This is a genomic window from Streptomyces sp. NPDC008150 (genome assembly GCF_042956945.1).
Classification (GTDB): Bacteria; Actinomycetota; Actinomycetes; order Streptomycetales; family Streptomycetaceae; genus Streptomyces.
This window is the reverse complement of the sequence record NZ_JBIBHJ010000011.1, coordinates 131823-189329: the sequence shown is the minus strand read 5'-3', so window position 1 is coordinate 189329 and position 57507 is coordinate 131823. Positions and strand designations below refer to the sequence as shown.

Here is a 57507-nt window from a genome sequence, read left to right as displayed (position 1 = left end):
TGGAGGCGCTGAGCGACGTGGTGAAGGCCGGTAAGGCCCGCTACCTGGGCGCGTCCTCGATGTACGCCTGGCAGTTCGCCAAGGCGCTGCACCTCCAGGAGCGCAACGGCTGGGCCCGCTTCGTCACCATGCAGGACCACTACAACCTCCTCGCCCGCGAGGAGGAGCGCGAGATGCTGCCGCTGTGCGCAGACGAGGGTGTCGCGACCATGGTCTGGAGCCCGCTGGCCCGCGGCCGCCTCGCCCGCCCCTTCGACGAGGCGAACGCCGGGACCCGCGCCGCCACGGACGGTGGCTTCGCCGACATGCTCTACAAGGCGAACGCCGACAGCGACCGCCAGATCATCGACGAGGTCGGAGCCGTCGCGGAGACCCGAGGCGTCAGCCGCGCCCAGATCGCCCTCGCCTGGCTGCGCCGCAACCCTGTCGTCGCCGCGCCGCTGGTGGGCGCCCGCACCATCGGGCAGATCGACGACGCGGTGGCCTCCCTCGACCTCGACCTCACCGACGACGAAGCGCGTCGCCTCGAAGCGCCGTACACCCCACGGCACGACTTCCAGGGCGTTTCCGACGCGGCGGAACTGGAGCGGATCAAGGCCGGCATCCCCGGCTACGCCAACGTCTGAGCCCGCGACCGGCACCCGTTTCTTCCCCTCCCCGACTTGAGGAGTCGTCGACATGAGTACACCCGTAGGACGCCTGGGATCCGTGTCCCTGGACTGCTCCGACCCGCGAGCACTCGCGGCCTTCTGGGCAGCGACGCTGGGCGGTGAGATCACCGTCGAGTCCGAGACCGTCTGCGCCGTCGAACTGGGCGCCCTTCTCCTGGTCACGGTCCGCGTCCCCAACCACCGGCCGCCGCAGTGGCCGAACGGCACGCCGAAGCAATTCCACCTCGACGTGGCCGTCGCCGACCTCGACGAGGCCGAACGTCGCACACTCGCCGCCGGCGCGAGCAAGGCCGCCGACCAGCCCAACCCGGACCGCTGGCGGGTACTCCTGGACCCCGCGGGCCACCCGTTCTGCCTCACCACCCTCATCCCGGTTTAGGTCCGCGGCTTTCCGCGAGGGCGGCGTATCGCTGCCCACGGCCGAGTGAGGCCCAATTCGCCCTTCTGGGCGCGGAGTTGGCCAGAGGCTCGGGAGCGCATTGCCGACAGGTGTCGAATTCCTTAAATTCCTCCCGGCGTTGAGGAAACATGTGGGAGGAGTGCGGTTGCAACGGGGACCAACAGGCCCTCTGATCCTTAAGGTTGTGACCTTGATGCCTTTCAACGGTGCGAGAGTCTTGTCCGTTCCCCACTCGGGCCGGACCGCCGTCGCCCGTCCTGGGTGGAATCAGAAACCCGCAACAAGGGGAAGGGGCGCGTGCCTTGAACGCGAGGACGCATGATTTTCGTTGCGAGCTCGATTTCGAGGTCCGTCCGGACGGAACGCACACGGCTCATGTGGAGCGGTGGTTCCTCGGTGCGCTCACCCTCTTTCCGACGGCCATGGAGCAGGTTCTTTCGGGTTCCGGGCTGGATCCGGCCGGGATCCGGGGTGGGGTGTGCGGTGAGCCCGGTTCGATGTGGGGGTTCTTCCGGGCCGAGGTGCCCGGGGCGCGGGGTGTCCGTTCCTTCGCGCGGGTGATCACCGCGAAGAACCAGGACTGGATCGTCGATTCCATCCGGAAGGGCGCGCTCGTCGTCGAGGCGGGGTTCTCCCTCCTCGACCGGTACGGGATGCCGGGGGAGCGGCTGTGCCGCATCACCGCTGAACGGCTGGAGGACACCGACTGGTTCAGCCTCAGTCTGCAGGTCTCCTCGGAGACCTTCCTCTCAGACCAGGATGCCTATCTGGACTTCGTCCGTTCCGTCGCGGAGGTGTGTGATCCGTCGTTCGGCGCGATTTCCTACGCCTACAGCCTCGGCAAGACCGCCCTCGAATCCAGGCTCGGACCGCCCTGGAGGCCGCCCCAGGAGTCTGTCCCTGCAAGTCGCTCCTACCTCCGCGGCTACGACTGGTTGACGATCTGCGCGAGCGAACTGGGCGAGAAGCTGGGTGGCCTCTCCGCGCTCCGGGCCGGTGGTGCGTTCCACAGCGCCGAGCGGCTGGGTGCGGGTGGCTTCTGGCTGCTGGCGACGCCTCGTCACGAGGAGTACGACGAGGACGCGGCGAGGAAGGTGTGGCGGTCCCTGGCGCCGTGCCTCAGGCCGGGTGTGCCCAAGAGGATGGCATCGCTGGGTGAGCCGCCGCTGCCGGTCATCTACGAAGACGCCCGGGAAGCGCTCGGCTCGTGAGGTAGGCAGGGCACCGGGGTCTGGGAACTTGCAGGCCAAGCAGGTTCCTGGGCCGAAAACGAACCGTACGACGTAGAAAGACGTAGAAAGGCGTGCCGCCATGGGGAACTCCGGCGGATCAGTGACGACCAGGTACTCGGGTGACCTGCACCCCCTCCTGCGTGAGGCCGGGTTCTCGGACGTGGACGACAGCAGGGCCGTGGGGGAGGGCTGGCAGGTCGCGGGTTTCGCCCACGCCGGTGGGGACGCGCTGGAGACGCTGGTGAGGGCAACGGGGGCGCCGGCGATAGTGGTGTCGTTCTTCGACAGCGATGTGGGCTTCGTGAGGGCGCTGGCGCCGGACGGTACCGGGTGGAAGGGTCTGCTCAACCGTGAGACGGCGGAGGGTTACGAGATTCCGCTGGAGCGCTTTCCGGTAGAGCCTGCCGTAACGGGCGCGCTGGCGTGGGCTGTTGCGGCAGGCGTGACGCCCGACGAGGAGGCGGTCCGAGAGACGTTCGTGGCCTCCGCCGTGTTCGCGGAGGACCTGGCCGCGGATCTCCTGGCCGCCCTGGGGATACCCGACGCACAGTAGGCGGAGGGCCCAGCGGTTCGCCGGTGGCGTGTGGGGTGTGCTGACCGACGGGCTCTGTGGTGGATGCCGTGAGGGCGGCGTATTCGGCAGGGTCCCGGTCGAGAACGAGCAGTTCGGGCTCGCTCTGAGGGACGCGGCACGAGGGCGGGGCACAACCCGACGAGGTTCTGCCATGGCCGCCGGAGCGGCGGTCGTCAGACTGGTCGGCGGGCTGATGGCCGTCCTCGGGTCGGCGGGCCGAGTCTGACGGGGCTTCCGTACGCACGCCGGGCCACGCGCCGCCGGGCCACGCGCCGCCGGCCCGGCCCGGCGCGGTGGTCGGCGGCGGTGTTCGGCGTCCCGTATCGGATCTTGCACGCGTTGTCGTAGCCGCGTGCGCTGTCCTCCCGTGCGGGCGGCGTGACTGTTCACCGACTGTTTCGCGACGTGCCGTCTCCCTGCGGGCGTGGCGCTCGGCACGCGGGTTGAGATGTGTACCTGATGCTGCTTCAGGACCTGGCAGGCGGACGGCTGTTCGCTCCGGTACCCGCGGGATACGAGAGGACGCCATGACGCACACGAACGGCCGGGCAACCGCGCGAGCGCGGGTGTGGACCAGTACGGCAGTGGCGCTGGCTGTCGTCACCTCGGGCGGGATCTGGGAGACGGCGCAGGCCGCCGAGGCAGCCCCGGTGTCCGCCGTTCCGGGCGCGGCCGGACCGACCTGGACGACGCGGACACCCGCGCCGGGGGTGCGGGTGCGGAGCGCCACCATCGTCGACTCGGCCGCCGAACCCGTGTGGACCGTCACCGTCCAGGCCGCCACCACCGGGCGACTGAGCGGCGCCCCGGCGTGGGCGTCGGTGGCGTCGAAGACCTGGGCCGGCACCACGGTGCGGCGACTGCGGGCGGAGGGCTTCGACCCGAGGGCCGAGACGGTGCGCTGGTCCGACTACAGCGACACCCCGCACGGCGTCATGGGCATGCGGGTGAGGGTCGGCTCCTACGCCACCCAGGCGCAGGCGCAGAGTGCTGCCCAGTCCGTCACGGCCGTCGGCTTCCACACCGCCGTCGAGTGGACGGGCTACGACGCCGACCAGCCGGCCGACAAGGAGAACGTGCACGTCGCGGTCATTGACCCCCGTGTGTTCACGGGCACCGTCGAGGGCACCCACGACGGCAACGTCGCTCAGCGGGAGACCACTTCCTCGGTCGCCACGAAGCTCGGTTCGCTGGTCGGCGTCAACGCCTCCTTCTTCGTCACCGCCGACGCCGACGGCGTCCAGGGCACCCAGTCGGGCGTCAGCGCCGACCACGGCCGGTTGCAGTCGATGGCCGCCGGATCCCGGGCCGCGATGATCATCGCCGACGCCGGCCGACACGTGCGGATCGCGGACCTGACCACGAACGTCACCGTGCGCGCGGGCAGCCACCGCTACCAGGCGCAGGGCATCAACCGCGTGCCCGGCCTCGTTCGGGACTGCGGCCGCCCGGGTGCGACTCCGAGCGAGCGCCCCTGGCAGGACGTCACCTGCAAACTGGCCGACGACATGGTGCAGTTCACCGACGAGTGGGGCGCACAACTGCCGGCCGGCGCCGGTACGCAGGTCGTCCTCGACAGCGGGGGACGCGTGGTGTCGGTGGGCTCCCGCGGAGGCACGGTGCCGGCCGGCGCAACCGTGCTCCAGGGCATCGGAACGGCCGCCGACTGGCTGACCGCCCACGCCCGCACAGGAGAGCGGATCGGCGTCCAGGAAGTCGTCCGCGACACGGACGGCCGACGGGTCCGGCTCGACAGCGACGACAGCATCGTCAGCGCCGCCCCCACCCTGGTCGAAGACGGCCGGATCAGCATCGACGCGGCGACCGAGGGCGTCGTCGACCCGGCCGACCTCTCCTTCGGCTACGCGTGGGCGAACACTCGCCAGCCCCGCACCATGGCCGGCGTGGACGCCGGGGGCCGACTGATCCTGGCCACGGTCGACGGCCGCCAGTCCGGCGGCAGCGAGGGATTCACCCTCCAGGAGGCCGCCACCTTCATGCGCTCCCTCGGCGCCGTCGACGCACTCAACCTGGACGGCGGCGGCTCCACCGCCATGGCCGTGAACGGCGCACTGGTGAACAAGCCCTCGGACGCCACGGGCGAACGAGCGGTGGGCGGCACCATCCAGGTACTGCCCCGCACAACCGGCTGACCCGCGACGCGAGCGCCGGCCCACCGTTCGCCAGGCACTGGACGGCGACTCGGCGCTCCTGCCCTGGCCCGGCCTGGGGTGTACCCGCAGTACAGGGAAAAGCTCACACTGCCGCACCGATCGCCCCGTGGTGCCCAATGGGTGGGAGGTCGCAGGGAGCGGCCACCGAGAGGAACCAACGATGGACACGGCCGGTCTCAGCCCCTACGTGCAGGCTCACTTGGACGCGGTGAAGCGCAACGACATCGGGGCGGTGACGGAAGACTTCGCTCCGGTGCTGCGGCCGTTCCTGTCCGGGATCGTCGGAAGCCTGCCCGCCGTCATCGCGGCGACCGAGAACCTGAGTATCGAGGCGGACGGCGAGCAGGCGATCGTGCTCAACCGACTCGTCGGGGACAACGGAGTCACGATCATGATGCGCTCGGTCTGGCGCCAGGTGGACGGCCGGCCGCGCATCGTCGACGGTGCCCCCGTCTGATCCGGACGCGCCCTCACGCCTATCCTTGGAGACGTGACCCTGCAGACCGACGTCCGTGACTTCCTCACCTCCCGCCGGGCCCGGATCACCCCCGAACAGTTCGCCCTCCCGGCATACGGCCGCAAGCGCCGTGTGCCGGGACTGCGGCGCGAGGAGGTCGCGCTCCTGGCCGGGATGAGCGTCGACTACTACAACCAGTTGGAACGCGGCAACCTGCGCGGCGTCTCCGAGAGCGTGCTCGTGTCGGTAGCCCGGGTCCTGCGGCTCGACGAGGCCGAACACTCCCACCTGTTCGACCTCTGGCGAGCCGCCAACGCGGGGCCTTCCGGTGAGCGCCGCACCCTCACCGGGACGGTCCGCCCCGGTCTGCGGCGCCTGCTCGACGCGATGACCGAGGCCCCGGCCGGAATCCTGAACCACCGCATGGACATCCTCGCCGCCAACAGGCTGGGCCGGGCCCTGTTCTCCGACGTGCTGAGCGGCTCGGGAAACCTCGCGCACTTCGCCTTCCTAGACCCGCGCGGCCGGGACCTGTACGCGGACTGGGACGAAGCGGCCGACGATGCGGTGGCCGTCCTGCGTACCGCCACCGGCAGCAACCCCGAGGACCCTGAGCTGGCGGCACTTGTGGCTGAACTCTCCACCCGCAGCGAGGAGTTCCGCACCCGGTGGGCGGCGTACGACGTCCGGTTCCATCGCACCGGCACCAAGCGGTTGCACCACCCGGTGGCCGGTGTTCTCGACCTGTCCTTCGAAGCCATGGACATCGCCCCGGACCCCGGCCTCGTCCTCCTCGCCTACACCGCCCCGGTCGGCTCGCCCTCCGCGGACGCCCTGCGCACACTCGCCAACTGGGCCGTGACCCAGGAACGAGGTACGGAAGCTGAACGGCCGGAGACGGATGCCCTCTTCGGAAGCTGAAAGCGGCCGGGCAGACAGGGAGTTGACCGGGGCGAGAGGTAGCGAGCCCCTCGGCCTTCTGGACCCCCTCTCTCGCGAGGGCCGCCGACAGGCTCCGCCACAGCGCTGACCAGGGTTTAGCGTAGGAGGCTACGAAACTCGAACGCGCAGCCTGTGCACGGTCATTGACGGTCGCACGGCGGCAGGAGTTAGATCCTGCCGTTGCCGATCACCGAGTTCACCCACTGAACGGGCTGCGGGAGAAGAGCCGCCCGGAGCCAGGCCCGCTCTGTCAGGGGCGCGGGTCGTGTTGAGTTGATTGTCCGGCCCGTCCTTTTGGGGAGCCGGACCGCATCTCGTCACCACCCCGGATCGCCGCTGCCCCCGCCGGGCGGTGCGGCGAGGGCTCCCGCATGCCCTCGTACGGTTCCGGTCGTGAAGGCGGCCGGTGTCGGTGGGGGTGGTCGACCGGTCGGCGGCAAGGAACCAGTCGAGAGGTGAGACATGATCCACCAGAACCAGCCTCGCTCACTCCGTACTCCCGCTTCTCCCCACCGCCGCCGTGGCAGCGCCTACCTGGCGGCGGTCTCCCTGCTCGGCGCGGGAGCGCTGCTGACCGCGGTACCCGCGCAGGCCACCACGCCGGCGAAGAGCGGCACCGGCTCGTCGAAGCAGTCTCAGCAACACGACAGCCGGGGCAAGCAGAGCCCTAAGCCGCAACAGGGTTCGAACCCGCAGCGGTTCTCGCCGGTGGTGAAGCACACGGGCACGGGACCCACCGGGTACACCGTGACCTTCCGCTACGACGATCCGACGGCGACCAGAGTGCAGATCAAGGGGGAGTGGTCCTTCTCCGACGCCGCTCACACGACCACCACCACTTCCCAGGGAGTACAGCCCGAGCAGTGGACCAGGGGCGACTTCCCCATCGCGTACCCGAACGCCGTCGCGGCCAACTGGCCGGTGAGAGACCTGAAGCAGGGCAAGGACGGGGTCTGGAGTCTCACCCTTCCGCTGCCCTCGGGCGTCTTCACGTACGGCTTCTTCGTCAATTGCGCGAGCGACACCGGTTCGGGCTGCACGGAGAGGGCGGACCCGGCGAACCCGCCCTGGAACGTGGTCGACGGTGTCAGCGTCGGAACCGCCGAGCCCGACAGCGAGGTCTACGTCCCGTCCGATCCCAGGTTCGGCACCGCCGACTTCTCCTGGGAGGCTCCCGCACCGGCCGGGAAGCAGGGCCGGCTGGCGGACGTCAGCTATCCGTCGCCGCAGTCCACCGCGCCCGTCGGTACGCACCCCCTGGCGGTCTACACCCCGCCCGGTTACAACCCGAAGCGGTCCGCCGCGTACCCGACCCTGTACCTGAGCCACGGAGCCGGTGGGAACGAGGTCGACTGGAGCACCCAGGGGGCGGCGGGCGCCATCCTCGACAACCTGATCGCCACGGGCAGGGTCCAGCCCATGGTCGTCGTGATGACCAACTTCAACGGCATCCCGGGCGGCGCCGCCGGTTATGCCGACGACCTGCTCGACAACGTCGTCCCGTACGTCCAGAGCCACTACAACGTCTCCGACAAGGTCGCCGACCGGGCGTTCGCGGGTCTGTCGGCCGGCGGGGCGCGGGCGAACACCTTGCTCTTCGACCACACCGCCGAGTTCGGCTACTACAGCGTGATGAGCAACGCCGGAGGTACACCCGCATCCTTGACGGATGCGCAAGTCACCGCGCTCAAGGGTGTGTTGGGACTCCAGGTCGGCAGCGGCATCCAGGACCCGATCCGCGCCAACACCACCAATGAACAAGCCGCGTTGACGGCTGCCGGGATCGCCTTCCAGGACGACTCCGTCAACGGCGGGCACGAGTGGTACGTCTGGCGGACCCTTCTCCACGACTTCGTCGCCCAGCAGGCGTTCAAGACCACCACGACCAAGGCCACCGTCGCCACGGACCGCAAGGGCAAGGAGACGGTCACCGCGAGCGTCACGGCGGCGACCAGCGGAGCGGCCCCGACCGGCACCGTCCAGTTCACCGTGGACGGCGTCACCTACGGGAACCCGGTGCGCCTCAGCCACGGCTCTGCCGCCGCGGAACTCAAGGGCCTGCAAGGCGGCTCCCACACGGTCGTCGCCACCTACTCCGGTGACGCACTGCACCGGGGCAGCCAGACCACCGTCACCGGCTGATCCGAGGAGGACGCAGCGGGGTGCGACCCGACCCGTCCCGGTCGCACCCCGCTGCGGCCGACGTCGCTGCCGGTGGCCTCGTACACGTGCCGCTGTGTTCGCTCGCAGTCAATGCGCCCTACGGGGGCGGCTGTTGACCCGCCCTGGTCTCGTGCCGACCGCGTCGCGCCCTCTCGATGTCCCGCATGTGCTGCGCGTCCCGCTGCTCGGCCCGGCGCCGCGCGAACTGCGTCACCGGCCGGACGACCAGGAAGGACAGTGAGAAGCACAGGCAGCGATACAGCAGCTCCGATCCCCACGACCTGTCCCGCAGCAGGGTAAGGACGCTGCCCGCCACGATGCCCAGGACGACCGAAGCACCCACCCACCTCCACCAACGTCTCATGCGCAGCGCCTACCCCGTAGCGCCGATACGACGGCGGAGACGGGTGCCACCGCGTTCGGAGTGCCGCGTGGTCGTCGTGCCTGCGGGTGTTCTCGGCCTGGCGTCGGGCCCGACGCCAGGCCGAGGTCGGGAAGTGCCACCGCCGCCCTTCCACCCTTCCGGTCAGGAAATCGGGTCTGCGGATGGGGAGTTGACGGACCGCGGGACCAGGGTCACCGATGCTGCCGGTCGTCGGAGTCCGGGCCGACGGTCGACCGGTCGCTCTCGGTGGCGGCCCAGCTGGCGAGGAGCCGCAGGGCATCGTGGTCGGGGGTGCCGGGCGCGGCGGTGTACGCGGTGAGGGTGAGGCCGGGCTGGGCCGGCAGCTCCATGGCGTCGAAGTCGAGAGTGATCTCGCCGACGGCAGGGTGGCGGAACGGTTTGCGACCGGTGTGGTGCAGGCGCACGTCGTGTTTGGCCCAGGCGGTACGGAACTCCTCGCTGCGGGTGACGAGTTCGCCGATGAGACCGGTCAGGTCGCTGTCGTGAGGTGCGCGACCGGCTTCGGTACGCAGCAGGGACACGGTGGTGTTCAAGGACTTCTCCCAGTCGGGGAAGAAGTCGCGGCCCGCGGGGTGCAGGAACTGGTAGCGGGCGATGTTGACCGGGTGCGGGGCGTCGCCCGCGTACAGCGGGGCGTACAGGGCCCGGCCGAGGTGGTTGGCGGCGAGGATGTCGAGTCGGCCGTTGCGGATGAAGGCCGGTGAATCGGTCATGGACTCCAGGACGCGCAGGACGCTGTCGGGGAGCGGTCCGCGGGGGCGTCTGGTGCGGTGGGGGCGCTTGGCGGCGGCACGGGCCAGGTCGTAGAGGTGGGCGCGCTCGGCATCGTCGAGCTGGAGAGCGTTCGCGACGGCGTCGAGGACCTCTTCCGAGGCACCGGCGATGTGGCCGCGCTCCAGGCGGACGTAGTAGTCGATGCTGACGCCGGCGAGCAGGGCGACTTCCTCGCGGCGCAGCCCCGGCACGCGCCGGTTGCCGCCGTAGGCGGGCAGTCCGGCCTGCTGCGGGGTGATCTTGGCACGGCGGGAGGCCAGGAAGGCGCGGATGTCGCTCTCGGTGCTCACGCCTTCCAGGCTAAGCCGGTCTACGCACGGTTGGGGGGCCCTGTCAGTACCTGGCAGGCCAGACCCTCCCCAGCCCACTTGATCTGCGTTTTCCTCGATATCGGCGGCGATCGCGGCCTGCGGCACCGGCCCGGTCCGCGGCGCGGAAGCCGCCCGGAAGGCCGCCGCTGTCGGAGAGTGGCCTGTACGGATTCATCCCGTTTGTTCCAGGAGTCGTCGCATGCCCAAGCAGTCCGCCCCGCAGGAGCTCGCCGCCATCGCGCCGAAGCTCGTCGAGGTCACGAACAACGTCCTGTTCGCCGACGTCTGGGAGCGTCCCGGGTTGTCCCCGCGGGACCGCAGCCTGATCACCGTGAGTGCGCTGGCCGCCCTCTACCGCTCCGAGCAACTCGGCTACCACCTGGGCGTGGCCCTGGACAACGGCCTGAGCCTCGAAGAGCTGTCCGAGGCCATCACCCACCTCGCCTTCTACGCGGGCTGGCCCAACGCCATGACCGCGATCACCCAGCTCAAGAAGATCGCCGACGACCGCAACGCCGGCTGAACCCTTCCCCCCTCAACCCCACTCGAACGGAGTTCCCCTTCGTGAGCAAGGTCTTCCTGATCACCGGCGCCGGACGCGGTCTCGGCACGGATCTCGCCCGTCAGGCCCTCGCAGCCGGCCACCACGTGGTGGCCACCGGGCGACGTCCCGAGCACGTCCTCGAAGCCCTCGGCGGCGAGCAGGACAACCTGCTGGCCACCGCCCTGGACATCACCGACCCGGCTGCCGCGCAGAGCGCCGTCCAGACTGCCGTCGAGCGCTTCGGCCGCATCGACGTGCTGATCAACAATGCCGCCAACTTCTACGCCGGCTACTTCGAGGAGATCTCCGACGCGCAGATGCGCGCGCAGATCGAGACGAACCTGTTCGGCCCGATGAACGTCACCCGTGCCGTGCTTCCCGTCATGCGGGCCCAGCGCGACGGCCACGTCATGACCGTCTCCTCCCTCGCCGGAGTCGTCGGCCAGGAGTTCTGCGTCGCCTACGCCGCGGCGAAGTTCGGCGTGGAGGGCTTCATGGAGTCCCTCCGTTACGACGTCGAGCCGTACAACATCCGCACCACTCTCGTCGAGCCGGGCTTCTTCCGCACCGAACTGCTGGTGGACGCCTCCACCACCTGGGCGGAGCTGTCGATCGCCGACTACGCCGAGCGCACCGCCGCCACCAAGAAGCAGTGGCAGGCCATGAACGGGCAGCAGACCGGCGACCCGGCCAAGCTCGCCGCGGCCCTGCTGACCCTGTCCGGCCTGCAACAGCCGCCGACCCGCTTCGTCGCCGGCTCCGACGCCATCGACGCGGTCGCCGCCAAGGCCAGGACTCTGCTCGAACAGGCCGACGCCTCCCGTGAGTTGGGCGCCGACCTCGCCCACGACGACGCCTGACCGCTCAACGTCCCGGCGCGCCACCCCCACACGATCAAGGAACAGAGCCATGGAACACATCACCTCCACCCCCACCGCGAAGGGCCCCACCGAGCGCTTCACCGGCGATGTCTACCTCAACATGATCGAGGCCCCCACCGAGCCGGCCCACCTCGCGGCCGGCCTGGTCCGCTTCACCCCCGGCGCCCGCACCAACTGGCACTCCCACGCGCTCGGCCAGGTCCTCTACGTCACCGACGGCGTCGGCATGGTCGGCACCCGCGACGGCAGCGTCGCGCGCATCAGCGCCGGCGAGACCCTCAAGTGCCCGGCCGGTGAAGAGCATTGGCACGGCGCCACCGACACCACCTTCATGGCGCACATCGCCCTCGTGGTCGGCGACGGCACGGGTGGCGACGGCACGACCTGGCTGGAGCCCGTCACCGACGAGCAGTACAACAACGCGCTCGCCGACATCTGACCAGGGCCGCCCCTTCTTCTTCTGTGCCACCGCACGGTGGCACAGAAGAAGAGGAGTTCCGCGGCGGGACGTCCTTGGCCCTCCGGTCCTGGCGCAGCAGCAGGTGGGCCCTTTCGAGCTGGAATCCGGTTTTGGCGGAGCCGTCGAGTTCGCTGTCGCGGCTGGGGAACAATTCGCTGTTGCCGAGGCTGTCGTCTTCGTAGGGTTCCGGCATGGCGGACGACGGGTGTGTGCGGGCAGGGCAAACAGCGCAGGCGGTGCGGGCGGCTGTCGAGGGAGAGATGCGGTTGCTCGATCCCGAAGTGCGGGCCGACCCGGCCCGTGTTCTGGAACTCCTGCACCCGGAGTTCACCGAGTTCGGGGTTTCTGGGCGCCGATGGGGCGTGGAATCAATCCTTGCGGTGACGAGTGGCGGCGCGGTGTCCGTGGAGTCCCCGGTCGAGGTCAGTGACGTGTGCGGAGTCGTCCTTGCCTCTGGTGTTGTTCACCTTACGTATCTCGCTGACAATCAGGGCCGTCGGGCGTGGCGCAGCTCCTTGTGGCGGCTGGCGGAGACGGGCTGGCAACTGTATTTCCACCAGGGCACTTTGACCGAGCACGGCGGATGACGAGCTGGCCTGCGGAGTGGGCCGGCTTCGACCTCCCGGGCGACGCGAGCAGCTTCCGTCGGCCCTACCTCGGCACGTCCGCGCAGGAATTCGTCCTGGTAGCGGTCGCGGCCGACGACACCCGGCTGACACCCGAGGAGTCTTCCCGCGTCCACATGGAGGCGACGGGATCGAGCTCCGCTGATATCGACCGATCCGACATTGGACGGCGGTGGCTCGATCCCGGTCGGTGCAGCGGTTGGGCGACGAGGCAGGGGCTGTCACTGCTCCGGGGCGGTGCCCTCCCGTTCGGCCAGGAACCTGTCGAGCAGTTCGAAGAGCACCTTGAGAACGTGCGCCTCCTCCTCCGGCGTCAGGTTCCTGTAGCCCTGCTGGGCGGCAGGCAGGGCCACTTGGCGGACCTGAGCTTCCCAGACGAGGTTGGTGCCGACCTGGTGGTTCGCCATGAGCCACTCGCGCCAGCCGGTAAGGCCCGGCCCGCCATAGCGTTGGGCCGCTTCGTCGTAGCCCGTCATGAAGGCGGTCGCGCCGGTGAGGGACGTGCTGCCGATGAACATGCCGGTGCGCTTTGCGAACTGGGCGAAGTACTCGCGTTCGCTCATGTTGATCAGATTGGTCACCGCCGAATTCTTCCGTCCTGACCCGTGGTTGTCGCGATGGGTGTCCGTCACGTCGCCCGCCGGGCAACCTCCGGGAGCGGGGCGGGCCGCACGACCGGGCCCCGGTCCCGGCCCCGCCCCGCGGCGCGCTCAGTGGTTCGCGAGCAGCCGCAGCAGGGTTCGTATGGCGACACCGGTCGCGCCGGCCGGGTGGAGATCGCCGCCCTCGGTTTGGAATCCCGTACCGGCGATGTCGAGGTGGGCCCACGGCAGGCCGCCGGTGAACTCCTCCAGGAACAGTGCCGCGTGGATGGCGTCGGCGTGCTCGCTGCCGCCGTCGTTGCGGACGGTCGCGACGGTCGACTCGATGTTCTTGAAGTAGCCGCGGAACAGCGGCAGTTCCCACATGGGCTCGCCGCATTCCGCGCCGGCCGCCACGACCGAGGCGACAAGGGAAGGGTCGCTGCCCAGGACGCCGGTGATCTCGTCCCCGAGGGCGTACATCACGGCGTACGTCAGCGTCGCGACGTCGATGACCGCTTCCGGGCCGAGTTCCACGACGTGGGCGAGGGCGTCCGCCATCACCACCCGGCCCTCGGCGTCGGTGTCGGTGATCTCGCTGGTCTTGCCGCCCCGGTGTTCCAGGACGTCGCCGGGCTTGTACGCGGTGCCGCTGGGGAGGTTCTCGGCGGCCGGTACGACGGCGACGACCCCGGTGGGCAGGCCCAGGCGGGCCGCGGCGATCGCGGTGGCGAGGACGGTGGCGCCGCCGCACATGTCGTAGCGCATCTCGGCCATGCCGTGACCACTCTTGATGCCGAGGCCGCCGGCGTCGAAGGTGATGCCCTTGCCGACGAGTCCAACGGTCCGGCCGTTGGTGCCCGCGTACCGGACCTCTATCAGCCGGGGCGGGTTGCCGCTGCCGCCGCCGACGCCGAGGATGCCGCCGTACCCGCCGGCCCGCAGTTCCTCCTCGGCCAGGACCCTGACCTCCAGGCCGTGTTCGAGCGCACCGGCGGCGGCCCGTTCGGCGAGGACGGCCGGGGTGAGCCGGCCGGCAGGGGTGTTGCCGAGGTCGCGCGCCCAGTTCACCGCCTCGGCCGTGATCGCCGCCGTGCGCACTGCCTGTTCGGCGGCGGCGGGTCCGGTGACGGTCACCGACGCCACGACGGGCTTCGGCGGGCGGAGTCCGTCGTACCGGTAGTTGCCGAGGACGGCGCCCTCGGCGACGGCAGCGGCGGCGGCCACGCCGTCGGGGTGCCCCGCCGCCAGCCCGAGGGCGACACGCGGGAAGGCGGCCAGGCGGCGCACCGCGCGGGCGGCGGCGCGGCGCAGGGTGTCGGGGGTGCTGTCGGCCACCGGGCCGAGGCCGATGAAGAGGACCGGCCGGTCGGCGAGTCCGGGGACGAGCAGGTCGGTGCCCGCCTCGCCGGTGAAACGGGCCGAGGCGAGCGCCTTGGCCGCCCAGTCGGGGGCCGGCGCGTCCTCGTGAACCGGAACGACGACGGCGTCGGCGTCGATCTCGGTGGCGGGCTGGGAGGAGAGGAAGACGTCCACTGCTTCGTGCCTCGGGTTCTCAGAAGGTGCGGGTGCTGGGGAGTGGTGCGGCTACTGGGGAGTGGTGCGGTTGATGGGGAGGTGAGGTTGGGCCGTCCATGAGCCCGGCGGGGTAAGGGAGTTGAGGCTGCGATGTCGATCGGGTGCTCGGCGGCCGGTGTCCCGGGAGTTCGGTGGGCCGCGCGCGCGGTGCCTCGCACAGGGCGCGGGGCGGGGGAGTTGAGGCTCTCGCGGGTTGCGGGGCCTGCTGGGCACGGGGGTTGAGGCTCGGAGTCGGTTCGCGGACGGGACGGACGTGATGGGACGGGAGGGTCCGGTCTCGACTCTCGGCGTGGTGCTCGTTCCCGGAGTCCGGGAGGCGGCCGGGGCGTGTGCGGCCCGCCTCCCGGTCGACGCCTCGTCGGGCAAACGCCGTACCAGCGTCAGGAGTTCAGGAGTCGAGCCCCCGCTGGAGGGCATCGCGGATGATGTCCACGGTGATGCTGAAGTGTTCGCGGGCCACGGTCCCGGCCCGCTCCGCGTCGCCGGCCTCCACGGCCCGGAGGATGGCCTCGTGCTCGCGCACCGCCCGCGCGGTGGACTCCTCGTCGGCCACCCCCCACGGGTAGTGGGGGAAGCCGATCGCCGCGTGGCCGCCGAGTTCCAGGCAGAGCGCGGCGAGCCGGGGGTTGCCCGCGGCCTGGCGCAACGCGGTGTGGAAGGCGGTGTCCGCGCTCTGCTCCTCGGCCTCGGAGGCGGCCTCCCGGAAGGCGTCCAGGGCCTCGCGCAGTGCCACGAGGTCGGCGTCCGTGCGGCGTTCGGCGGCGGCGCGGGCCACGGTGCCCTCCATCAGGCCGCACAGGTCGAGCAGTTCCTCCAGTTCGCTCCAGCGGGGCAGCAGGGTGCGGCGGACGGCCTCGGCCGTGCCCTGCGTCCAGCTGTCGCGGACGAAGGCACCGCCCGCCCGGCCGCGTCGGATCTCGACGATGCCGAGCGCGTCCAGTCGCCCGAGCGCCTCGCGTACCGCGCCCCGGCTCACGCCGAGCATCACGGCCATGTCGCGTTCGGCGGGGAGTCTGCTGCCGGGCAGGAACTCGCCGATCGCGATGGCGGTGGTCAGGCGGTCGGCGACCTCCTCGGCGACGGTCCGCAGTCGGACGGGGCTCAGGGCGGGTACGGCTTCGCTGGTCAGGGTGGGCTCCTCGGAGACGGGCGAGTCGGATCACCGTACTGAGTCGACGCCGAAAAAGAAAGGTCTTGTGGTCGAACCATTTGGCCATTGAGAATCCCCTCACCGTTCATCGCCCGTCCCACGCGGCGATGCTTCCGAGGGGAGATCCGATTCCGTTGCGCCGACCCTTCGCCGTCGTCGTCGCGCTGCTGACGCTTGCCCTGAGCGGCTGCTCCTCCGGGGGCTACCCCGTGCCGGGGACGACCGCGTCGCAGAGCCCGCCGCCCACCACGTTCCAGCCGCAGCACGCGGGCGGCACCCTCACGATCCTGTCCAAGTCCGCCGCGGGCACCGTCGACCCGCACATCAGCTACGACAACCAGCCCTGGCAGATGCTGCACACCGTCTACGACGGGCTGCTGGCGTTCCGTCAGGTCGGCGGGGAGAAGTCGACGGAGCTGGTGCCGGACCTCGCCGAGGCCATGCCCGAGGTCTCCGACGACGGCCGGACCTACACCTTCACGCTCCGCGAAGGCATCCGCTTCTCCTCCGGAGCCGAGGTGACGGCCAAGGACGTCGTGGCCTCCTTCCGGCGCGTCTTCCGCGCCTCCGGACCCACCGCCGGCACGTTCTACCAGTACATCGTCGGCGCCGACGCGTGCCTGGCCGAGCCCGCCGCGTGCACCCTGCCCGGTGTCACCGCCCACGACCGGAAGATCACCATCCGGCTGACCCGGGCGGACTCCGAGTTCCCGATGAAACTCGCCGTGCCGCACGCGGTGGTGCTGCCCGCCGCCACACCCGCCAAGGACCAGGGCAACAAGCCGATCCCGGGTACCGGCCCGTACGTCATCTCCTCCTACGACCCGAACAAGGAACTGGTCCTGCGGCGCAACCCGCAGTTCGAGGAGTGGTCGCACGCCGCCCAGCCGCAGGGGTACCCCGACAAGATCGTCTACAAGTACGGGACGACCGTCGAGGGCGCGGTGACCGCGGTCGAGAACGGGGCCGCCGACGTCGTGTGGGACCCACCGCCCGCCGACCGCCTCAACGAGCTGGGCACCCGCTTCGTCAACCAGGTCCACGTCAACTCACTGAACGCGTTCTGGTACCTGCCGCTGAACGTGAACATCGCACCGTTCAACAACCTGAAGGCCCGTCAGGCCGTCAACTGGGCCGTCGACCGCTCCGCCGCCACCCGGCTCTTCGGCGGCAACGCCCTCGGCCGCCCCGCCTGCACCGTGCTGCCCGAGGGCTTCCCCGGACACACCGACTTCTGCGACTACACCGTGCCCGCCGCGACCACGTGGAAGGGCAACGACCTTGCCAGGGCGAAGCAGTTGGTGAAGGAGTCCGGCACCGCCGGGCAGAAGGTCTCCGTCGTCGTCGCCGACGACGACACGGCCAAGTCGATGGGCGAGTACGTCCGCAGTGTCCTTCAGCAGATCGGTTACCGGGCCGGCCTGAAGGTGCTCTCGGCGAACATCCAGTTCAGCTACATCCAGAACACCGACAACAACGTCCAGATCAGCGTCACGCAGTGGTACCAGGACTACCCGGCCGCGTCCGACTTCCTCAACGTGCTGCTCTCCTGTGCCTCCTTCCACAAGGGCAGTGACTCCAGCATCAACATCGGCGGCTACTGCGACAAGAAGCTCGACGCCACCATGAAGCGCGCCATGGAGCTCGACCAGAGCGATCCCGAGGCCGCCGCCGCGCTGTGGGGACAGGCGGACCGGCAGGCCATGAGCCAGGCGCCGGTCGTCCCGCTCTTCGCCCCGCGCCAGGTGGACTTCCTGTCCCGGCGCGTCGGCAACTACCAGTTCCACAAGCAGTTCTTCATGCTCATCGACCAGCTCTGGGTGAAATGACCTCCTCCAAGAACGGGCCCTGGCGCACGGCGGGACGCCAGCTGATCCGCAACAGACCCGCGATGATCGCCGCGGCGGCCTTCGTGATCATCGTGCTCGCCTGTCTCGCCGCTCCCCTGTACGCCCACCACGTGGCGCACGTCGACCCGTTCACCTCGAACATCTCCGGCACCACCGAGGTCGACGGCCGCACCACCGACCTGCTGCAGCAGAGCACGGACGGCCTCGGCCTCGGCGTCACCCCGCTGGGCCCGACGTGGGACCTCCGCCACTATTTCCTCGGCGCCGACAACCAGGGCCGCGACGTGATGTCCCGGCTCCTGTACGGCGGGCGCAACAGCCTCGCCATCGGACTGGCCTCCGCGGCCGTGTGCTGCCTGCTCGCCGCCGTCCTCGGCATCGCCGCCGGCTACTTCGGCGGCTGGGCCGACGCGGTGCTCTCCCGGCTCTTCGACGTGGTGTGGGCCTTGCCCGTCTACCTCCTCGCCATCTGCCTCTCCGTCGTCCTGATGACCGGCGGCCTGGACATCGGCCCCCTCCACCTGGACGCGGGCAGCATGTCCATGCCGGTCCTGATCATCGCGGTGATCTACGTGCCCTACGTGGCGCGTCCGCTGCGCGGCCAGGTGATGGCGCTGCGCGAGAGGGAGTTCGTCCACGCGTCCATCGGAACGGGCGCGGGCGACTGGCGGATCATGCGGCGCGAGGTGCTCCCCAACGTGCTGCCCACCCTCATCGTCTTCCTGCCGATGATGACCGCCCTCAACATGCTGACCGAGTCGGCGCTGTCCTTCCTCTCCGTGGGCGTGCAGTCGCCCGACGCGAGCTGGGGAACGATCATCAACGACGGCCTCGGACTCCTCTACACCCGCCCCGCGGTCACCGTCGCCCCGGGCCTGCTCATCGCCGCGACCGCCGTCGCCCTCAACATCCTCGGCGACGGCGTCCGTGACGCCCTCGACCCCAACGCCCGTGTGCGGGGGAGTGTCTGATGCTCGGTTACGCCCTGCGCCGCACCGGCGCCGCCGTCTTCGTCCTGTGGGCGATCAGTGTCCTGGTCTTCCTGATCTTCTTCGCCACCCCGGGCGTCGACCCGGCGGCCCGCATCGCCGGCAAGAACGCCGACCCGGCCACCCTCGAACAGGTCCGCCACTCCTTCGGGTTCGACGCCCCGCTCACCACCCAGTACGTGAAGATGATGGACCACCTCTTCGTGGACCGGGACCTCACCTCGTTCGTCAACCGCGGCAGCCGCGTCGTCCCGCAGATCACCGACGCCCTGCCCGCCACGCTCTCGCTCGTCGTCGGCGCCGCCGTCATCTGGATGGTGGCCGGCATCGCCATGGGCACCGCGGCCGCCGCCTGGCGCGGCAGGGCCGCGGACCCGGTGATCATGCTGCTCGGGGTGCTCGGCGTCTCCATGCCGGTGTACTGGCTCGGCGAGGTCACCAACCTCTTCACCCAGTCCCGGATGCACGAGACCGTCTTCCACTGGGTGCCGCCCCTGGGCTACGTACCGCTGACCGAGAATCCCTGGCAGTGGTTCCTGCACCTGCTCTTCCCCTGGCTGTGCCTGGCCGTGCTGTACGCCGGCATCTACGCCCGGATGCTGCGCGGCGAACTGATCGGCGCGATGCGCGAGGACTACGTGCGCACCGCCCGCGCCAAGGGCATCTCCGAACGCCGCATCCTCCTCCGGCACGCCCTGCGCTGCTCCCTCGTCCCGCTCGTGTCCCTGTTCGGGCTCGACTTCGGGGCACTGGTCGGCGGCGCGGGCCTGCTCACCGAGGTCGTCTTCGGCATCCCCGGCGTCGGCCACCTCACCTACGGGGCGCTGCAGAACCTGGACCTGCCCGTGATCATGGGCACCGTCATGTACGCCGCGTTCTTCGTCGTCCTGGCCAACGCCGTCGTCGACCTGTTCTACGCCCGGCTCGACCCGAGGGTGCGTCATGCCTGAACCCCTGCTCGAAGTGACCGACCTGAAGGTCTCCTTCCACGGCCGCTCCGGTCCCTCGACCGCGGTCGACGGACTGTCGTACAGCGTCCTGCCCGGCCAGGTGCTCGGCGTCGTCGGCGAGTCGGGCTCCGGCAAGAGCGTGTCCTCCATGGGACTGCTCGGCCTGATCCGCGACAAGGGCGCCACCGTCACCGGCAGCGCCCGGTTCCGGGGCCGCGAACTCATCGGCATGCCGGACCGTGAACTGCGCGGCCTGCGGGGCCGGGAGATCGCCATGATCTTCCAGGACCCGATGACCTCGCTGACCCCCGTCTACACCGTCGGCTGGCACATCGCCGAACAGATCCGCGCCCACGAACAGCTCGGCAGGAAGGCCGCCCGCGCCCGCGCGGTCGACCTGCTCGGCGAGGTCGGCATCCCCGACCCGGCCCGCCGGGTCGACGCCTACCCGCACGAGTTCTCCGGCGGCATGCGCCAGCGCGCGGTCATCGCCATGGCGCTGGCCTGCGACCCGGCGCTGCTGATCGCCGACGAGCCCACCACCGCCCTCGACGTCACCACACAGGCGCAGATCCTCGACCTGATGCTCCGTCTGCGCGACACGCACGGCTCGTCGATCGTGATGATCACCCACGACATGGGAGTGGTCTCCGAGATCGCCGACCGCGTGCTCGTCATGTACGGCGGCCGGGCGGTGGAGTCCGGCACCCGCCAGGAGGTCTTCCACACCCCGCGTCACCCGTACACCCGCGGCCTGCTCGGGTCCGTACCGCGGATCGGCGGTGAGCGGCTGCGCCGCCTGCCCGCCATCCCGGGCTCACCCGTCGCCTCCTCCGACCGCTCCCCGGGCTGCGCCTTCGCTCCCCGTTGCGCCGCGCGCCACGACGCCTGCGCCGCACGCCCACCGCTCACCGGCGACGGACACCGCTCCGCCTGCTGGCTCACCACCCCGGAGGTCCCGGCATGACCGCGGACGTACTGCTGAAGGCGACCGACGTCGTCAAGAACTTCCCCGTGCGCGGCGGGCTGACCGGCCGTGGCGGCCCGGTCGTCCACGCGGTCGACGGCGTCTCGCTCGACGTGCGCAGGGGCGAAACCCTCGGCGTGGTCGGTGAGTCGGGGTGCGGCAAGTCGACGCTCGGCCGCTGCCTGGTGCGCCTGACCGACGTCAGTTCCGGCCGCGTGGACTTCGAGGGCGAGGACATCACCACGCTGTCCCGGCGCCGGCTGCGGCCGGTGCGGCCGGGCCTGCAGATGGTGTTCCAGGACCCGTACACGTCCCTCAACCCGCGCCGCACCGTCGGCGAGATCGTCGCCGAACCGCTGCGGGTGCACCGGCGCGGAACACGGGCCGAGATACGCGCGAAGGTGGCCGACCTCCTCGACAAGGTGGGACTGACCGCCGAACAGGCCGAGCGCTACCCGCACGAGTTCTCCGGCGGCATGCGCCAGCGGGTGGGCATCGCCCGCGCCCTGGCCCTGGAACCCCGGTTGGTCGTCGCCGACGAACCGGTCTCCGCGCTCGACGTCTCGATCCAGGCACAGGTGCTCAACCTCTTCGCCGACCTCCAGGAGGAACTGGGCCTGACGTACGTCTTCGTCGCCCACGACCTGGGCGTCGTCCGGCACGTGTCGGACCGCATCGCCGTGATGTACCTGGGCCGCATCGTCGAACTCGGCCCCGCCGAGGAGGTCTACGGCAACCCGGCCCACCCCTACACCCGGGCGCTGCTCTCGGCGGTACCCGAGATCGACGACGGCACCGCCGCGCAGACGCCCGCCCGCGAGCGCATCGTGCTCACCGGCGACGTGCCCAACCCGATCGACCTGCCGAGCGGTTGCACCTTCCACTCGAGGTGCCCGCTGGCCCAGGACAGGTGCCGCACCGAACGCCCGGCGCTGCGCACGGACGCCACGGGTCGGCAGGCGGCGTGCCACTTCGCCCTCGACTGAGCCGCGGGCAGCGGGGCGGCGGGCGGGGCTTCGCGGAGCGAAGGGCGAGCGAGGTCTTGTCGCCTGTGCCGCGTACGGTTCCGGACGTCCCCGGGCCCGGCCGGGCCGTCGGCGAACATGCCGGCGGGGGGATTCGGTGCTTCCGGCCGCGGCCCCACTCGCCCGCCGCCCGCCCCCCGCTGCTCTCGGCGGTGACGGCAGCGGCAGCGGCGTCGGCGCTCGCGGACCGCAGGGGGCATCGGCCGATCCCGGGGCCGGGTCAGCCGACGGGCCGGGCGGCGTGCTGGGCGGCCAGGCGGACCGGGGCGTTGGGGGCGCCGTAGCCCTCGTATCCGTCCCGCTGGAGCAGTTCGAAGAACAGGCCGCCGACGGTCTCGGTGTAGCAGTGCAGGAAGTCGCCGTGAGCGTCACGGTCGTAGAGGATGCCGAGTTCGCGGTAGAGGGCCAGGACGTCGTCCGCGAGGTCGAAGCGGGCGGCGAGGTCGTCGTAGTAGTTCCCCGGGATCGTCAGCAGCCGTCCGCCCCGGGCCAGGTACCTGCGGGCCGCGGCGATCACGTCGTCCGTGGCGACCGCGATGTGCTGGGCGTGCACCGTGTCGTCCACGGGTGCCGCCCCCACCGTCAGCGCGATGCGGACGCGGCCGTCGGGGGCGGACACAGCGCGGCTGCGGAGCAGGCCGTAGGGGTCCGCGACGTCGACGCTCTGTCGCGCGTGCAGCCCGAGAACGGTGCGGTGGAAGAGGACCGCCTCGTCGAACTGGTGCCAGGGCTGGGTGAGCGCGAGGTGGTCGACGGAGGCGCCCGCGCCCTCCGGGTCCGCGGCTTCGCCGGCGGTGCTCGCGTCGGCGCCGCGGGGGACGTCCTGGAAGTCGTCACGCCAGTCCGCGAGTCCGGCCCGTCCGGTGGCGCAGAAGAAGAGCTCCGTGCCGTCCGGCGCGGACACCGCGTCGAGTGCGACGTCGGCGGGGTCCCGGCGGCGGGGGAGGACGGGTGCGAGCAGTGCCTCGGCGCGTCGGGCCGCGCCCGTGGGATCGGGGGACTCAAGTCCGATCGCGGCGAGTCGCGCACCCGAACGGCGTTCCGCGCCCTCGGTGTTGACGAGGACGCGTGCGGCCCCCTGCTCCCAGAGATCGACCGGCTTGCGGTGGTGGCGAGCGGTGCGAGCGAAGCCGAGTGCGCGCAGGGTCCTGGCGACGGGAGCCGCGTCGGGGGTGACGACCTCCGCGAAGGCCACCCCGGTGGGCACCACGGCCGCCGGCAACTCGCCCACGCCCACGGCCTCTTGAAGCACCAGCAGGGAACGGCGCGCGTCGACGGCCGCCGGCACGGCGTCCGCCTGCCGCAGGACGTCGTTGAACACCTCCAGCGACAGTGGCCCGTCGTAGCCGGCGCGCAGCACGTGGCGCAGGAACCGCGGGACGTCGAAGCCGCCCTGGCCGGGGAAGCAGCGGTGGTGGCGGCTCCACTGCAGGACGTCCATCGCGGGGAGCGGGGCGTCGGCGAGCTGGAGGAAGAAGATCTTCTCGCCGGGTACGTCCTCGATGCCCTTGGGGTCGCTGTCGCGGGCGAGGATGTGGAAGCTGTCCAGGCACAGCCCGAGAGCGGGATGGCCGGCCGAGCGGACGATGTCCCACGCGTGGTCGTAGGTGTTGACGTGCCGCCCCCACGCGAGTGCTTCGTAGGCGACACGGACGCCGAAGTCGGCCGCGGCGTCGGCGATCCTGCTGAGCTGCGCGGCGGCGAGGTCGTCGTCGTCCACCGCCGAGGGAGCGGTGCTCGAACACAGCAGGACGGTGTCGGCGCCGAGCCGGCGTGACAGCGCGAACTTGTGCCGCACCCTGCGCAGGGCGTGGCCGAACTCCTCCTCGGGCAGTGCCTCGGTGTCGCGGACCGGCTGGTACAGGTCGACGGACAGCCCCAGGTCGGCGCACCGGTCGCGGACCTCCTCGGGGCTGAGGGCGCTGGTGAGCAGGTCGTTCTCGAAGATCTCGACGCCGTCGAAACCGGCGCGGGCCGCCGCGTCGAGCTTCTCGGTCAGGGAGCCGCTGAGACACACGGTGGCGATGGACGTGCGCAACGTCGTTACCTCTCTTCCGCTTCGGTTCTCTACAGGTCCGGCTGCGGGGCCGCGACCAGGCCGGGCATGTCCGCGAGCATCCGTTCGGCGTCGGGTCGTCGCCCGGTGAACAACGCGAAGGCGTCCACGGCCTGGAACACCGCCATGCCACCCCCGTCGAGCGTTGTGCACCCCAACTTCCGTGCCATACGCAGGAGTTCGGTCTCCAGGGGGCGGTAGACCACCTCGGCGACCCAGAGCCGGGGCGTGAGCAGTTCGGCAGGCAGGGGCAGCCCGGGGTGGGCGGCCATCCCGGTGGGTGTGGCGTGTACCAGTCCGTCGGCGTGCGCGAGCAGGGCGGGCAGGTCGCCGGGGGAGGCGGTGGAGATCCGGTCGTCACCGCGGTACGCGTTCAGCCTGTCCGCGAGAGCTGTCGCCGCTCCGGGAACGGCGTCGACCAGGGTCAACCGGCCGGCGCCGAGCGTGAGCAGCGCGTACGCGACGGCGGCGCCCGCTCCTCCCGCGCCGAGCTGCACGACGTGGTTCGTCGGGACGTGGGGCAACCCGCGGGTGAACGCGGCGGCGAAGCCGGTGATGTCGGTGTTGTGGCCGATCGCCCGCCCGTCCTGGAAGACCACGGTGTTCACCGCCCCGACGGCCTCGGCGTGTTCGTCGAGTGCGTCCATGTGCTCGACGGCGTGCCGCTTGCAGGGGTGGGTGATGTTGAGGCCGTCGTACCCCACGTCCCGTGCCGCGCGCAGCAGTTCGCCGACCGCCTCGGGGCCGACCCCGAGGCGGTCGATGTCGATGAGCCGGTAGAGGCAGCGCAGTCCCTGCCGGTCGGCCTCGCGTTCGTGCAGGGCCGGACTGAGGGACGGGCCGACACCGGCGCCGATCAGTCCCACCAGAAACGAATCCTTGGACACCGGCGCCTCCCGGAAAGCACAATGTACGAACCAGTACGTTACTCATAACACCTGGACGCCCCAGGGGGAAGCAACCGCGTCGACTCCCGGCCCGCGCGGGCACTTCTAGAATCACCGGCACAGGCTCCCGACCCCGGAGGAAAACCCGATGACCAGCGCCGAAGAACCGGACCGGTCGAGCGAGCGCCTGCGTGACGCCTCCCGCACGCGGACCGAGATCCTCGACGTCGCCACCCGGGAGTTCGCGCGCGTCGGGTACGACGGGGCCCGGGTCGACGAGATCGCCGCGCTCACCCGCACCACGAAGCGGATGATCTACTACTACTTCGGCAGCAAGGAACGCCTGTTCACCGCCGTGCTGGAACGTGCGTATGCCGTCATCCGCGAGGCCGAACAGCGGCTCGACGTGGACGGTCTGGACCCGGTGTCCGCTATCCGCCGGCTCGCGGAGCTCACCTTCGACCACCACGAGCGGCACCCGGACTTCATCCGCCTGGTCAGCATCGAGAACATCCACGGCGCGGAGCACATCGCGGCGTCGGGCGAACTCGCCCGGATCGGCTCCCCGGTGCTCGACGTCATCGACCGCATTCTCGCCGCCGGCCGCGCCGAAGGCCTGTTCACGGCGGACATCGACGCGATGGACCTGCACGCCGTGATCAGTTCCTTCTGCTTCTTCCGGGTCGCCAATCGGGACACGTTCGCCGCCCTCTTCAGCCGCGACATGACCGCCCCGGAACGACGCGACCACTACCGGGACATGCTGGGGGACATGGTCATCGCCTATCTGGCGACAACCCCGAAGAGGGTGCCGAGTCGCCTCGCGGAGAAGTGACCGCGCACGCGCCTGGGCATCGCGCCAGCAGCCCCTGCGGGTGAACGTCCGGTCTGACAGGGCCGGTTCGGGACAGGCGGCGTGCCGGCGCGGTGCCGCCGGGAAGTCCGGATGCCCGGATGCCCGGTGGCGCGGCGGGCATCCCGTCGCCGGCCGGCTGCCCCCGGCCCGCCGCACCAGGATGCTGATCTCCTCGGCGTCCCAGCCGTGAACAGACGCTCACGGCACGGACGGCGCCCTCTGCGCGAGCAGGACCGCACGTGAGGCTCCGGGGCGCCGGGCGATGACGGGGAGACCAGGATTCCGGGGGCCCTCGGCCTGTTCGAGGATCTTGTGGTGGTCCGGCGACAGGGCGCAGGCCGGGTCGGTGCGGGCGGCGTCGCCGGTGAGGGCGAAGGCCTGGCAGCGGCATCCTCCGAAGTCGGTGTCGCGCAGGTCGCAGGTGCGGCAGGGCGACGGCATCCATGCCGTGCCGCGGTAGAGGTTGAAGCTGTGGGACTCCTCCCAGATCCACCGCAGCCCGTGCTCGCGCACGTTGTCCGGCGCGAGGCCGGGCAGGTCGGCGGAGGCGGGGCAGGGCAGGACCGTGCCGTCGGGGGTCACCGTCAGGGAGACCGCGCCCCAGCCGCCCATGCACGGCTTGGGCCTCCCGTCGAAGTAGTCGGGCACCACCCAGACGATCTCCATGGCGCCGTCGAGACGGCTGCGCCAGGCGTCGACGGTCTTCGACGCCTCCTCCACCTGGTCGCGGGTGGGCATCAGGGCGTCGCGGTTGAGCAGACCCCAGCCGTAGAACTGGGTGTTGGCCAGTTCGATGCGGTCTGCGCCCCAGTCCAGGGCGAGTTGGACGAGGTCGTTGACCGCGTCGAGGTTGAGCCGGTGCAGGACGACGTTGACCCCCAGGGGCAGCCCTGCGTCACGGACCAGGCCGGCGGCGTTCTCCTTCGCGCGGAAGGAGGCGGTGCGGCCGGCGATCCGGTCGGAGGCGGTGGCGTCGGAGTGCTGCACCGAGAGCTGCACACTGCGCAGTCCCGCGTCCACCAGCCGCGCCAGCCGGGCCTGGTCCAGGCCGACTCCGCTGGTCACCAACTGGGTGTAGACACCTGCCTGTTCGGCTGCCGCGACGATGTCCTCCAGGTCGGTCCGCAACAGCGGTTCGCCACCGGAGAGGTGGGTGTGCAGGATGCCGAGACCGGCTGCCTGCCGGAACACGTCCGCCCACTCCGCGGCGGTCAACTCGGTTGACTTGCGGGCGAGTTCCAGAGGATTGGAGCAGTAGCCGCAGTGCAGCGGGCAGGCGTGGGTGAGCTCGGCGAGCAGGGCCCACGGCGGGGGTGGGGTCACCGTGTCCAGCCTTCCTTGCGGGTGCGTTCGAGGAAGACACCGACGTCGTCGCCCACGGGTGCCCGGGGGAAGCGGGCGGCGAGGACGGCGACGATGTCGGGGACGGTGCGGGTGCCGTCGCAGAGTTCCAGCACGGTGGACGCCTGCCCGTGCAGCACGACGATCCGCTCGGGCATGAGGAGGACGTCGGTCTCGCGGGCCCTGTCGTGCCGCAGGACGAGGCCGGGCGACAGCCGCGGTCGCCAGTCGTCGGCGACGGGCACGGTCATCGCCCCGCGCCCGGTGCGGCGGCGTGCTGCACGCTGTCCAGGAGGGACCACAGCACGTCGCACTTGAAGGAGAGCGCGTCCAGTGCCCGGTCCTGGTCCTCGGGTGTGCGCGCCCAGTCGAGCACCCAGGCGAGCGCCTCCTGTCCGTCCCTGGTGCCCTGGGGAACGCGGCTGCGGAAGTAGGCGAGCCCGCTGTCGTCGATCCAGGGGTAGTACCGAGGGAACGTGTCCAGCCTGGTCACCATGATGTCCGGGGCGCACAGTTCCGTCAGCGAGGAGGCGACCGCCTCCAGCGGGGAGCGGAGCCGGCAGAAGGTGACGTACCCCTCGACGGCGAACCGGACCCCGGGCAACACCCGCTCCCCGGAGTCCAGTTCGGCCCGGCTCAGCCCGACCGCCTCGCCGAGGAGCAGCCAGCGCTCGATGCCTCCCTCCCCGTCGGCGGCGCCGTCGTGGTCCTGGATGCGGCGCACCCACGACCGGCGCTCGGCGGGGCCCGGCAGTTTGGCGAGGATCAGGGCGTCCTTCACGGGGATGTTGCGCTGGTAGTGGTAGCGGTTGGCGACCCACGTGCGCAGCTCGTCGGGCGTCAACTCGCCTTGGTGCATGCGGATGTTGAAGGGGTGGCGGTCGTGGTAGCGGCGCCGGGCGAGGTCGCGCAGCCGCTTCTCGAACTCGTCGCGGTCGCGGGCTGCGGGCCGTTGGACGCAAGGTGCAGTGGCCGGTGCGGTGGCCGGTGCGGTCGATTCGGCGGTCACAGAGAGACCTCCATCCCTTCCTGGGCCACGGCCGGTGCCGGTGCGCCGAGCAGGGCGTGCTGCGGGGCGGCCGGATCGACCAGCGGGTTGGTGTTGTTGAGATGGGTGTAGAAGCAGCGGGTGCCGGTCTTGGCCAGCCGGTCGGCGGTGCCGTCGGGACCGCTGACGGGCAGGTGTCCCATGCCGGTGGCGGTGCGGGTGGAGATCCCGGTGCTGCGGGGCTCCTCGTCGTCCCAGAAGGTGCCGTCGACGAACGCGCAGTCGACACCGGTGACGGCGTTCTCGAAGCTCTCGCTCCACTCGGCCAGGGCGGGCGCGTACAGGGCGGTGCCGCCGGTCGCCGGGTCGCGCAGCCGCACGGCGACGGACCAGCCCGCCTCGGGCGGTTCCCCGGCGGCGTAGCGAGGGCGTTTGGCGGACAGGGGGAGGGCGTCGACCTCGATCCCGGCGAGGTCGACGGTGCCTTCGCCGGCGAGCGGCAGTTCGCGCCAGGTGAGGGTCGTGTACGGACCCAGCACCTCGTCGAGGCGCAGCCGTTCGGTCAGTGCCCGGCGGACCGGCGCGGTCGCGGTGATCTCCAGGTGCCGGGCCTCGCGCAGCCTGAACAGGCCCAGTGTGTGGTCGAGTTCGGCGTCGGTGAGCACGATCCGGACGATGGGTGTGCGGTCCTCGCCGGCGCCGGGGCGCAGTTCGTCCTGGTCCTGGAGCTGGTCGGCGATGTCGGGGGTGGCGTTGACGAGGACCCAGGAGCCGGGAGCGGCCCCCAGGACGGCGAGGCAGTCGTGCCGCCTGCGCCACCCGGGGTGGGCGCGTGCCCCGGTGCAGCCGGGGCACGCGCAGTTCCACTGGGGGACGCCGCCGCCCGCTGCTGTGCCGAGAGTTCGCAGCAGCATGGCGGCCCGGTCAGCGGGTGCGGAGCGAGTAGGCGGTCACTTCGAGCGCCGTGTCGACGACGGTGAAGTCGGGTGCCTGCCATTCCTCGGCGGGGGTGGCGGCCTGGTTGAGGGTGGCGTCCTCGGGGGTGTTCGGCATGGCCGTTCTCCTTCTTCGGGTGTCTGGCGGTGGGGTGTTGGCGGACTGTCGGCCGGACGGGTCTCGGGGCTGAGGGGTTCCGCGGGGCCGGAGTCGGGCGGTGGCGGAGCAGGTGTCGCACTCCAACCGGCAAGTACCACTGTGCGGTTCGCTGGATCCGAGGGGCGGGCGAGGCGTGTCCACCGTAGGCGCGGTCGCGGCCCTCGGCAAGATGCGCGGCACATGTGTCTTCGGCCGTCCCGGGGCCGAAATGCCGTCTCCGGCGCCCCAGTTGTGGAGAGGACTACTCGACGACGATCTTTCCGGTGCTCTGCGGGGCGATCGGGTCGTTGTAGAAGAACTCGCCGGCGGTGGAGAAGGTGTGCGTGAAGGTGTCGCCCGGCATGAGCAGTCCGCTGTCGAACTCGGCGTCGAAGAAGGCGACCGCCCCGTGGGCCGACTTGTTGTCGGCGGGGTTCACGAACGTGACAGTGGTGCCCTTGGCGATCTTCAGGTTCTGCGGTGCCATCGCGTTCTGCGACACCAGGCTCTCCGCGGTGCCCGGGGCGTTCTTCGTGGCGTCCCAGGTGCGGCCCAACGTGACGGTGTTGTTCGCGGTCGCGCCGGTGACGGGCGTGGTGCGGATCTGGTTGCGCTTCGAGGGCGGGGTGGGCGCCGTCGCCTGCGTCGTGATGTGCCCCGACAGTTTGAACGCCCAGAGGTGGTCGCCCTTCGGGATGTCCGGGTAGGGCAGCCCGTTGCCGCCGGCGAGGACCGCGACGTACTGCTCGCCGTCGATCTCGTAGCTCAGCGGCGGGGTGTTGACGCCGGCCCCGCACTGCCAGGTCCACAGCTCGCTGCCGTCGGTGTCGTCCATGGCGGTGAGCACGCCGTCCGGGCGCCCCTGGAAGAGCACGCCGCCCGCCGTGGAGAGCACGCCGTTGCCGTGGGCGAGGGACCACTCGCCGTCCTTGCGCCAGGCCACGGTGTTGGTGCGCGGGTCCACCGCGGACAGCCCGCCCGCGAAGTACTCGCCGTACGGGCGGGAGGTGTTGACGCGCCCCTCGTGGGTGTTGGAGTAGGCGGAGTTGATCAGCCCGTAGCCGACGTAGACCAGGCCGGTGCGGTGGCTGAAGGACGGGTACGCCCAGTCGGCACCGCCGCCCGCGCCGGGGTAGATGATGGTGGCGCGGTCCCAGTGGACCTCGAAGAGCCCGCCCGTCTGGTAGAAGGGCACGGGCCGGGTCGCCTTGTCGATCCGCGGCTCGGAGTCCACGAACGGCTCGCCGCCGGGGAAGGGCTGCGTGGGCGATGTCTTCTGGAGGGCGTGCTGGGGGACCGGGCGTTCCTCCATCCCGTGCACGGGCTTGCCGTTGGTGCGGTCGAGGATGTAGTACATGCCGGTCTTGCTGCCGTAGACGACGACCTTGCGCTTCTTCCCCTCGACCAGGATGTCGGCGAGGATCGGCGACATGACGCCGTCGTAGTCCCAGATGTCGTGGTGGACGGACTGGAAGTGCCAGCGCCGCTTGCCCGTCTTGGCGTCGATGGCGACCAGGCAGTTCGCGAACAGGTTGTCACCGGCCCGGGTGGAGCCGTCGGTGCGTGGGTACGGGTTGCCGAACGTCCAGTAGACGAGGCCCAGTTCGGGGTCGACGGCGGGGTGGATCCAGCAGACGGCGCCGCCCGTCTTCCAGGTGTCGCCCTCCCAGGTGTCGTTGCCGTACTCGCCGGGTCCCGGGGTTCCCCAGAAGGTCCAGACGACCTCGCCGGTCGACGCCTTGAGGGCGTAGCCGCGTCCGCGCGCACCGGCGGTGCTGCCCTGGGTGCCGACGTAGATGAGGCCGTCCCAGTAGACGACGGCGCCGGCCAGGCTGCCCTTGCTGCCGCCGCACTGGCCGGTGGCGGGGTCGCAGTCGGGGTCGCCCTGGTCCTCGATCAGCATCTCGCGGGTCCAGCGGACGGCGCCGGTCTTCTGGTCGAGGGCGTAGACGATGTTGGAGCCGGAGATGGTGAAGGCCAGGCCCTCGCCCAGGGCGACCCCGCGCATGTTGGTGGTCTCGCGGCCCACGTTGGTGGTCCACTTGACCGCTCCGGTGCGGCCGTCGACGGCGGAGATGTTCTGCTGCGTGGTGGCGACGTAGAGCACGCCGCTCTGGGCCACGACGGCGCACTGCTGGGGCGAGGTGGTGGAGCCGCCTTCGAGGTTGATGTGCCAGGCGCCCTTGAGCCTGCCGACGTTGCGGGTGGTGATCGCCTTGAGCGACGAGTAGTTGTGGTTCGCCAGGTTGCCGCCGGCCTTGGGGTAGTTCTTGCCCGGCGCGTCCTGCGACTGGACGGGGACCGGCAGGCCCAGGGAGGGCGGTGCGGCGGCCTCGGCTGAGGTCGCGTTGAGGAGCGTGACGGCGCCGGCGGTGCCCGCGGCAGCTCCGGCGATGAAGTTTCTTCTGTCCATGAGGCCCTCCATGGCATGCACCTGCCAGGCGGCAGGTGGAGCCGTTGCGATGGCGTGGAAAGTCAGGTGCCCGAGGGGTGGGGGAGGCGGACGGGCCGGAGGCCCCTATAAGGCGTTGGTCCGCTCTGCGGTTTGGCAAATCCGTTGAATGGTCACCCGGAGGCGGTTCCATACGTTAAGGACGCGGCGGTGACGTGACAAGGGGTGCGACGTGGATTGCTGCATCAGGCGGTGCCGTGCGCACCCGCACCGCGTGCTTCACCGCTCGTGGGACCGGCCTCCAGGCGGGCGGGCAGCACACTGCGGGGGATCGGTCCCTTGTTCCGGCGCCCCTGTCCCGTCTCCTCCCAGGCGTGCGCCAGGATGCCCACCGACCTGCTCAGCACGAACAGGCCGCGGGCCAGGGGCGCGGGGAAGCCGAGTTCTCCGTAGATGACGGCGGTGGCACCGTCGATGTTCATCGGGACGGGACGGGCACCCTCGCGGCGGACCTTCAACGTCCGTTCCACCGCCAGCGCGGCCCGGAGGTGTTCGCCCGGCACCACGCCGTCCTTGACGGCCTGTTCGACCAGCGAGAGCAGCGGGTCCCGGCGCGGGTCCACGGGGTGGAAGCGGTGTCCGAAGCCCGGCAGGTAGCGCGAACGGTTCTGCCACTCGGCCATCACCGTGCGCGCGGCGGCGTCCCAGTCGCCTCCGCCCTCGCGGGCCGCCTCCCGGATGTCGTCGAGCATCTCGACGCACTGCTGGCCCGCACCGCCGTGGCTGTCGCCCAGCATGTTGACGCCGGTGGCGATGGCGTTGTTGAGCCCCACCCCGCAGGTGGCCGCCATCCGGGCCGCGGCGATGGACGGCGCCTGGGGGCCGTGGTCGACGCCGGCCACCAGGGCCGCGTCGAGCAGGGCGGCCTCGCGCGGCCGGGGGAGGTCGCCGCGCAGCAGCAGCCACATCGTGTCGACGATGCCGACCGAGCCGATCAGGCTCTGCACCGGGCGGTCGCGGAGTTCGATGACTCCGGGCTCGATGTGGCTGACGGCCGTGGCCCACCACTGTGCCGCTTCGTCCTGGGGGGAGATGCTCATGGTGTCGGTGCCTCCTCGCTCGTGACGGATGCCGCCCACTCGGCGGTGATCTGCTCGCGTTCACCGTTGTGCTCGCCCAGCAGCGGCGGCGCGGCCTCGGGCCGCAGGGCCTCGTCGTCGTAGAGGACGCCGCTGCCCAGCACCCGCAACGGGTCGCCGGAACCGTCCGGGTGCTCCAGTTCGGTGACGAAGTCGCGGTGGGCGAGCTGCGGGAGTGCCAGTGCCTGCGGGACGGTCAGTACCCGGGCCGCCGGTACGCCGGCCTCGGACAGGACGGCTTCCCAGTGCGTGGCCGAGCGGGCGGACAGCGCCTCGTTGATCGCGTCGTTCAGCTCGGCGCGGTGCCGCTTGCGGTCCTCCCGCAGCCGGAAGCGCGGATCGTCGATCAGCCCGGGGGCCCCGATGAGCCGGCACAGTGTCTCGTACTGGCGCTGCTGGTTCGCGGCGATGTTGATCGGACCGTCCGCCGTGAGGAAGGTCCCGGACGGTGCGGCGGTGGCGTTCTGGTCCCCGAGCGGCTGGGGCGGGACGCCGCTGACGAGGTAGTTGGAGACGGCCCAGCCCATGGCGGACAGCGACGCCTCCAGCATCGACACGTCGAGTCTGGCCCCCACCCCCGTGCGTTCCCGGCGCAGCAGGGCGGCGCAGATCGCCAGCGCGGCGGACAGGCCCCCGGTGGTGTCGCAGACCGGGAACCCCACCCGCTGGGGTGCGGTCTCCGGGGTGCCGGTGATGCTCATCATCCCGGACAGGCCCTGGATGATCTGGTCGTAGGCGGGGTCCTCGCTCATGGGGCCGCTCTGGCCGAAACCGGAGATCGAGCAGCACACCAGCCGGGGGTTGAGCTTCCTCAACTGGTCCGTCCCGTAGCCCATCCTGCTGAGCACGCCCGCGCGGAAGTTCTCCAGGAGGACGTCGGCGCCGGTGAGCAGGGACTCGAAAGCGGACCGGTCGGCGGTGTCCTTGAGGTCGAGGGTCAGGGACTTCTTCCCGGCGTTCTGCGCCAGGAAGGAGGCCCCGATCCCCGCACCGTTGAGTGCGGGATCGGGGCCGAGGACACGGGCCAGGTCGCCCTGTCCGGGGCGCTCGATCTTGACGACCTCCGCTCCGAGAAGCATGAGGTGGTAACTGCAGTACGGTCCGGCCAGCACATTGGTGAGGTCGAGGACCCGGATACCGTCGAGCGGACGTTCTCGCATGGGGCGACTCCTTCCGCGGGGCCGGAGCGGCTCCGCGGCTCTGGGGCGATGGTCGGTCAGTTCCTCGGGCTCAGAGGGTGGTCGAATCCCTGTGAGGTCAGCCGGGCGGACACCTCCCACAGGTCGGCCGTGATCTCCGGGATCGCCGCGGCGGGGATGCGGGAGCTGGGACCGCTGATCGACAGCGAGGCCACGAGGGTGCCGGAGCCGGTGCGGATCGGTACGGCCACGGCGGTCAGGCCGCTGTCGCGCTCCCCCTGGCTCACCGCGTAGCCCGCCTCGGCCGCCTGGTCGCACCAGGTCCGCAACTGTCCGGCGTGGTCAGGACCGTGCGGCGAGGCGGCCGCGATCCGTTCGAGCAACGTGTCGCTGGCGCCGGCGAGGAGCACCTTCGACGAGGCACCGGCCCACAGCGGGAGTTGGTCGCCGACCCGGACCACGTGTCGCAGCGGCTGCGGGCTCTCCTGCTGTGCGACACAGACCCGGTGCAGGTCGCGACGCGTCATCACGTTCACCGTCTCGCCGTGACGGTGGAGGAGTTCGCGCAGCAACTTGACTGTTTCCGGCGGCAGTTCCCAGCTCGACGTCGCCAGATGGGCCCAGCGCCACAGACCGGGGCCGGCCATGTACCCCGACGCGGTGGCCCAGAGCAGTCCGTAGTGCTCAAGGGTCTGCACCAGCCGGACGACCGTGGTCTTCGGCAGTCCGGTGTTCTCGACGATCGAGCGGAGCGGGACGGCAGGCTGATCTTCGGTCAGCAGCGAAAGGATGTCCAGGGCTCTGCGCACACTGCGCACTCCACCTGCGGCTGACTCCTCGGGTTCCATCTGTGTCTCCTCGTGCGGGGGCGGGATTCCGTGGCATGTGCGGAGCCGGTCTCGGTCGCCGACGCGGGGTGCCCACAAGTGCTCGCGTGCGGGGGGCTGTTGGGGCTGCTGAGGCTTCAACTTCTTTTGCGCGGGCTATTGCCAGGGCTCACCGGCGCCCGTACGTTACACGCCAGTCCACACAGCAGTCCATGCAACCCGCTAGATGGTCAATCTGGAGACGTGATGCTGGAAAGTCTTCTCAAGGCCGCCTCCGACTCAGCTGTGATCGAGGCAGCCAACTTCCTCTCCGGCCGCTGGGTCGGCGACGGTCCCCCGGAAGAACGCACCGGCCCCTATCTCCGCCGCACCGTCAGCAGGGCACCCGTCGCCACCGCCACCGAGATCGACGCCGCCGTCAAGGCCGCCCGCGGATACGCCCCCCAGGTCGCGACGCTCTCACCGGCCGCGCGGGCGGACATCCTGGAGAACGCCTCCGCCGCGGCACTGCGCCGTCGCGACGAACTCGCCCGGATCCTCGCCCTCGAACTGGGCAAGCCCCTCAAGGACAGCCGCACCGAGATCGACCGGGTCGCCTCCACCTTCGCCGTGGCCGCGGCGGAAGCACGGCACATCAACGGCGAGAACCTGAACGTGGCCGGCTGGGCGACGGGCGTCGGCAACACCGCCCTGACCTTCCGCGCCCCGGCCGGCGTCGCGCTCGCGATCACCCCGTTCAACGCCCCCGCGAACCTGCTCGCCCACAAGCTCGGCGCCTCGTTCGCCGCGGGAAACACCACCCTGGTCAAGGCACCGCCGCAGGCCCCCGGCATCTCGGCCGCCGTCGTGGCCCTGCTGCTGGAGAGCGGCATGCCCGGACAGGCCGTCCAACTGCTGCACGGCGGCGGCGAGGTGGGCGCCGCACTCAGCGCCGCCCAGGAGGTCGACGTCATCAGCTTCACCGGCAGCGCCGCCACCGGCGCGGCCGTCGCCCGAGCCGCCGGAGCCAAGCGCCTCGCCCTGGAACTGGGCGGCAACGCGGCCACCATCGTCTGCGAGGACGCGGACGTCGAGGCCGCCGCCCTGATGAGCGCCCGCACCGGATACAGCAACTCGGGGCAGAGCTGCATCTCCGTCCAGCGTGTCTACGTGCACCGCAGCCGCTACCAGGAGTTCCTCGACGCCTTCACCGCGGCGGTGGACGCCCTGGTCGTCGGCGACCCGCTGGACCCCGGCACCGACATCGGCTCCATGGTCGACGAGCGGGCGGCCGAACGGGTCGTCGCCTGGTCCGCCGAGGCCGCCGGACTCGGCGCCAGTGTCATCCGGGGCGGCACCCGCGACGGCGCGACCGTCGCACCGACCATCGTCGCCGGACCTCCCGCGCACGCCTCGGTCGTCGTGCACGAGGTGTTCGGCGCGCTCGTCGCCGTCCTGCCCTACGACGACTTCGACACCGTCGTCGACGCCTGCAACACCAGCCGCTACGGGCTCCAGGCCGGCCTGTTCACCCACGACACGAACCGCGTCATCAGCGCCTGGCGGCGCCTGGAGGTGGGCGCCCTCATCGTCAACGGCACCTCCAACTACCGCCTCGACCATGTCCCGTTCGGCGGTGTGAAGGACTCCGGCTTCGGCCGCGAGTCGCCCCGCTGGCTGATCGAGGACTACACCACCGTCAAGACCCTGGTGCTGCGTGGTCAGTCCGTCTGGGGCGACCGGACCACCCTTCCGAAGGAGAACCTGTGAACGAGACCGTCCCCGCCTCGGAGGCACTGGTCGCCCAACTGGAGTCCTACGGCGTCGAGTACGTCTTCGGCACGTGCGGGCACACCAACATCGCCCTGCTCGACGCCCTCGGCCCCAGCAGCATCGAGTTCGTCATCGCCCGCCACGAACAGGCCGCCGCGCACGCCGCCGACGGCTACGCCCGCGCCTCCGGCAAACCGGGCGTGCTGCTCACCCACGTCGGCCCCGGCATGATGAACGCCGTCACCGGCGTGGCCACCGCCGCCATGGACTCCGTGCCGCTCGTCGTCATCTCCGGCGACATCCCCTCCTACTACTACGGGCGTCACCCGCACCAGGAGGTCAACCTCCACGCCGACGCCGACCAGACCGCCATCTACCGCCCCTTCTGCAAGCGCGTCTGGCCCGTCCAGCGCACCGCCGACCTGCACCGGACCCTGGAACGCGCCTTCTGGACCGCCACCAGCGGCCGACCGGGCGCGGTGCTCGTCAACGTGCCGATGGACCTCTTCTCCCGTCCGGTCAGCCCCTACGTCCCGGGATCGCACCCCCTTCCGGACGCCGGACTGCCGGGCCTGACCGAGGACGCCGCCCGGCGGATCGCCGAGGTACTGCTCGCCGCGGAGCGCCCGCTCATCTACTTCGGCGGCGGACTGCGCGGACCCGAGGCCCGCCAGGCGCTCCTGGACCTCGCGGAACACCTCGACATCCCCCTGGCGCACTCCCTCATGGGCAAGGGCACCGTTCCCGACCGGCACCCCCTGCTGCTGGGCATGCCCGGTTTCTGGGGACTGGAGTCGACCCACGCGCACACCAAGGACGCCGACGTCGTGCTCGCGCTCGCCACACGTTTCGCCGAGACCGACGCCAGCTCCTGGGACGCCGCGTACACCTGGAACTTCCCGCCGAGCCGCCTCCTCCAGATCGACATCGACCCCGCGGAGATCGGCCGCAACTACCCGGTCGAGATCGGGGCCGTGGCCGACGTGGCGCACGCGGTCAGGGCCATCGGCACGGCGGTCAGGGCGGCCAGGCCCGAGCCGCTCACCCGCCCCGGACTGCGCGAGGCGATCGCCGAGAACCGCGAGGAGCTGTTCGCGACGGCCACCGAACTCGGCACGAGCGACAACCACCCGCTGCGCCCCCAGCGCATCCTGGCCGACCTGCGCGCCACCCTGCCGGCCGACGCCGTGCTGGTCACCGACGTCGGCTGGAACAAGAACGGCGTCGCGCAGTCCTACGACCTGCCGCCCGAGGGCCGGTTCATCACCCCGGGCGGCGCCTCCACCATGGGCTTCGGACCGGCCGCCGCCGTCGGCGTGCAGATGGCCCAGAAGCAGCGCACGGTGGTGGCGCTCATCGGCGACGGCGGCATGAGCGCGCAGCTTCCCGCCGTACCGATGGCCGTCGAGCAGGGCCTGCCGGTGATCTTCGCGGTCATGAACAACCGCTCCCACGGCACCATTTCGGACCTTCAGCGCTCCAACTTCGGCCGCGGGTACGGCTGTGACTTCAAGGACGCCGACGGCGAGGCGTACAGCCCCGACTTCGCCGCCTACGGACGCTCCTGCGGCGCCGACGGCTACTCCATCGCCTCCGCTGACGAGTTCGCCAAGGTGCTCGCCCTCGCGGTGGAGCGCCGGCGTCCCGCGGTCATCGACATCCCCATGGTCAACGAACCGGTCCCCACACCCGGTCACTGGAACATCAACGACATCTACCAGGGCATTTTCCCGGACGAAGGATGATGGACATGCAGGCCAGAACACGCGCCACCGGAATCACCGCCGCTTCCCTCGGTGTGCTGCTCGCCCTGGCCGCCTGCTCGGCGCCCGGGGACTCGGACTCCGACAAGGGCAGCGGCTCGGGACCGATCAAGATCGCGATCGTGGACGCGCAGAGCGGTCAGCTCGCCTCGCTGGGGGACTGGGAGGCCAAGGGCGCCAAGCTCGCCATCAGCGAGTGGAACAAGAAGGGCGGCATCGACGGCCGCAAGATCAAGGCGACCGTCTTCGACAGCCAGGGCGACCCCACCACCGGCACCAACATCGCGCGCAAGCTCGCCAGCGGCGGCTACGTCGCGATGATCGGTACCTCGGAGAGCGCGGTCACCGTCGCCATGGCACCCACCCTGCGCACGGCGAAGATCCCGAACATCACCTCCGGGCAGGCCACCGCCCTGATCGACGTGAAGAGCCCGTTCCTCTTCCTGAACGGCCCCACCAGCACCACCTACGACTCCACCCTGGCCGACTACATGGTCAAGACCGGGGGCTACAAGAAGATCGCGATGATCTCCAACAACGGGTCCTACGGCAAGGGCGAGCACGACGCCTTCACCGCGGCCCTGAAGAAGGACGGCATCACCCCGGTCACCGACCAGGTCGTCACCACCGACCAGAAGGACTTCAGCGCCGCCCTCTCCCGCATCCGCCAGACCAAGCCCGACGCGGTCTTCGTCGGCTCCGAGGAGGTCGAGGCCGGCCTGATCGTCAAGCAGGCCCGCGACCTCGGCATCAAGGCGCCGTTCGCCGGAGCCGCCCCGCAGGGAACCCCGGTCTTCATCGACACGGTGGGCGCCGCCAACGTCGAGGGCACCATCGTCAGTTCGCCCTACCTGAGCAACGACACGGACGCCGCGAGCAAGAAGTTCGCCGCCGCCTACCAGGCCGCCTACGGCAAGACGGCCGAACTCCACGGCGCCAAGGCGTATGACGGGACCAACATCCTCTTGACGGCGCTCAGGACCAGCAAGCTCGCCACCGGCCAGAAGCTCGCCGACGCCATCCGCGCCACCCAGTACGACGGCCTGCTGGGCGACTTCAAGTACGACGACACCGGCGTCGGCATCTTCAAGACCACGATCGGCATCATCAAGGGCGGCAAGCTCGAAGCCGCTCAGTGACCCAGCCCTCCGAAGCGGACGCCGGCCCCCGCACGGGGGCCGGCGTCAGGGAGTCAACATGCAAGTCACCTTGCAGACCCTCGTCGGGGGTCTGAGCCTGGGTGCGGTCTACGCACTGATCGCCGTCGGATTCTCGGTGGTCTACCGCACGATGGGCCTGGTCAACTTCGCCCACGCCGACGTCGCCATGATCGGCGCCTACACCGCCTCCACCTTCTACCTGACCGCGCACACCCCGTTCTTCATCGCCATCGTCGTCTCCATCGTGATCACCGGAGCCATCGGTCTGGTCATCGAACGCGTGCTGCGCCCGCTGGAGAACAAGGACTTCGACCTGATGCTGATCGGCACGATCGGCTTCGGCACCGTCCTCCAGGCGGCCGCCACCCTGATCTGGGGCACCACCGGCCGGGCCGTCGCCTCCCCGATCAGCTCCGGTCCGCTCGACGTCTGGGGCATCCGCATCCGCACCTACGACCTGGTCGTCATCGCGATCACCGCCCTGTGCGTGGTGCTGCTCACCCTGTTCCTGTCGCGCACCAAGCCCGGCATCGCCATGCAGGCGGTCGCCATGGACCACGAGGCGGCCACCTCCGTCGGCATCCACGTCGGCCGCAGCAACGGCCTCGCCTTCGCCATCGGGGCCGGCGTCGCCGCGCTCGCGGGCGGTCTGGTCGCCCCCATGCTCTACGTCGACTCCTCGCTCGGCGGCGCCCTCGGCGTCAAGGGCTTCGCCGCCGCCATGCTCGGCGGCTTCGGGTCCATCGAGGGCGCGGTCGTCGGCGGACTCGCCATCGGCGTCCTCGACTCCTACACCGCCGACCACTTCCAGGGGTACTCGGTGCTGGTCACCTTCCTGGTCTTCACCGTCGCCATCATGATCCGGCCCACCGGCATCTTCGGGGAACGGACGGTGAGCCGCGCGTGAGCACCCTGAAGGCAAAGGTCCCGCTCGCCGCTCTCGCGGTGGTGGCGCTCTACGCGCTTCCCTACACGCTGAACGGCTACGCGATCCACGTCGTGGACATCGCACTGATCTTCGCGATCCTCGCCATCGGCATGGGCCTGGTGATGGGCGTCTCGGGCCAGATCAACCTCGCCCAGGTCGCCTTCTTCGGCGTCGGCGCCTACACCACCGCGATCCTCACCACCCACTCCGGCTACGGATTCTGGGTCGCGGCCGTGCTGGGGGTGCTGGCCACCGTGGTCATCGGCCTCGTCGTCGGCATACCGGCGCTGCGCATGCAGTCCCACTACCTCGGCATCGTGACCCTCGGACTGGCCCTCGGCTTCGTCAACTGGATCACCAACGCCAAGATCACGGGCGGCGCCGACGGCATCTCCGGCATCCCGGTGCCCCCGCTGTTCGGCGTCGACCTCTCCAGCGAGTACCTCTACTACTACCTGGAGGTCGTCTTCTTCGCGGCCTCCCTGGCCTTCGGGCTCTTCGTGGTGCGCACCAGGCTCGGCCGCCGCCTGCGTGCCATGCGGGACGACTCCCTGGCCGCCGGCGCCATGGGCTCCGAGATCCCGCTGCTGCGCATGACCGCGTTCGTGCTGGCCAGCGTCTACGGCGGCCTGGCCGGTGTGCTCTACGCCGGTCTCATCCGCTTCGTCGCGCCGGAGTCCTTCGGCCAGTCGCAGATGTTCCTCCTGCTCGCCATGGTGGTCATCGGCGGCCGGCGCAGCCTGGTCGGCTGCGTCGTGGGAGCGGTCGGCCTGGTCCTCGTCCGCGAGGCCCTGGTGGACGTCGCCGTGTACGCACAGCTCGGCTACGGACTCGTCGTCGTCCTCATGGTCGTCTTCGCACCAACCGGCCTGGCCGGCGTTCCCGCCCGCGTCCTCGCCGCCGTGAACAAACGCCGCACCCCGGGCGAACGCGAACGGGCCGCCGAACTCGGCCCGTTCAGCCCCGACGAGCGCACCGGCGCGACCGTGGCGCACGAGGGCGACCTGCCGGCCCTGGAGATCCGCCGTCTCACCAAGCGGTTCGGCGCGCTGACCGCCCTCGACGACGTCGAACTCACCGTCCGGCAGGGCGAGATACGCGGCATCGTCGGCCCCAACGGATCGGGCAAGACGACCCTGTTCAACGTCGTCAGCGGTCTGTACCGGCCGACGTCCGGCTCATTGTCCGCGCTGGGCACGGGAATCGGCGGCGTCGCTCCGTACCGGCTCTCCCTGGGCGGGATGTCCCGGACGTTCCAGAACCTTCGCCTCTTCGGGGACATGACCGTCCGGGAGAACGTCATGGTGGCGCTGGACCGTTCCCGGAGCACCTCGTTCTGGCAGTACGTGGTGTGGCCGTTCGGCGTGATCGGCACCGAGCGCACCCTGCGCAGAGAGGCCGACGAGATCCTGCGCCAGTACGGACTGACCGGCTTCGCGGACGCCGCACCGGGCTCCCTGCCGTACGGCATCCAGCGCCGCATCGAGATCGCCCGCGCCATGGCGAGCGGGCCGAGGCTGCTGCTGCTCGACGAGCCCGCGGCCGGACTCAACGGCGAGGAGGTCGGCCAGCTCGCCACCATCGTGCGTTCCATCCGCGACCTCGGAGTGACCGTGGTGCTGATCGAGCACAACATGGGCCTGGTGATGTCCCTCTGCGAACGCATCACCGTGCTCGCCACGGGCAGGGTGATCGCCGAGGGCAGCCCCGCGGAGGTGGCGGCGGCCCCCGAGGTGATCGAGGCGTACCTCGGCGAGTCCCTGTCCGAGACACCGCTCCCCACTCCGACGGAGGTTCCCCGATGACCGTCGTGTCCGCCGAACCCGATGGCCGCAGCCTGGCGGTCGAGGGACTGACCGTGCACTACGGCGGTGTCTGCGCCGTCCGCGACGTCGCGCTGACCGTCGCGCCGGGGGAGTCGATGGGCATCATCGGCTCCAACGGCGCCGGGAAGACCTCGACCCTCAAGGCCCTCATGGGACTCGTGCCGCGCACACACGGGCGGATCTCGCTGGGCGACAAGGACCTCAGCCGGGTCAGGGCCAGGGACATGGTCCGGCACGGCGTGGGCTACGTGCCCGAGGGCCGGCACGTCTTCTCGGGGCTGACGGTCGAGAAGAACCTGCTGCTCGGCGCCTACCACCGGTCCTGGAAGGGGGAGACCCGGCAGACCCTGGAATGGATCTACGAACTCTTCCCCGTCCTGCGGGAGTTCCGCCAGCGCGCGGCCGGGGACCTGTCGGGGGGCCAGCAGCAGATGCTCGCCATCGGCAGGGCGCTGATGTCCCAGCCGAGGCTGCTGCTCCTGGACGAGCCCTCCATGGGGCTGTCGCCGAAGCTCATCGAGGACGTCCTCGCCGTGCTGATCAAACTCCGTGAGGAGAACATCGGGCTGCTCCTGGTGGAGCAGAACGCCAAACTGACCTTCGGCGTCACCAGCCACTGCCTGGTGATGGAGAACGGTTCCGTCGCCATGTCGGGCACCTCGGCCGAGCTGGCCCACGATCCCCGGGTGAGGCAGATCTACCTGGGGCTGTGACCTCCGGGCGGCACACCGCCCGGTCCGCCGCGTACAACGGCTGCGTGGCCTCAAAAGAGGCCGCCGACCGTTGCTTCGCGCTGTCCGGACACCCTCGTCCGGGCCCTCTGGCCTGGCCCGTTGTGTGTTTTTGCTTTCCCGCGAGCGAGCGGCGCACGGTCCCTTGCGGGGGCGCCCGTGACGGTCCTATGTTGGCCGTGCCCTTCAGGCGGATCGCTCGAACCGCCTGGTGGTACACCTCGCGCACGAGCGAGAACGCTTTCAGCACTTCCGGCCGCCGCGCACCCCCCGCCTCCCAGCTCGCGCACCTCTGTCGCCCGCCTGAGAGCCGCCCCGGCCCGCTTGGAGCCGTACACCGACAGCAAAGGTGATCCAGCAATGTCGAACATCGACCGCAGACAGATCATGAAGGGCGTCGCCGCGGCCGCCGCGGCACCCGTGGTGGCCGCCGCGCTTCCCGCCACGGCCGCCTCGGCGAGCAGCATCGCGAGCGGCGGCAAGAGCGCCGGCAAGGGCGACAAGTCGAACCCCTACCCCGACAAGACGAGGACGGTGGGCAAGGAACCCACCGTCAAGACACCGGTGACCAGCAACATTCCCCGGGGCCAGGAGAAGTTCTACGACACCCAGTACAACGTGGTGCGCGGCCGGGTCCCGGCCTCCTACCACCCCTGGGTCGCGGGTCGGCTGGACAAGATCCTGCTCTTCACCCGCACCGCCGGCCCCCGCCACGCCCACCTCGGCCCCGCCCTCGGCCCCGGTCTCAACCCGCCGCTGACCGCGGCCCACGTCCTGCAGAACGCCATGATCAAGTGGATGGGCGAGGTCGGCGTCCAGGTCGACTGGACCGAGGACGTCACCCAACTCCCCGGCATCGGCAGCAAGTACAAGGCGGTCGTCTTCGGCAGCACCAGCCGCGACGTCCTGTGGAAGCACGGCACGGCGGTGGACCCCTCCGCGGCCGTGAACACCACGACCCCCGCCCACCTCGACGCGGGCAAGACCGCGCTGCACCAGTACGTCCGGGCGGGCGGCGGCTTCGCCGGCATCCACAACGCGATCGGCGGAACCGAGTACAACTGGCCCTACTACGAGGGTCTTTGCGGCGGAACCCAGTACTACGACCACGGCGCCCTCCAGGCCGGCACGGTCGTCACGCTCTCCAAGGACTCCTCCACCGAGGGCATGCCGCTCCGATGGGACTTCAAGGACGAGTGGTACAACTGGATGCCCTACCCCGGCGGAGTCAAGTGGCTTCTCGCGGTGGACGAGAAGACCCTCGCGACCAAGTCGACCACGCACCCCGGGCACGGCGACTTCCACCCCATCTCCTGGTGCCAGTACTACGACGGCGGCCGCTCGTGGGTCACCGCCCTCGGGCACGACTCGCTTGCCTGGACGGACGGTTCGGGCTACCCCGGCCAGGCGTTCTTCAAGACGCACATCGTCAACGGTGTGCTCTCGGCCATGGGCAACCTGCCGTTCTGCACCTGAGCCGGCCGCGGGCGTCCCGCGCGACGTCGCGGGAGTCCGGCGCGCACCCTTCGCCCACCGACCTGCCCGGTGGGCGAAGGGTCACTGCCGCCGCTGGACGCCTTCGCACCGCGTCCGGCACCTGCGAAATCCCCGACGAACGAGAGCAGTTGGACCAGTGCCTACGTCAACTCCGCGGCACCAGCGGGTGGTCGAAGCCCTCGGCGGCGATCCGCGCCGACACGTCCAGCAGATCGGCGGTGAAGCACGCGATCAGGTCGTCGGTCATGCGCGAACTCGGACCGCTGAGGGACAGGGACGCGGCAACGCCTCCACCGGCCGCACGGATCGGCACGGCGACCGCGGTCAGCCCGCTCTCCCGCTCGCCGTGACTGACCGCGAAGCCCGCGCGCTCCGCCTCGTCCGACCAGGCACGAAGCTGGGCGGCGTGTCCCTCGCCGTGCGGGGACAGCAGCGCGATCCGCGACAGCAGGGCGTCGTCCGCCCCGGACAGCAGGACCTTGGACGACGCGCCCGCCCACAGGGGCAGTTCGTCGCCGATCCGCACAACGTGCCGCAGCGGCCTGGGGCTCTCCTGCTGGGCGACACACACGCGCTGCACGTCGCGGCGGATCATCAGGTTCACGGTCTCGCCGTGCCGTGCCACCAGGCCGCGCAGCAAGTCGACCGTCTCCGGGGGGAGTTGCCAACTGGAAGCCGCCAGGTAGGCCCATCGCCAGAGTCCCGGGCCGGCCATGTACCCGGCCTCCGTCGCCCACAGCAGTCCGTACTGTTCCAGCGTCTGGACGAGGCGCACCACCGTGGTCTTCGGCAGCCCCGTCGCCTCCACGACCGTACGCAGCGGGACGACCGGCTGCTCCTCGGTCAGCAGCGACAGGATGTCCAGAGCTCTGCGCACACTGCGCACGCCGCTGCCAGAAGCCTGTTCGGGTTCCATGTCATTCCTTGCCGGTTCCGTACGGTTCTTGCCAGTCGGCGGACGCCGTACGTTACACGCCCTTTCCCGGAGCGGTCCATGCAATCGTCACGACGGCCGCGCGGGCACCGCTTACCGCGACGTCGCACGAGTAATTCTCATTCGGCCGGACAATTCCGACCGTCGCCGGTCGAGCCCCGGAACGCCGGAACCGAAAGCGCCGAGGGCCTTCGCCGACATTCACCACCTCCTTTTGTACGAACCGGTACGTATCTCGTGGCTACCGATGCTGGCCGGACGGAAATGCGCGTCAAGTCCCGCCTCGGGCGGACCGCTTCGGCAATTGAGGAGCGACCTCGGCCATGACCGGCAACGACGGCGGACAACGGGACGTCGACCTCCTTGTCGTCGGCTCCGGCGCGGGCGGCCTGGGCGCCGCCGTGGTGGCCGCCCGGGAAGGGCTGTCCGTGCTGGTGCTGGAGAAGACCGAACGGCTCGGTGGGACCACCGCGTACTCCGCGGGCACCTGCTGGATACCCGGACACCGGCGGCAACAGGACCCCGCGGCCGACACTGCGGCCGCGCGGCAATACCTCGACGCACTCGTGGGCGACCGTGCTCCCCACGCACTGCGCACGGCCTACCTCGCCCAGGGCCCCGCCGCGCTCGACTACTTGGAACGCCTGGGCGTCGGGTTCCGGCACTCCAGGACCGCCGTCGACTACCACCCCGAGATCGAGGGGTCGGGCATCGGCAGGGCTCTGGAACCGCACATCTTCGACGGCCGCGAACTGGGCGCGGCCCGCTTCGGCCGGATCCGCCGGCCTCTGCCTGAACTCGCCCTGTTAAAAGGGACGTTGATGGTCCGCCGCTCCGAGGCCGACGAGTTGCTGACCCTGTTCCACGGTTCGCCCCGAGGGATGGCCACCGCCGCCCGCCTCGGCTCCCGCTGGGCGGTGGACCGCCTCCGTTACCCGCGCGGCACTCGGCTGACCATGGGCAACGCGCTCGTCGCCAACCTCTACCACAAGCTGGTGCGAGGCTCGGGCGACGTGTGGTTCGGCGCACGCGCGACCGGCCTCGCCACCGACGGCGCCGGCCGCGTGACCGGCGCCGTCGTCATGCACGAGGGCCGAACGGTGCGAGTGACCGCACGCAGGGGGGTCGTGCTGGCGGCCGGCGGATTCGCCGCGAGCCCGGAGCTGCGCGCCCTCCATCTCCCCGAGCCCACACCGCGGTTCACCCCGGCGAGCGAGGGGGCGACGGGCGACTCCTTCGCCCTCGCCGGCGAGGTCGGTGGAGTACTGGGCGCGTCGCGGGACGAAAACGCCCTCTGGTTCCCCAGTTCCGTGGGCCGGCGTTCCGACGGGTCCACGGCCGTCTTCCCCCATATCTGGGACCGGGGGAAACCGGGGATCGTCGCGGTGAATGCGGCGGGGCGCCGATTCGTCGACGAGTCGGTCTCCTATCACCGTTTCACCAGGGCGATGTACGTCTCGCACAGGACCGTGCCCACGGTCCCGGCCTGGCTGGTCGTCGACGCCGCGGCACTCTTCGCGTACGGGCTCGGGCTGATACGCCCGCACACACCGGCGTTCCGCCTCACCGCGTACACAAGGACCGGATATCTGCACACCGGAGACACCATTCGCCGGCTCGCCCTCTCCATGGGTGTCGATCCCCGTGGACTGGAGTCCACGATTTACGCGAACAACCGGTTCGCCGCGACCGGAGTCGACGAGGAGTTCGGCAAAGGGCAGAGCCCTTACGGCCACCAGTTCGGAGACCCCGCGCACAGGCCCAACGTCAACCTCGGCCCGATCGCCAGGGCACCCTTCTATGCCGTCGCCGTCGTACCCACCCCCTGGCCACCGCGCGCGGCCTGCGCGTCGACACCGACGCCAGGGTTCTCGACGCTCGGGGGGAGCCGATCGAGGGCCTCTACGCCTGCGGGAACGACGCCGAGTCACCCATGGCCTCGGAGTACCCCGGCGCGGGTTGCCAGGTCGGCGCGGCCCTCACCTTCGGCTACCTGGCGGCCCGCCACGCGGCCCGCGTCTGAGGGGTCCCGCCGAGGAGACGGCGAAGGGTTGGTCGTCGCGCCCTCCGCGCCGAGCGCGGCGCGTCCGCCCCGGTCGTGCCTCCGCGATCCCCCACGGCTCGGCCCGGACTCAGGCGGTGTGCGTCTCGTAGAACGCGCGGTTCTTTTCCACGAACGCCTCGACACCGAGGGGCTCTTCGCCGCCGATGGTCCTCACCAGGTCGTTCGATCCGGCGAAGATGCCGTCGCGGTAGTCGACGGCGACGGCGACGAGGTGCTGGACCTTGTGGGGTGACAGGCCGCGCCGCTCCAACGTGTGCCGGAACTCGTCGAGTTGGACGGGCACGTAGGTGACGGGGCGGCCCAGCGTGTGTGCCATCCGCGCGGCGATCTCGGCGCGACGCCCTCTACAGCGCTCTGGCATACGTCGAGTCCTTCGCTCCGCGGCGCTGAGCGGGGGACGGGCGGCGGACGGCCCGGCCGCGCGGCGTCGCGGCGCCTGCCGGTGTTGAGGGCGGGGCGGACGGCCGGACTCAGGAGGCGGCTGGGGCGCCGGTGCGGCTGGAGGCCGGACAGGGTGTCGCCCGGTCCCCTGGCGGGGGGTTGTTACGAGATTCCGCTGGAGCGCTTTCCGGTGGCGCCTGCCGTAACGGGCGGACTGGCGTGGGCTGTTGCGGCCGGCTTGACGCCCGACGAGGAGGCGGACAGGCCCGGGAGCAGAGGGCTGTCGCCGGGTCGGCCGGACCGGTGGGTTCGAGAACGCTGGCCCGACCGCCGCGAGGTGAGGGGCGCGCCACCGGTGACGCTCCGGCGTTCCTCCTGCTCGTTGTGGTCGTGACCGTCCGGGGCCGCACCGCGACGCGGGGTGGACTCTGCCCCGCGGAATCGTCCGCCACTTCAACGCGCCTTGCGCGGGCGCCTTTTCCGCTCCGGGCTGTCGGACGTGAGCCTTCTGCGGCAGAGGTCGTGGCCCAGGATGGCGATGCTCAAAATAACGAGCGGCCAGAGGAGTTGGGGGGTGGCGGGAATCCGACCGCTCACCAGACCGGTGAGCAGCAGCGTGCCGTTCAGGACGCTGCCGCCCAGGAAACCACCGTTCCCGGCCGCGTCGGTGCGGCCGGCCGCACCGGCATCGGCGGGCGAGCGACCGGACGTTCGCCGTCGGCGCGCGGCGCGGGGGCCGGGCCCTGGCCGCGCCTCCGTCGACGGAGTCGGCGAAGGGGTGCGGGCGGGGCGGTTGTTGGCTGGCACGGGCCACTCCTGCTGAGCGCTCGGACGGAAAACGGACCGACTTGCCGTCGGCAGGGACCGATCGTGCTCGACGTGGAGCGTTGCCAGGAAGGCCGCATCAGCAGCCGGTCGTTTCGGCAACGGCGGACTGTTGCCGTAGCTGCTGGAAACAGCGGAAACAGCCCAACGATCTCTCGGACGGCTGTAAATGTTCGGGCGACAGGCACGCACCGAGCAGGGGACGGGACCATGGACGCCAGAGCGACGACTTCGGGACTGGGGGCGCTCAGCCCCGATCTGCCCGCGGCGGTCGAGGCATTCGTAACGGACGTACGCACGTACTTCGCCCGCCTGGAAGTGAGCGTGCGCGCGTACGCCGGTCGTCGGCACATGGATCCGGGGACGGTGAGCCGGTATCTCAACGGCACTCGTCGAGCTCCGTGGTCGTTCGTCAGCAACCTGCTCGTCGACGTGACCGAGCACTGCGGGGTGCAGATCACCCCGGAGGCGATCGCAGGGCTGAAGGCACTGCACGAGGCGGCCGTTGCCTGCCGTCAGACGGGCGACGAACTGCAACGGTTGCAGGACCGCTTCCTCGCGCAGGACGAAGAGGTCCGCCAGATACGGCTGCGGGAACGTGCGCTGCTGGAGGCCATCGAGGAGCGCCAGCAGCAGCTGGCCCACCAGGCCGTCGAGGAGGCGGAGTTGCGGGCCAAACTCGACGAGCAGTGCCGTACGCACTCGACGGCCGTCGAGGTGTGGAAGGAGCGCTACGGCCGGATGATGAGGGCCGGCAGCGCACTGGAGGACGAGGTGGCCGACCTCCGGCGTCAACTGGCACGTACCAGGGCGGAGTTACGTCACGCCGTCGAGCACTGCCACCACCTGGAACAGCAGTTGGAGGCTGCCGAGGAGCTGGTCCGCGGCGGGATCTCGGGAGTGTCCCTGATGGACGTCCTCGAAGCCGCGGACCGGACCGCCTCCGTGCCCGAACTCGTCCGGTTGGTAGGGGGACTTGCCACCAGCCCGCGCAGGGCCATCGCCAGCGAACTCGTCACGTCCGTGAGCCGCTGCCGTCCGGTGACCGATGTCCGGGCCCTGCTCCACGCCCTCTACGGAGCCGGTCTGCACAAGTACGCGGAAGCCGCGCTTCCGGCGATGGTGGCCATGCGCCCCGTGGAGGACACCGCGGGCCTCGTCGGGGAGCTTCTCCGGGCCGGCCTGGAGGAGCCCGTCGCGGGCCTGCTCCAGGCATCTGTGCAGCTTCTCGGCCCCGCCGATCTCGCCGCTCTGGCCGGCGCGCTCCACCGGCACGGCAACCACGACGCGACGACGGCCCTGCTCGGCGCCACGGTGGCGCACCGGAACGTTCCCGAGATCCTGGATCTCTGCGGTCTTCTCGGTTCCGCTGCCCTGCAGAACGCCCTTGCCCAGGCCGTGACGTGTCCGGCGCACGATCGCGTGTGCGCCGAGCTCGTCGAACTGGTGGTGGCCCTCCACGAGAACGGCTTCGGCCGGCTCGCCGACCTGCTGCAGAGCGCCATGGCGGAACAACGCCCGGCCATCGACGTCGCCGAACTGATCGGTGCACTGCGAACGGCGGGGCACCACACGGCCGCTGCGGCCGTCTTCGCGCAGACCCAGATGCGCACCACGGGCCATCTCGTGGCCATGGTGTCCGCCCTCCACACGGCGAACATGCACGACTTCGCCTCGGAGGTGCTCACCGGGGCGCTCCGCTGCAGACCGGTCCTGGAGATCGCGCAGCTCATCGTCGATCTGCACGTGGCGGGCCGCCATCAGGACGCGTCCGACGCGCTGACCACCGGGCTGCGTTCGCACCCGCAGGCCGAGGTCCGGATCCTGCTTCAGCGTCTGGACCAACTGCATCCCGGTATGGACTCCCCTTCCCTGGTGGCCGAGGCCGCCACCCGGTGCAGCCCCGAACACGCCGCGGACCTCCTCGTCGTCCTTCTCGACGGCGACCTGCGCGACCACGCCGACGCCGTCTACACCTGCACCACTCGGGAGCGCCCCACGGGGCACGCCGGTGCGGCGTTGCTCAGGCTGCACCGGATGCGCCCCGGGTACCTGGCCCCCTCCCGTCTGGCCGCACGGGCCCGCGCCGACTCGGCCTCCAACGTGATCGGTCTCAGCCTCGCCCTGCACGCGGCCGGTCTCATGGCTCACCTCAAGGCCGTGCTCAGCGCCGCCGGCCCCCAGCAGGCCGCCTCGCAGACCGCGGTCCTGCTGAAGAACTGCCAGCACCTCGCCGGCCCCAGCAAGGGTCAGTCGACCGAGGTCGCGGACGTGCTGATGGACCTGACGGTCCGGACGCGCTCCCTCGACTACCACCTCGAACTGATCGGGATACTGAAGGGAACGTCGCTGGAGCAGGTCGCCGAGCGCCTGGAGGATGTCATCACCCGCGTCTGGGGAGCCCGGCTCGTCGAACTGAGCCTCTACGCGATGCGAACCACCGGCAGGGCCTCCGCCCTCGGGCCGGCGCAGCAGTTGCGGTGGACGGTCAGGCGAGCGGCCAACAGGTTCCTCACCGAATCCTGACCCGGGCTTCGAGTCCGCTCCTTCTGCTGCCGTTGCGTCCAACAGCCCCTGTGGCAGCAGGAGTTCAACCTCGATGAGCCAACGCCGGGCGGTGCAGCGGGCGAACGCTCGTCTGCCGTTGGTACCTGACAGTCCGGTAACGATCTACAGACAGTCAATGCCTGCATACTGCAAACGAACATACGATCCACCGCATGAACAAGGGTGTGAAGATCGGCGTGACCGGTGCCTCCGCGGTGCTGCTCGTCGTCGGGGGGATCGGTGCCTACAACGTCGTGCAGGCGGCTTCGGGGACGGCGGGGGGCGGCGGGTCGGACGCATCGCATTCCTTCGACCCGCAGACGTTGTCGAGCGAGCCGCCCTCGGGTGCCAAGTCGGTGAAGCTGGCCCGCACGTTCCTGGACAGCTGGTCGCAGCGGAAGTTCGACCGGGCGGCGGGCGACACCGACGCGTCGGCCACGGCCGTGCCGGCCCTGCGGGGGTACGCGGACGGCCTGAACCTCAAGTCGCTGACCTTCGCGCACGTCGTGTCCGCGGGGCCGTCGACGGCGACGCCGGGCGCCACCAAGGTCACCTTCGACGTCACCGCCGAGGTGGCGGGTGGCACGTGGACGTACGCGAGCGCGGTGGCGGTATTCCAGAGCGCCAATGGCCGGACGGCGGTCCACTGGAACAACTCGGTCCTGTATCCCGGCCTGGGCGACGACCAGTCGCTGACCGCGGGCAAGCTGCCGACGGACACGGTGAAGGCCGAGGTCGTCGCGAGTGACGGGAAGACGGACCTTTCCACCTTCGCGTCGCTGCGGGACATCGCCGCGACGATCGGCAAGAACGCCAAGGCCACCGGCGGGACTTCCGGCACGGGCGTCGCCGTGGTCGACGGGACGGGCGCGGGCGTCAAGGCGCTGAAGGTCTTCACCAAGGGGAAACCTCCGGTCGTCAGGACGACCATCGACGCCTCTCTCCAGGCGGTGGCCGAGAACGCGGTGAAGGACAGCCACCTCCAGGTCAAGCCCGCCGGGACCGTGGCACTGGACTGGCGGACCGGTCACATCCTCGCGATCGCGCACACGGGCTCGGACGGCGATATCGCCATCAACGGCATCAAGTCACCGGGCTCGACCATGAAGATCATCACGTCGGCGGCCCTGTTCGACCAGGCGGGACTCAACCCGAGCAGCCCCGCGCCCTGCACGGACTCGCTGACGGCCAACAGCCAGCTGTTCCACAACGACCCCGGTGTGAGCGCCAATCCCGGTGCCAGCATCGCGCAGGGCTTCACCGTGTCGTGCAACACCTCGTTCATCAAGGACGGCTTCCACTACCTCGTGCACGACGGCGACGCCTCCGCCCTGCACGAGGAGGCCGCGAACGTCTTCGGCATGGGCAGCTGGTCCATCGGCGGCGGAGTCGCCACGACCGACCCGAGCATCCCCGCGGACGTGCAGGGCGGCGACCAGGCGGCCCAGTTCATCGGCCAGGGGCAGGTGACGGCCACTCCGTTGTTCATGGCGTCGGTCGCGGCGACCGTGCGGGGCGTCGGCTTCCACCAGCCGGTCATCCTGGCCGGGCAGCAGCAGGCCACCGCTCCCCGGCCCATCTCGGCCGGCACGGCGGGATACCTGCAGTCGATGATGCGCACCGTCGCCACCAGCGGTACGGCGGCCCCGCGCCTGGGCGGACTCACGGGCGTCGGCGCCAAGACGGGCACCGCGGAGGAGGGCGACCACACCAACGGCTGGCTGACCGCCTACAACGGCGACATCGCGGTGGCCGCCCTCGTGGAGGGCGGCAGCTCCGGAGTCGACTCCGCCGGGTACGTCGTGCGGCACCTGCTGACGGGCAGCTGATCACCGGTCAATCGCGGGCAGCCGGGTACGAGGGAGCCGTTGACGACTCCGGCCCGGCCCCGGCCCCGGCGCTGCGCCAAGGCCGTGCGCCGGGGATCGACTCACGTGCGGCCACAGTCTTCGGGACGGGGTCCCGCGCGGTGTCGAGCGGGCGCGGCTCGCCGCTCGCTCGACACCCCCGGTGGGCGGCCCTCCCGGCGCTCAACAGCGCGGCGCGCGAACGGAGTTGAGTGCCGTCACGGCTGGGTGAAGAAGCCCGTGACGGTGCTGACGAACTCCTCGGGCTTGTCGAGGTGGGTGACGTGGCTGGCGTCGACCCGGTTGTACGTCCCGTGGGTCAGGTACGACATCGCCAGGTCGGCGTCGTCCTGGTCCATGGCGCCGTAGAGGATGTCGCCGTCGACCCAGGAGAAGTTGGCGTGCATCAGCATCGTGGGGGCCGAGATCCGCGCCAGGGTGGTGGCGTGGTCGAAGCCCGTGTTCCAGCTGCCGTCGAAGAACGCCGCCCCGAAGCGCGGGTCGTACTGGTGGTCCATGCCGCGCAGGAAGAGGCGGACCGTGTCGTCGGGGACGATGGCCATCTCGACCGGTTGCCCCGGGCGGAGCAGGCGCTTGGCCTTGATCGCCGCGGTGAGCACGGCGCCGGCTCCCTCGCCGATGTTCTCGTTGATGAACTCCTCGTTGTCGGCGATCCAGAACAGCAGGAAGTCGTCGACGCCCTGCGCGACGGCCTTGGCGCTGGAGGCGAAGTCGCGGTAGGCGATGGTCTTCATGATCCGCGGGTACTCCGACGCGAACAGCGGCGGGTCCTCCAGGATCGCGGCCCTGACCAGGTCGGGCCGGTTGGCGGCGAGCCAGGCCGTCAGCAGGCCGCCGGAGGAGTTGCCGGTGACGTACGCGGGCCCGCGGACCACGGACTCGGTGAACGCCGCGAGGTCGGCGCCGATCCGGTTGGCGTTCATCGGGTAGGTCGGCGAGGTCGTCGTGGTGCCGTGGCCCTGGTAGTCGACGTCGAAGACGTGGAACGACGACGCGAGCGCGGGCAGGACGCGGCTGTAGCTGAACCAGTCCATCTGCTGGGCGTGCAGGAGCAGGAGGGCGGGACCGTTCGCCGGTCCCTCGCGGTAACTGAAGTTGACGTCGCCGACGCGCGCGGTCTTCGCGCGATAACCGGCCAGGTCCACTCGCAGGTGCCAGTAGTTGTCGTCGCCGGAGGTGTCGGCCCGGGCGGTGCCGCTTCCCAGCAGGCTGCCCAGCAGGCCGGCGCCCAGGACCCCGGCACCGGCGGCCAGTGCGTGGCGTCGCGAGATCGTGTGCGGTGTGTTCATCTGTGCTCCCTGTCGTTGATACCGAGGTCGAACCGGGGCAGCGTGGCGTGCAGTCGGGTGAGGGACCGGCCGGCGGCGAGCACGGTCCCGTCGGGACGGACGACGGCGGCACGGGCGTGGCCCGCCCGCAGCCAGCGGTGCAGTTCGCCGCCCGGCTCGGCGGGCACGATGACCGCGCCGCGGCCTTCCACCGCCGCCCGTTGCGGGCCGGAGGGCTGCTCCCGCGTGACGACGGCGAAGCGTCCGGCGGTCACGTCGTCCAGTCGTCTGCCGTCCGCCAGAACGGCGTTGGGGCACAGGCGGCCGGCGAGCGATGGCCCCAGGCGCGGTCGCGCCACCAGGGCCGACCGGTGCAACGGCGGGCTCTCGCTGTCGAGGACGCGGCCGGCGAAGCCGGGGACGCGGGCCAGCCGCGGCGCCAGCACCCGGCGGAGCAGTTCCCCCGGCCGGCCCCCCGCGGTCATGGCCCTGCCGATCAGGACCGCCAGCCGGATCATCGAGCGGGCGTGCGGCTTGCGTTCCGTCTGGTAGGTGTCGAGCACCTGCTCCGGCAGGGTTCCGGCGTGCACGCCGGCGAGTTTCCAGGTGAGGTTGGCGGCGTCGCGAATCCCGGCGCCCATGCCCTGTCCGACGAACGGCGGGGTGAGGTGGGCGGCGTCGCCGAGCAGGAAGACCCGCCGGTCGCGCCAGCGGTCCGCCACCTGCGCGCGGAAGGTGTACTCGGCGACGCGCAGGACCTCCAGCTCGCCGTCCGGGACGCTCTTGGTCCACGGCGCGATCAGCGGGCGCAGCCGGTCCATGTCGCGGAAGGTCTCGCCGTCCTCGCCGGGCAGCAGGCGGAACTCCCAGCGGTAGCGCGTCTTCCCGATGCGCATGTAGGTCGCGGCGCGGTGCGGGTCGCAGACCTGGTGCACACCCTCCCATTCGGCGAGGTCCGCCGTGGTCGCGATGTCGACGACGAGCCAGCGCTGGTCGAAGCGGAGGTCCTCCATCGTCGCGCCGACGCTTCTGCGGGTGAGGCTGTTCGCACCGTCGCACCCCAGCAGACGGTCCGCCTCGATCACCTCCCGCTCACCGGTGACCGTGTGCCTCACTTCGACCCGCACGCCGTGCGCGGTCTGGGTCACGCCGACGACCTCGCTCTCACCGCGCAGGGTGACGGGCCCGGTCAGCGCGGTGCGCAGCAGGTGTTCCAGATCGGGCTGGTCGAACATGCTGGCTTCCGGATAGCCGTGGCGGCCGTCGCCCGCGGCGCGCCGGAACTCCGCGAGGGTCCCCAGGCCCGAGTCCAGCAGGCGCAGCCCGCGGCAGGGCCACGAGACGGCGGCGAACGAGGAGCTCAGTCCGATGCGCCCGAGGGTGCGGTAGACCTCGTCGTCGAGGTGCACCGCGCGGGGCTGCGGGAACACCGTGCTCCAGCGGTCCAGCACCAGGCACTCGGTGCCGTACCTGCCGAGCAGCGCCGCCGCGGTCAGCCCGGTCGGGCCGGCACCGACGATCACGACAGGGACCTTCATGGGCGCAGGGACCTTTCCGGGCGTATCTCGACGCGGGCGGGGACGGCGAAGCGGGCGAGGACCGCCCGTACCCGGGGGCTGTCGTGTTCGGAGGTGGTGACGACGGCGACGACGGTGCCGTCCTCGACGACCGCGTCGGCCTCGCCGGCCCCGGCGAGCGCCTCGTGGACGGCGCGGCGGGTGGCGTCGGCGCGCAGGGCGGGCTTGTAGGGCTTGCCGACGTCGGTCGCGGGCAGGGAGTCGAGCACGGTCACGGACTTCGGACCCGCTGCGCGCTCGGGCACGTGGTCGGCCGCCCAGGCCACGAGTTCGTCCTCGTCGACGGTCGCGGCCGGGGCGAGCGTCACGTAGGCGACGGGCACCTCGCCCGCGTGTTCGTCGGGGCGGCCGACCGCGCCCGCGGCGGTCACCGCGGGATGGGCCAGCAGGGCGTCCTCGACCACGGCGGGGTCGATGTTGTGGCCGCCGCGGATGATGAGGTCCTTGGCGCGGCCCCTCAGGTGGACGAAGCCGTCCTCGTCCACGGCGGCCAGGTCGCCGGTGTCCAGCCGGCCACCGGTCAGTTTGCCGCAGCCGTCCAGGACGTGGCCCCGCTCGTCGTGGCCGACGACGTAACCGGGGAAGACGGTCGGCCCGCTGATGGTCAGCACCCCCGTTTCGCCGGGCGCCAGGTCGTGGCCGGTGACCGGGTCGACGGCGGTCAGCCGCTGGTACGGCATGCGCTGGCCCACGGTGCCGGGCCGCGGTGTGCCGGGGAAGCTGCGCGCGCTGGCGCAGGTGGCCTCCGTCAGTCCATAGCCTTCGAGGAGTTCCACGCCGGTGTGCGCTTGGAAGCTCTCGCGGACGGCGGCGGGCAAGGGGGAGGCGCCGACGACGGCGAAGCGCAGGGTGCCGATGTCGGCGTCGAGCGGGCACCGCGCGAGGGTCGCGTACACGGTGGGCACCGCGCTCATCGTGGTGACGCCGTGGTCCTCGACCAACTTCCAGAACCGTGCGTACAGTTCGGGCTCGCGATAGCCGAGCGGGCCGGCCCACACCGTCCGCTGCCCTCGGAACAGGGGCGCGAGGAGGGTGACCACGAGGGCGTTGACGTGGAACAGGGGCAGTCCGGCGAACATGACGGAGTCCTCGTCGAACGAGGAGTTGGCGGCGACGGTCCAGGCGTCGACGATCTCGTTGGCGTGCGTGTGCGCCGCCAGCCTGGGGGCGCCGGTGGTGCCGCCGGTGTGGAACAGGGCGGCCAGGTCGGAGGACCGCGGAGGTTCGCCCGCGAAGGTGTGCGGGTCCGACTCGGCCGCGCGGTAGGCGAGATGGGCCGTACGGACGCCGTCGACGACGGGCAACGGCGGCGGGGGACCGGTCGCTCCGGTCGGCCGCAGCACCAGGACGGTGTCGAGTTCACCGGCCAGCGCCCGCGCCTTCTCCCAGACGGCGGGGGCCAGTTCCGGGCCCGCGGTGATCAGAACGCGGGCGCCCGACCGGCGGAGGAGTTCGGCGAGGTGGTCCTGGGCGAGGCCGCCGTTGAGCGGCGCGGCGATTCCCGCCAGTTGAGCGGCCAGGGTCGCGGGCAGCAGTTCGTCGCAGTTGGGCGACATCAGTGCCACGGCACGGCCGCGCCGCACTCCGTGTTCCCGCAGCAGGTTCGCGTAGCGGTGCACGTCGGCGAGGAGTCCGGCGAAGGTGCGGGTGACCGGGTCACGCCGGCGGGCGGCGTCCGGCAGCACGATGGTCGCGATGCCCTCCGGCCTGCGCTCGGCCGCGCGCACGAGGAGCGCGTAGGTCGACGCGGGCAGTCCGCGGTCCGCGAGCGGCACGGCCTCGATGGCGGCCAGGTCACCGGGTTCCGCGTAGCGCGGCCACAGGAGGTCCTCGGTCATCGCGCCCACCTGACCGTCGTGCGCTGGACACCGAGGTCGATCTTGCCGTCGTCGGTGGCGACGCGGGCTTCGACGACATCGCCGTCGGCCAGGTACTTCGGGTTTTTCTCCTGACCCTTGAAGAACAGCTGCCACTTCAGCGC

The 57507-nt window shown here is 71.0% G+C and carries 50 protein-coding genes and 1 pseudogene (2 of these 51 running past the window's edge); 28 read left to right on the top strand and 23 right to left on the bottom strand.

Features of this window, described 5'->3' with window-relative positions; all coding sequences use genetic code 11:
* The 8 genes from ACFZA0_RS25860 to ACFZA0_RS25825 form a co-directional block, all read left to right on the top strand.
* Positions 1–626, top strand: the 3' portion of a protein-coding gene (locus ACFZA0_RS25860; RefSeq protein ID WP_391021166.1) for an aldo/keto reductase. 424 nt of this gene lie to the left of the window's left edge; the window shows 626 of its 1050 coding nt (coding positions 425–1050); its start codon lies off the left edge, out of view; its stop codon occupies positions 624–626.
* A 52-nt stretch (positions 627–678) separates the two neighbouring features.
* Complete coding sequence (locus ACFZA0_RS25855) at positions 679–1050, top strand: VOC family protein (protein ID WP_391021164.1); 372 nt, start codon at positions 679–681, stop codon at positions 1048–1050.
* 323 nt (positions 1051–1373) lie between these two features.
* Positions 1374–2282, top strand: a complete 909-nt coding sequence (locus ACFZA0_RS25850) for a hypothetical protein (protein ID WP_391021163.1) — start codon at positions 1374–1376, stop codon at positions 2280–2282.
* A 100-nt stretch (positions 2283–2382) separates the two neighbouring features.
* The gene (locus ACFZA0_RS25845) at positions 2383–2856 is read left to right on the top strand and encodes a hypothetical protein (protein ID WP_391021161.1); all 474 of its coding nucleotides are present in this window, start codon (positions 2383–2385) and stop codon (positions 2854–2856) included.
* 548 nt (positions 2857–3404) lie between these two features.
* Positions 3405–5030: a phosphodiester glycosidase family protein gene (locus ACFZA0_RS25840; RefSeq protein WP_391021159.1), complete on the top strand. Its 1626-nt coding sequence runs from the start codon at positions 3405–3407 to the stop codon at positions 5028–5030.
* A gap of 181 nt (positions 5031–5211) precedes the next feature.
* Positions 5212–5508 (top strand): hypothetical protein, encoded by a 297-nt coding sequence (locus ACFZA0_RS25835; RefSeq protein ID WP_391021157.1) that lies wholly within the window; start codon positions 5212–5214, stop codon positions 5506–5508.
* A 33-nt stretch (positions 5509–5541) separates the two neighbouring features.
* Complete coding sequence (locus tag ACFZA0_RS25830; protein ID WP_391021155.1) at positions 5542–6429, top strand: helix-turn-helix domain-containing protein; 888 nt, start codon at positions 5542–5544, stop codon at positions 6427–6429.
* A 483-nt stretch (positions 6430–6912) separates the two neighbouring features.
* Positions 6913–8592, top strand: coding sequence for an alpha/beta hydrolase-fold protein (locus ACFZA0_RS25825; RefSeq protein ID WP_391021152.1), 1680 nt, complete (start codon positions 6913–6915; stop codon positions 8590–8592).
* Positions 8593–8710: 118 nt separating this feature from the next.
* On the opposite strand, the gene ACFZA0_RS25820 is transcribed toward ACFZA0_RS25825, so the two are convergent.
* Both ACFZA0_RS25820 and ACFZA0_RS25815 read right to left on the bottom strand, forming a co-directional pair.
* Positions 8711–8956, bottom strand: coding sequence for a hypothetical protein (locus tag ACFZA0_RS25820; protein ID WP_391021150.1), 246 nt, complete (start codon positions 8954–8956; stop codon positions 8711–8713).
* Between the two features lie 233 nt (positions 8957–9189).
* Positions 9190–10083: a helix-turn-helix domain-containing protein gene (locus ACFZA0_RS25815; protein ID WP_391021148.1), complete on the bottom strand. Its 894-nt coding sequence runs from the start codon at positions 10081–10083 to the stop codon at positions 9190–9192.
* A 220-nt stretch (positions 10084–10303) separates the two neighbouring features.
* Here ACFZA0_RS25815 and ACFZA0_RS25810 point away from each other — a divergent pair, with 220 nt between their 5' ends.
* The 4 genes from ACFZA0_RS25810 (at position 10304) to ACFZA0_RS25795 (ending at position 12576) form a co-directional block, all read left to right on the top strand.
* A complete protein-coding gene (locus ACFZA0_RS25810) occupies positions 10304–10627 on the top strand; it encodes a carboxymuconolactone decarboxylase family protein (RefSeq protein WP_391021146.1) in 324 nt (107 codons plus the stop codon).
* Positions 10628–10668: 41 nt separating this feature from the next.
* Positions 10669–11508 carry an SDR family NAD(P)-dependent oxidoreductase gene (locus tag ACFZA0_RS25805; RefSeq protein WP_391021144.1) on the top strand — a complete coding sequence of 280 codons (840 nt, stop codon included), beginning with the start codon at positions 10669–10671 and terminating at the stop codon, positions 11506–11508.
* 49 nt (positions 11509–11557) lie between these two features.
* On the top strand, positions 11558–11968 hold the full coding sequence (locus ACFZA0_RS25800; RefSeq protein WP_391021142.1) for a cupin domain-containing protein: 411 nt from the start codon (positions 11558–11560) through the stop codon (positions 11966–11968).
* Between the two features lie 212 nt (positions 11969–12180).
* Entirely contained in the window at positions 12181–12576 is a 396-nt protein-coding gene (locus ACFZA0_RS25795) for a DUF4440 domain-containing protein (protein WP_391021140.1), read from the top strand.
* A gap of 260 nt (positions 12577–12836) precedes the next feature.
* Here the strand turns inward: ACFZA0_RS25795 and ACFZA0_RS25790 are convergent, their stop codons facing one another.
* From ACFZA0_RS25790 to ACFZA0_RS25780, 3 genes are all read right to left on the bottom strand, one after another.
* Complete coding sequence (locus ACFZA0_RS25790) at positions 12837–13196, bottom strand: hypothetical protein (RefSeq protein ID WP_391021139.1); 360 nt, start codon at positions 13194–13196, stop codon at positions 12837–12839.
* 129 nt (positions 13197–13325) lie between these two features.
* Positions 13326–14732 carry a leucyl aminopeptidase gene (locus ACFZA0_RS25785; protein ID WP_391021137.1) on the bottom strand — a complete coding sequence of 469 codons (1407 nt, stop codon included), beginning with the start codon at positions 14730–14732 and terminating at the stop codon, positions 13326–13328.
* A gap of 430 nt (positions 14733–15162) precedes the next feature.
* Positions 15163–15864, bottom strand: a complete 702-nt coding sequence (locus ACFZA0_RS25780; protein WP_391021376.1) for an FCD domain-containing protein — start codon at positions 15862–15864, stop codon at positions 15163–15165.
* 194 nt (positions 15865–16058) lie between these two features.
* Between ACFZA0_RS25780 and ACFZA0_RS25775 the strand changes: the two genes are divergently transcribed.
* The 5 genes from ACFZA0_RS25775 to ACFZA0_RS25755 are packed head-to-tail and all read left to right on the top strand — an operon-like array spanning position 16059 to position 21666.
* On the top strand, positions 16059–17753 hold the full coding sequence (locus ACFZA0_RS25775) for an ABC transporter substrate-binding protein (RefSeq protein ID WP_391021135.1): 1695 nt from the start codon (positions 16059–16061) through the stop codon (positions 17751–17753).
* Complete coding sequence (locus ACFZA0_RS25770; protein WP_391021133.1) at positions 17750–18745, top strand: ABC transporter permease subunit; 996 nt, start codon at positions 17750–17752, stop codon at positions 18743–18745. The genes ACFZA0_RS25775 and ACFZA0_RS25770 overlap by 4 nt, the downstream gene beginning before the upstream one ends.
* Positions 18745–19713, top strand: a complete 969-nt coding sequence (locus ACFZA0_RS25765; protein WP_391021131.1) for an ABC transporter permease subunit — start codon at positions 18745–18747, stop codon at positions 19711–19713. The genes ACFZA0_RS25770 and ACFZA0_RS25765 overlap by 1 nt, the downstream gene beginning before the upstream one ends.
* Complete coding sequence (locus tag ACFZA0_RS25760) at positions 19706–20680, top strand: oligopeptide/dipeptide ABC transporter ATP-binding protein (RefSeq protein WP_391021129.1); 975 nt, start codon at positions 19706–19708, stop codon at positions 20678–20680. Before ACFZA0_RS25765 ends, ACFZA0_RS25760 begins: the two co-directional genes overlap by 8 nt.
* Positions 20677–21666, top strand: coding sequence for a dipeptide ABC transporter ATP-binding protein (locus ACFZA0_RS25755; RefSeq protein WP_391021127.1), 990 nt, complete (start codon positions 20677–20679; stop codon positions 21664–21666). The genes ACFZA0_RS25760 and ACFZA0_RS25755 overlap by 4 nt, the downstream gene beginning before the upstream one ends.
* A gap of 259 nt (positions 21667–21925) precedes the next feature.
* On the opposite strand, the gene ACFZA0_RS25750 is transcribed toward ACFZA0_RS25755, so the two are convergent.
* Together ACFZA0_RS25750 and ACFZA0_RS25745 are read right to left on the bottom strand one after the other, a co-directional pair.
* Positions 21926–23743 carry a TIM barrel protein gene (locus tag ACFZA0_RS25750; protein ID WP_391021125.1) on the bottom strand — a complete coding sequence of 606 codons (1818 nt, stop codon included), beginning with the start codon at positions 23741–23743 and terminating at the stop codon, positions 21926–21928.
* A gap of 29 nt (positions 23744–23772) precedes the next feature.
* Entirely contained in the window at positions 23773–24648 is an 876-nt protein-coding gene (locus tag ACFZA0_RS25745) for a shikimate dehydrogenase (protein WP_391021123.1), read from the bottom strand.
* 148 nt (positions 24649–24796) lie between these two features.
* Between ACFZA0_RS25745 and ACFZA0_RS25740 the strand changes: the two genes are divergently transcribed.
* Entirely contained in the window at positions 24797–25483 is a 687-nt protein-coding gene (locus ACFZA0_RS25740; protein ID WP_391021121.1) for a TetR family transcriptional regulator, read from the top strand.
* A 219-nt stretch (positions 25484–25702) separates the two neighbouring features.
* Here ACFZA0_RS25740 and pqqE read toward each other — a convergent pair whose 3' ends face one another.
* The 9 genes from pqqE to ACFZA0_RS25695 all read right to left on the bottom strand — a co-directional run bounded on the left by pqqE (position 25703) and on the right by ACFZA0_RS25695 (position 34386).
* The gene (pqqE, locus tag ACFZA0_RS25735; protein WP_391021119.1) at positions 25703–26827 is read right to left on the bottom strand and encodes a pyrroloquinoline quinone biosynthesis protein PqqE; all 1125 of its coding nucleotides are present in this window, start codon (positions 26825–26827) and stop codon (positions 25703–25705) included.
* The gene (gene pqqD, locus ACFZA0_RS25730) at positions 26824–27096 is read right to left on the bottom strand and encodes a pyrroloquinoline quinone biosynthesis peptide chaperone PqqD (RefSeq protein WP_391021117.1); all 273 of its coding nucleotides are present in this window, start codon (positions 27094–27096) and stop codon (positions 26824–26826) included. The genes pqqE and pqqD overlap by 4 nt, the downstream gene beginning before the upstream one ends.
* Positions 27093–27854 carry a pyrroloquinoline-quinone synthase PqqC gene (pqqC, locus tag ACFZA0_RS25725; protein WP_391021115.1) on the bottom strand — a complete coding sequence of 254 codons (762 nt, stop codon included), beginning with the start codon at positions 27852–27854 and terminating at the stop codon, positions 27093–27095. The genes pqqD and pqqC overlap by 4 nt, the downstream gene beginning before the upstream one ends.
* Positions 27851–28747 carry a pyrroloquinoline quinone biosynthesis protein PqqB gene (gene pqqB, locus ACFZA0_RS25720; protein ID WP_391021113.1) on the bottom strand — a complete coding sequence of 299 codons (897 nt, stop codon included), beginning with the start codon at positions 28745–28747 and terminating at the stop codon, positions 27851–27853. Before pqqB ends, pqqC begins: the two co-directional genes overlap by 4 nt.
* Positions 28748–28757: 10 nt before the next feature.
* Positions 28758–28886: a pyrroloquinoline quinone precursor peptide PqqA gene (pqqA, locus tag ACFZA0_RS25715; protein WP_391021111.1), complete on the bottom strand. Its 129-nt coding sequence runs from the start codon at positions 28884–28886 to the stop codon at positions 28758–28760.
* A gap of 283 nt (positions 28887–29169) precedes the next feature.
* On the bottom strand, positions 29170–31320 hold the full coding sequence (locus tag ACFZA0_RS25710) for a PQQ-binding-like beta-propeller repeat protein (RefSeq protein ID WP_391021109.1): 2151 nt from the start codon (positions 31318–31320) through the stop codon (positions 29170–29172).
* Positions 31321–31544: 224 nt separating this feature from the next.
* Positions 31545–32399 carry a citryl-CoA lyase gene (locus ACFZA0_RS25705; protein WP_391021107.1) on the bottom strand — a complete coding sequence of 285 codons (855 nt, stop codon included), beginning with the start codon at positions 32397–32399 and terminating at the stop codon, positions 31545–31547.
* The gene (locus ACFZA0_RS25700; RefSeq protein ID WP_391021106.1) at positions 32396–33598 is read right to left on the bottom strand and encodes a CoA transferase; all 1203 of its coding nucleotides are present in this window, start codon (positions 33596–33598) and stop codon (positions 32396–32398) included. Before ACFZA0_RS25700 ends, ACFZA0_RS25705 begins: the two co-directional genes overlap by 4 nt.
* A 56-nt stretch (positions 33599–33654) precedes the next feature.
* Positions 33655–34386, bottom strand: coding sequence for an IclR family transcriptional regulator C-terminal domain-containing protein (locus tag ACFZA0_RS25695; protein WP_391021104.1), 732 nt, complete (start codon positions 34384–34386; stop codon positions 33655–33657).
* A 264-nt stretch (positions 34387–34650) separates the two neighbouring features.
* Here ACFZA0_RS25695 and ACFZA0_RS25690 point away from each other — a divergent pair, with 264 nt between their 5' ends.
* From ACFZA0_RS25690 to ACFZA0_RS25660, 7 genes are all read left to right on the top strand, one after another.
* Positions 34651–36153: an aldehyde dehydrogenase family protein gene (locus tag ACFZA0_RS25690; RefSeq protein WP_391021102.1), complete on the top strand. Its 1503-nt coding sequence runs from the start codon at positions 34651–34653 to the stop codon at positions 36151–36153.
* The gene (locus ACFZA0_RS25685; protein ID WP_391021100.1) at positions 36150–37901 is read left to right on the top strand and encodes a thiamine pyrophosphate-binding protein; all 1752 of its coding nucleotides are present in this window, start codon (positions 36150–36152) and stop codon (positions 37899–37901) included. Before ACFZA0_RS25690 ends, ACFZA0_RS25685 begins: the two co-directional genes overlap by 4 nt.
* Before the next feature lie 5 nt (positions 37902–37906).
* Positions 37907–39058 (top strand): ABC transporter substrate-binding protein, encoded by a 1152-nt coding sequence (locus tag ACFZA0_RS25680; RefSeq protein WP_391021099.1) that lies wholly within the window; start codon positions 37907–37909, stop codon positions 39056–39058.
* A 58-nt stretch (positions 39059–39116) separates the two neighbouring features.
* A complete protein-coding gene (locus ACFZA0_RS25675) occupies positions 39117–39986 on the top strand; it encodes a branched-chain amino acid ABC transporter permease (protein ID WP_391021097.1) in 870 nt (289 codons plus the stop codon).
* Complete coding sequence (locus tag ACFZA0_RS25670; RefSeq protein WP_391021095.1) at positions 39983–41812, top strand: ATP-binding cassette domain-containing protein; 1830 nt, start codon at positions 39983–39985, stop codon at positions 41810–41812. The genes ACFZA0_RS25675 and ACFZA0_RS25670 overlap by 4 nt, the downstream gene beginning before the upstream one ends.
* Positions 41809–42546, top strand: coding sequence for an ATP-binding cassette domain-containing protein (locus ACFZA0_RS25665; RefSeq protein WP_391021093.1), 738 nt, complete (start codon positions 41809–41811; stop codon positions 42544–42546). The genes ACFZA0_RS25670 and ACFZA0_RS25665 overlap by 4 nt, the downstream gene beginning before the upstream one ends.
* A gap of 378 nt (positions 42547–42924) precedes the next feature.
* The gene (locus ACFZA0_RS25660; RefSeq protein ID WP_391021091.1) at positions 42925–44040 is read left to right on the top strand and encodes a ThuA domain-containing protein; all 1116 of its coding nucleotides are present in this window, start codon (positions 42925–42927) and stop codon (positions 44038–44040) included.
* A 166-nt stretch (positions 44041–44206) separates the two neighbouring features.
* Here ACFZA0_RS25660 and ACFZA0_RS25655 read toward each other — a convergent pair whose 3' ends face one another.
* Positions 44207–44977, bottom strand: a complete 771-nt coding sequence (locus ACFZA0_RS25655; RefSeq protein ID WP_391021090.1) for an IclR family transcriptional regulator C-terminal domain-containing protein — start codon at positions 44975–44977, stop codon at positions 44207–44209.
* 341 nt (positions 44978–45318) lie between these two features.
* Between ACFZA0_RS25655 and ACFZA0_RS25650 the strand changes: the two are divergent.
* A pseudogene (locus tag ACFZA0_RS25650) lies at positions 45319–47018 on the top strand (FAD-dependent oxidoreductase).
* A gap of 109 nt (positions 47019–47127) precedes the next feature.
* On the opposite strand, the gene ACFZA0_RS25645 reads toward ACFZA0_RS25650, so the two are convergent.
* Both ACFZA0_RS25645 and ACFZA0_RS25640 read right to left on the bottom strand, forming a co-directional pair.
* Complete coding sequence (locus ACFZA0_RS25645; protein WP_391021088.1) at positions 47128–47421, bottom strand: hypothetical protein; 294 nt, start codon at positions 47419–47421, stop codon at positions 47128–47130.
* Positions 47422–47894: 473 nt separating this feature from the next.
* Complete coding sequence (locus ACFZA0_RS25640) at positions 47895–48248, bottom strand: hypothetical protein (protein ID WP_391021086.1); 354 nt, start codon at positions 48246–48248, stop codon at positions 47895–47897.
* A 228-nt stretch (positions 48249–48476) separates the two neighbouring features.
* On the opposite strand from ACFZA0_RS25640, the gene ACFZA0_RS25635 reads away from it, so the two are divergent.
* Positions 48477–50792 (top strand): hypothetical protein, encoded by a 2316-nt coding sequence (locus tag ACFZA0_RS25635; protein WP_391021084.1) that lies wholly within the window; start codon positions 48477–48479, stop codon positions 50790–50792.
* 194 nt (positions 50793–50986) lie between these two features.
* Complete coding sequence (locus tag ACFZA0_RS25630; protein ID WP_391021082.1) at positions 50987–52642, top strand: penicillin-binding transpeptidase domain-containing protein; 1656 nt, start codon at positions 50987–50989, stop codon at positions 52640–52642.
* Positions 52643–52878: 236 nt separating this feature from the next.
* On the opposite strand, the gene ACFZA0_RS25625 is transcribed toward ACFZA0_RS25630, so the two are convergent.
* The 4 genes in view from ACFZA0_RS25625 to ACFZA0_RS25610 are tightly spaced (each overlapping or abutting the next) and all read right to left on the bottom strand, a layout consistent with a single transcriptional unit that may run on beyond the window.
* Entirely contained in the window at positions 52879–53970 is a 1092-nt protein-coding gene (locus tag ACFZA0_RS25625; RefSeq protein ID WP_391021081.1) for an alpha/beta fold hydrolase, read from the bottom strand.
* Positions 53967–55487, bottom strand: coding sequence for a bifunctional 3-(3-hydroxy-phenyl)propionate/3-hydroxycinnamic acid hydroxylase (locus tag ACFZA0_RS25620; RefSeq protein ID WP_391021079.1), 1521 nt, complete (start codon positions 55485–55487; stop codon positions 53967–53969). Before ACFZA0_RS25620 ends, ACFZA0_RS25625 begins: the two co-directional genes overlap by 4 nt.
* The gene (locus tag ACFZA0_RS25615; protein WP_391021078.1) at positions 55484–57364 is read right to left on the bottom strand and encodes an acyl-CoA synthetase; all 1881 of its coding nucleotides are present in this window, start codon (positions 57362–57364) and stop codon (positions 55484–55486) included. The genes ACFZA0_RS25620 and ACFZA0_RS25615 overlap by 4 nt, the downstream gene beginning before the upstream one ends.
* Positions 57361–57507 carry the end of a fumarylacetoacetate hydrolase family protein gene (locus ACFZA0_RS25610; protein WP_391021076.1) on the bottom strand. It continues 804 nt past the right edge of the window, so the window shows 147 of its 951 coding nt (coding positions 805–951); its start codon lies off the right edge, out of view; its stop codon occupies positions 57361–57363. Before ACFZA0_RS25610 ends, ACFZA0_RS25615 begins: the two co-directional genes overlap by 4 nt.

Coding starts and splice junctions, on each gene's coding strand:
- ACFZA0_RS25855 (WP_391021164.1), top strand. CDS start 679: ATGAGTACACCCGTAGGACGCCTGGGATCCGTGTCCCTGGACTGCTCC.
- ACFZA0_RS25845 (WP_391021161.1), top strand. CDS start 2,383: ATGGGGAACTCCGGCGGATCAGTGACGACCAGGTACTCGGGTGACCTG.
- ACFZA0_RS25840 (WP_391021159.1), top strand. CDS start 3,405: ATGACGCACACGAACGGCCGGGCAACCGCGCGAGCGCGGGTGTGGACC.
- ACFZA0_RS25835 (WP_391021157.1), top strand. CDS start 5,212: ATGGACACGGCCGGTCTCAGCCCCTACGTGCAGGCTCACTTGGACGCG.
- ACFZA0_RS25825 (WP_391021152.1), top strand. CDS start 6,913: ATGATCCACCAGAACCAGCCTCGCTCACTCCGTACTCCCGCTTCTCCC.
- ACFZA0_RS25810 (WP_391021146.1), top strand. CDS start 10,304: ATGCCCAAGCAGTCCGCCCCGCAGGAGCTCGCCGCCATCGCGCCGAAG.
- ACFZA0_RS25800 (WP_391021142.1), top strand. CDS start 11,558: ATGGAACACATCACCTCCACCCCCACCGCGAAGGGCCCCACCGAGCGC.
- ACFZA0_RS25795 (WP_391021140.1), top strand. CDS start 12,181: ATGGCGGACGACGGGTGTGTGCGGGCAGGGCAAACAGCGCAGGCGGTG.
- ACFZA0_RS25770 (WP_391021133.1), top strand. CDS start 17,750: ATGACCTCCTCCAAGAACGGGCCCTGGCGCACGGCGGGACGCCAGCTG.
- ACFZA0_RS25765 (WP_391021131.1), top strand. CDS start 18,745: ATGCTCGGTTACGCCCTGCGCCGCACCGGCGCCGCCGTCTTCGTCCTG.
- ACFZA0_RS25760 (WP_391021129.1), top strand. CDS start 19,706: ATGCCTGAACCCCTGCTCGAAGTGACCGACCTGAAGGTCTCCTTCCAC.
- ACFZA0_RS25755 (WP_391021127.1), top strand. CDS start 20,677: ATGACCGCGGACGTACTGCTGAAGGCGACCGACGTCGTCAAGAACTTC.
- ACFZA0_RS25740 (WP_391021121.1), top strand. CDS start 24,797: ATGACCAGCGCCGAAGAACCGGACCGGTCGAGCGAGCGCCTGCGTGAC.
- pqqD (WP_391021117.1), bottom strand. CDS start 27,096: ATGACCGTGCCCGTCGCCGACGACTGGCGACCGCGGCTGTCGCCCGGC.
- pqqB (WP_391021113.1), bottom strand. CDS start 28,747: ATGCTGCTGCGAACTCTCGGCACAGCAGCGGGCGGCGGCGTCCCCCAG.
- pqqA (WP_391021111.1), bottom strand. CDS start 28,886: ATGCCGAACACCCCCGAGGACGCCACCCTCAACCAGGCCGCCACCCCC.
- ACFZA0_RS25710 (WP_391021109.1), bottom strand. CDS start 31,320: ATGGACAGAAGAAACTTCATCGCCGGAGCTGCCGCGGGCACCGCCGGC.
- ACFZA0_RS25705 (WP_391021107.1), bottom strand. CDS start 32,399: ATGAGCATCTCCCCCCAGGACGAAGCGGCACAGTGGTGGGCCACGGCC.
- ACFZA0_RS25700 (WP_391021106.1), bottom strand. CDS start 33,598: ATGCGAGAACGTCCGCTCGACGGTATCCGGGTCCTCGACCTCACCAAT.
- ACFZA0_RS25690 (WP_391021102.1), top strand. CDS start 34,651: ATGCTGGAAAGTCTTCTCAAGGCCGCCTCCGACTCAGCTGTGATCGAG.
- ACFZA0_RS25680 (WP_391021099.1), top strand. CDS start 37,907: ATGCAGGCCAGAACACGCGCCACCGGAATCACCGCCGCTTCCCTCGGT.
- ACFZA0_RS25675 (WP_391021097.1), top strand. CDS start 39,117: ATGCAAGTCACCTTGCAGACCCTCGTCGGGGGTCTGAGCCTGGGTGCG.
- ACFZA0_RS25665 (WP_391021093.1), top strand. CDS start 41,809: ATGACCGTCGTGTCCGCCGAACCCGATGGCCGCAGCCTGGCGGTCGAG.
- ACFZA0_RS25660 (WP_391021091.1), top strand. CDS start 42,925: ATGTCGAACATCGACCGCAGACAGATCATGAAGGGCGTCGCCGCGGCC.
- ACFZA0_RS25655 (WP_391021090.1), bottom strand. CDS start 44,977: ATGGAACCCGAACAGGCTTCTGGCAGCGGCGTGCGCAGTGTGCGCAGA.
- ACFZA0_RS25645 (WP_391021088.1), bottom strand. CDS start 47,421: ATGCCAGAGCGCTGTAGAGGGCGTCGCGCCGAGATCGCCGCGCGGATG.
- ACFZA0_RS25635 (WP_391021084.1), top strand. CDS start 48,477: ATGGACGCCAGAGCGACGACTTCGGGACTGGGGGCGCTCAGCCCCGAT.
- ACFZA0_RS25630 (WP_391021082.1), top strand. CDS start 50,987: ATGAACAAGGGTGTGAAGATCGGCGTGACCGGTGCCTCCGCGGTGCTG.
- ACFZA0_RS25625 (WP_391021081.1), bottom strand. CDS start 53,970: ATGAACACACCGCACACGATCTCGCGACGCCACGCACTGGCCGCCGGT.
- ACFZA0_RS25620 (WP_391021079.1), bottom strand. CDS start 55,487: ATGAAGGTCCCTGTCGTGATCGTCGGTGCCGGCCCGACCGGGCTGACC.
- ACFZA0_RS25615 (WP_391021078.1), bottom strand. CDS start 57,364: ATGACCGAGGACCTCCTGTGGCCGCGCTACGCGGAACCCGGTGACCTG.